Origin of the sequence: Bacillus sp. EKM208B (assembly GCF_011800725.1) — a bacterium.
In the GTDB taxonomy this organism is placed as follows: Bacteria; Bacillota; Bacilli; order Bacillales; family Bacillaceae; genus Bacillus; species Bacillus velezensis.
Window position 1 is genome coordinate 225,072 of the sequence record NZ_JAANHO010000005.1, and the last position, 54,205, is coordinate 279,276.

Consider the following 54,205-nt stretch of genomic DNA (forward strand, 5'->3'; position numbering starts at 1 on the left):
AAAACACCCGCAGAACATGCGGGTGTTTCGTATGGAACAAGATTGTTCGTCAATTTCAGACGTCATCCTGCACTTTTGTCGGAATATAAAATGTAAACGTCGTCCCTTTGTCGATGCTGCTGTGAACCGCAATTGAGCCGCCGTGGGCTTCCACGATATTTTTTACGATGGCGAGCCCGAGCCCGGTCCCCGCCCTGCCTCTTGTTCTTGCTTTGTCCGCTTTATAAAAACGTTCAAAAATAAAAGGCAGGTCCTCTTCCGGTATTCCCGAGCCGGAATCTTTGATATCGATTTTCAGTCCGTCTTTTACGGTCTGAGCCGCGATATGAACGCTTCCGCCTGACTCCGTGTGGCGCAGCGCATTATCTATAAGGTTGGTAAACACCTGTTCCATTTTATCTTCGTCAAAGACACACTCCGGCTGAGACACCGAGATGTCTTCTGTGAGCGAAACGCCTTTTTCCTTCGCTACCCCGGAAAATTTGCGGGAGATCTTCTCCAGAAATTCATGCAGGTTTACCGTTTCATAGTGCAGGCCCGTATGTCCGGATTCCATTCTGGCCAAATCCAGCAAATCATTGACGAGCCGGCCCATGCGAAGAGATTCATCATAAATGATCTGCGCGATTTCTTTTTTCTCCTCTTCGGTGCTTGCAATGTCGTCCACTATTGCTTCGCTGTATCCCTGCAGCATAGAAATCGGGGTTCTGAGCTCATGACTGACATTGGCAATGAAGTCTTCACGCAATTTATCGAGCCTGCGCTCTTCGGTCATATCACGGAGCACGGCCACGGCGCCGCGGACGTGTGATTCCGCATAAAGAGGCGACATCAATAAAACCCATGACCTTCCTTGAAGCGTCATTTCAATCATTTGCTCTTTTTCCGTGTTCACTGCATTTTGAAATAGCTCTTTTGCTTCAGGGGGAAGGTTGTCTCCTTCTTTAATGTTCATGTTCTGCTCATAATACCATGCCTGCAGAAAACGTTCGGCCGGCGGGTTGGTCACCAAAATGGTGCCGTCGATATTAATGGTAATGACACCGTCTGCCATACTGCTTAAAATATTGGACAGCTGTTCTTTTTCCTGATTCAGCGCGTTAATATGGAAATTGAGCTGCCGTCCCATCTGATTAAAGGCAATAGCCAGTTCCCCGATTTCATCTTGGGTCAGAATCGGAATTTTTGTATCAAACTTTCCTTTCGCCAAGTCTTGGGCGCCTTCCCGCATTTTCCGAAGGGGATATGTCACCCTGCTGGATAAAAAGAACGCGAAAAACGTTGTCAGGACGATGGCAATGCCCGCCGCAAGAAAAATATAGCGGGTTGTATGTTTCGTCGTATCTTTGACGGCAAGCAGCGATTGGGATAAAAAGACCATGCCTTTTTTGCCGTCTTTTTCATACGGCACTCCGACGATCAGCCGTTCGTTATCCGAACCGGCATTGTTGGGCACCGCACGTTTGCTTACTTTTTTGCGGTCTGTCAGCGCCTTGTGCAGATCCCGGTCATGTTTGATCTGCTCTAATGTAATAGAGGATAAATGATTATCGTCATTGGGCGAATACCAGACATGCTTATCATCCTGAATGATCGCGATGCTCGTTAAATTGTCCGCCAGTTCCCACGTGATGGATCTGGCAAGCGGCTGGTCTTCATGATTTTCTATTATGACCGCAATTTTATCGGCAAGCTGCGTTAAATCTTTTTCCGCTTCTTCAACGTGGTAATTTTCTATAAATTCCAGAAGCAGCACCGTTAAAATAAATAAAACAATTAACACGAGTGAAAGAATGGTAAACCAAAGCTTACCTACTACGCTTTTCCAAAACTTCATTCAGCGCCTACCTCAAATTTGTATCCGACTCCCCATACGGTGACGATTTTTTTCGCCGCTCCCGGGGATACTTTATTTAATTTTTCACGGAGCCGTTTGACATGGGTGTCCACCGTTCTGAGGTCTCCGAAAAATTCATACTGCCACACTTCTTTTAAAAGCTTTTCCCTGTCGTACACTTTGTCCGGTGTTTTCGCCAGGAAGTACAGCAGTTCATATTCCTTCGGCGTCAGGCTCACCTCTGTGCCGTCGGCAGTCACCCTGTGAGCATCGTGATCAATAGATAGATGCGAAAAGACGAGCACATTTTTTGTCGGGGTATTGGCTGTCAGATAAGATGTTTGGGAAGCCCTTCTTAAAAGCGCCTTTACCCGAAGCACCACTTCTCTCGGGCTGAAAGGCTTGACGATATAATCGTCCGTACCCGCTTCAAACCCCTGGACGCGGTTGGCTTCTTCCCCTTTTGCCGTCAGCATGATAATCGGCGTCGCTTTTTTTTCTCTGAGCTGCCGGCATACTTCGATTCCGTCCGTTCCCGGCATCATTAAATCCAAGAGCACCAGATCATAATCTGATGCCAGCCCCATTTTAATGGCCTCGTCGCCGTTTTCCGCTTCTTCAATCACATAGTTTTCCCGTTCAAGGTACATTCTTAAAAGGCGTCGAATTCTGGCTTCATCATCTACTACTAATATTTTAGTTTCATTTGTTTGATCCATCGTTTTCCCCCTGCTTTCCTTCTGTTACTTTCATTTTAACAAACTGTGCGGCAGCTTGAGAACTGTATCGGCTTTTTGCATCTATGCGTACGAATGAAGTCCGGCAAGCACGAGATTCACAAAAATCAAGTTAAACATAATAATGGCGAAGCCGATGACGGCAAGCCACGCGGACTTTTCGCCATGCCAGCCTCTTGACAGCCGCAAGTGCAAATACGCTGCGTAAAATAAAAAGGTGATCAGCGCCCATACTTCCTTCGGGTCCCAGCCCCAAAAACGCGTCCAGGCAAGCTGCGCCCAAATCATCGCAAACACAAGCGCGCCGAGTGTGAATACCGGAAAACCGATGGAAACGGCGCGGTAGCCGACTTCATCGACCAAGTCCAGGTTCACATTTTTGACGAGCGGGCTGATAAGAGCGCTGATTCTCTTTCTGAATATCAGCCTGAGCGCACCGTATAAAACGAGACCTGCGCCAAACGACCAGATCACCGTATTGACCTTTCTGCCTGAAAAAATGGCCGGAAGCTCAATAAGCGGCTTCATTGCGCCTTCCGTAAGCAGTTCTCCGTCATGCGGGCCGACAAGCGCAGGCATATCATATATCATGACGCTTTTGGCCTCTTTTTTATCCACCCAATTAAATTCAGCTTTGTAGTCCGCCAGCCGGAATGCCGACGTGACGGCGATAAATGCCACGGTCGTCACGAGTATAAACATGATGACTTCAAGCCAGAACGTTTTTTTGCCCGGTCTGGATTGGTCGACATGCTTTAACAGGAAAATGACGCCGGCTACAAAACTGATCGCAAGAATCGCCTGCCCGAGCGCCGCCGTTGTGACGTGAATGTACAGCCAATTGCTCTGCAGTGACGGAATAAGCGGCGTGATGTCTGTCGGAAACATGCTTGCATATGCGATAAGCAAAAGCGCGATAGACAATGTGAACATGCCTAATGAAGGCAGTCTGTAAATAAAGTAAATAATAATAAAAGCGAGAACAAGCATCATGCCGAATGACGTCGTAAATTCAAACATATTGCTGACAGGCGCATGTCCGCTTGCCGACCATCTCGCAATGAAGTAGCCGAGATGACAAAGAAATCCGAAAATGGTTAACGTGATTCCGATAGCCGACCAGCGGCCCTTACCGTCCTTAGCACCTTTTGTTCCCCGGATGGCGCCGCCGAAAACCGGGACGGCAATTAAATAAATCAAAAAGGCAGCATAAAGAAAATTTGCGCTCAGCTCCGCCATGACACCACTCCTTTTTCACTAGGCCTGATTTTTGGCCAATTCTTTTTGATCGGCCGGCTCTTGAATCCCGGTCCCGCTAAGAACAAATTCGATATCCTTTTTCAGACCGAACCAGTTTTTGTTCGTATGTCCCGCCACAAGCACTTCACGATCACCTGTTTTGATCCAGATCCTTCTGTGCTGCCAGTACATTCCTTGAATGACGCCGATCATAAAGATCGCGCCGCCGACGGCAAGCACCCATAAGGTTAAGTCTTTTCTGACGGTGAGTCCTGTAATGTTTTTCGTTTCCACATGGTCGAATTTTAATTTGTACTTGTTACTTTCGGAACCTTCAACAGTCTGCTGAATCGCAACAAAACTTTTCTCCCCTTTCGGCTTGTCAGGAGCCGTGATTTTAAAGACAAAAGCCGGATTGTTAGGAACCTTCGTTTTCGTGCTCGGTTCTCCGTCCTTGTTAAAATAAAAATCAGGAAGATAACTGGCGATCTGCACTTTGTAACCGTTACCAAGATCATAGTCCGTGTCGGGATCAAGAAGATTGATCTTCAGTTTGCCGAATGACTGTTTTGTTTTTTGGTCGATCAGCTGAAATACCATCTGATCGAGCTGGTTTTCTTTATAGTCCACCTGATACACAGAATAGGAGTCAAAGCGCAGCGGTTCATTGACGCGGATATTGTTTTCTTTGACTCTTTTAAGCTTCGGCTTTTCACCGAATACAATGTCGCCTTCCCTTTTGTACAAAACCGCGTCCGTTGTGAAGGATTTGGCGACTTTGCCGTTTCCGGCTCTGTCAATGGCGTCGGCGAATACTTTTTTCTCAGTGTCTTTGTTATATGTCTGCATCGTAAACCGGTTGTTTTTTAAGTAATATTTGCCGTCAGTGCCGGGGATCTGGGCGGTTTCGCCTTCACGGACCCAGAGCGTTTCATCGACATACATACCGGGTACAAATCTCAGCATGGCTCCGATCAGAAAAATGATCAGGCCGATATGATTGACGTAGGGCCCCCACCTTGAAAAACGGCCTTTTTCCGCCAGAATGCTACCCTCTTGTTCTCGCACTCTATAATGCTTTTTTTTCAATCGTGTTCTGAGGCTATCAGCCGCATCCCCGCTCAGCTCGGTTTCTGTCCGGCTGTATAGACGCTGCCTCTTCAAAAAGACCGGATTCCGCCGTACTCCTTGATTTTTCAGCGCCCTGTACAAAGGAATCACCCGATCCAGGCTGCAGATGACCAGTGATATGCCAATGGATGCGATCAGGAGCATATACCACCATGAGCCGTACAGCTGATGAAATCCCAGCAGATAATACAGTTGACCGATTATGCCGTACTGCTGTTCATAATATGTATCCGGCTGGGCGCCCGGCGGCAGATAAGCTTCCTGCGGAAAAACCGTGCCGAAAGCAGACGCCGCCAGAGTAATGACGATCAGCCATATTCCGACTTTTACGGAAGAAAAGAAGTTCCATACCTTATCTACGATTGTTTTGTTATATGTTTGCGAACGTCTTGCGCTGCCGTCGTACCGCATATCGGCAAGCGGCGATTTTTGATCATCAAGCGGCTTCCCGCACGACTCGCACAAAACCGTCCCGGCTGGATTCACGTGCCCGCATTCACATTTGACCTTTTTCATGAAGACGCCTCCGGCTTAATTAAATTCATATAGTCATGAACCATGCGTTCTGTCATCGTGCCGGTCACCACTTTCACGACGTTTCCGTCGGGATTGATCAAAAATGTCGTCGGAATAGGTGATACGCCGTACGCGTCCAGCACTTGCCGGTCAGTATCGAGCGCAACCGGGAAATTGACGCCGTATGTTTTCATAAAATTATGTACTGCAATTTTTGATTCGCCGACATTTACCGCAACCACCTCGACACCGAGGTCTTTAAAATGCTTGTATTGATTCTCCATGTAGGGAAATTCCTGCTTGCACGGCTCGCACCACGTTCCCCAGAAATTCAGAAAAACACCTTTTCCTTTTAACTGACTCAGTTCTATGAGTCTGCCCTCTGTATCTTTCAGCGCGAAATTCGGGGCTTTGGACCCCTCAGATATACGCTCTCCGTTTGTGTATACGGCATTATAGATGGTATATCCGAGCGCGCAGAGTAAGATGAGAAGGATGCCGGTCCGAATGAATAAACGCCGCCGTTTTTTGTTCATTGTACACTGCTCCCCTCCCCTGCCTGCAAATCCATTCAATTATATCATCAACACGTTTTGTAATTTTTGAAGGTTATGTGAAAATTAGAAAGCGTTTTTACCGTGTTCAGCTAAAGCCCGCAGCCTTTTCACCTCATGCGGCGACAATTCTCTTGCGTCTCCTGTGCGCAGGCCTCTTAAATCTAAAAATGCGTATTCTTCACGTTTTAGTTTCAGCACGTCATGACCGATCGCCTCGAACATGCGGCGGACCTGTCTGTTCCGGCCTTCATGAATCGTCAGCTGAATGATGCTCGTCTGCTTTCTTTTGTCCAGGGAAAGCATTTTCGCTCTGGCCGGCGCCGTCTTGCCTTCTTCAAGCTGAATGCCGCGCTCAAGCTTTCTCAGAAGTTCCTTGGAAGGAATCCCCTTCACTTTGGCGACGTATGTCTTATCAATTTCGTATTTCGGATGCATGAGTTTGTTGGCAAACTCGCCGTCATTTGTTAGCAATAAAAGTCCGCTCGTATCATAATCAAGCCTGCCGATCGGATAAATGCGCTGCGGCACTTCTTTGAAAAAGTCGGTCACCACTTTCCGCCCTTTGTCGTCATCAGCTGCTGAGATCACTCCTCTCGGTTTATAAAGCAGAAAGTACACGGGTTCTTCCCGCTCCACCTTTAATCCGTTTACTTCAATCTGATCAGAACCGGTCACTTTTACGCCGAGCTCTGTTATTACTTTTCCATTCACCTTTACTTTTCCTTCTTTTATCAGCTCTTCCGCCTTTCTGCGTGATGCCACGCCGGCATGAGCAATAACTTTTTGCAGTCTTTCCATGTCGTTCACCTCAAGTATAATCTTACTTTTTTCCCCTTGAACAAACAAGCTTTTTCAGGGAGAGTTATTCTGATATATAAAAAGCGCCTGATTTCAGGCGCTTCCAAATAATAACGTAACTATGATGATTGATGCAACCACCCCGATCAAATCAGCAAGAAGACCAACCTTTAAAGCATCCCCCATTTTTTTGATGCCGACCGCCCCGAAATACACCGTCAGGACATACAGCGTCGTGTCAGTCGATCCCTGCATGACCGAGGCCAGTCTGCCGATAAATGAATCAGGCCCGTACACGGCGATCAGATCTGTCGTCATGCCGAGCGCCGCCGTTCCCGAAATCGGGCGGATCAGAGCAAGCGGCACGACTTCTGCGGGAATGCCGATCGCTGTAAAGAAAGGCTTGCACAGCCCCATGACAAAATCCAGCGCGCCCGAGGCCCGGAATACGGTAATCGCCACCAGCATCCCGACCAAATACGGAATGATGGAAAACGCAATCTCAATTCCTTCTTTTCCGCCTTCAACGAATGATTCATACGTCGGCACTTTTTTGATCGTGCCGTATATCAATATACCGGCGATAATAATCGGAATCATGGCTAAAGACAGCCAATTCACCATTTCCATTCGCTTACCTCCCTTTTCTTTTGCGGCGGTACCAGAAGTAGCGGTCAATGAAAATCGCGCCGATTCCCGAAATTAAAGTCGCTAAGATGGTCGGCCCGACGATATCGGTCGGTGATTTCGCCGAGTAAGCCATGCGCACGGCAATGACGGTTGTCGGTATCAATGTAATACTCGAAGTATTTACCGCCAAAAAGGTAATCATGGAACGGCTGGCCTCAGACTTACCTCCATTCAGCTTTTTCATCTGCTCCATGGCTTTAATGCCGAGCGGTGTCGCCGCATTTCCCAGTCCGAAAAAGTTTGCCATGAGATTTGATAAGATGTATCCCATCGCCGGATGATCAGGGGGAATATCGGGAAACAGCTTAGAAATAAACGGGCGGCACATTCTGCTGAATATATCCAAAAGGCCGGACTGCTCGGCTATTTTCATCAGGCCGAGCCAGAACACGAGAACGCTCATTAATCCGAACGAGATCGTAACCGCTTCTTTCGCTCCTTTAAAAACGGCTTCATTCACATCCTGCAAGGTACCGTTAAACATCGCAAAGACAAGTCCGATTACCGTCAGACATACCCAGATTAAATTGACCATGACGAACCGCCCGCCGCGCTCATAAACAGGCTCGTAAACGTCTCAATGAAATGCTTTTTCGGTTTTTTATGGCGCTCATTTTCATAATAGACTGGGATCTTGGCGATCACTTTCCCATCATGCATAACAGTCATCCGGCCGACGACATCAGGAATGAGAGAGGCGTCCTTTTTCCAGGCTTTTTTCGGTTTTATTAAGGTTGTGCTGATTTTTACATCGTCGATTTCATCCTCTTTTAACAAATATTTGACATCCCGGGCAATAAAAGCGCGCTTTCCGTAAAACGTCTTTTTCAGCTTCGGAATGCCGCCTTTTTTAGCGACGACATAGGTTTTATAGTGATCAAAGACATAATTAAACATATTCATATGGTCATCCCAGTCATCCGGATCATTTATGGTGACCGCGATGAGATCCGTACCGTCTTTTGAGGCCGTCGAGACGAGCGTCCGTTTCGCGATTTTTGTGTAACCCGTTTTTCCGCCTGTGCTGTAACGGTAGAGCCCAGTCAGAAGCTTGTTTTTATTTTTCCATACCCGGTCCATCGTTTCCGCCTTATACACTTTTGTGCCTGAAACGGTCCGGTATTCCTTGATTTTCATCGCATATTTAGTCAAAAGCGCCATGTCATACGCCGTTGAATATAAATTTTCATGGTCGTCCAGCCCGTGCGGATTTTGAAATTTTGTATTTTCCATCCCGATTTGCTCGGCTTTTTTGTTCATCATAAATACAAAACCGTCAAGGCTTCCGCCGACATATTCCGCTATTGCCGCAGCGGCGTCATTTCCTGATCTCAGCATAAGCCCGTATACGAGATCTTTCAGCTTTACTTTTTGTTCCGGCTGAAGATAAATGGCTGAACCTTCCGTTTTTACGGCATTCGGGGAAACCGTCACGGTCTCTTCCATTTTCCCTGATTCAATCGCCAGCACCGCCGTCATGATTTTCGTAATGCTTGCAATCCGTCGCTTATGATGTTCATCCTTGGCGAATAACACCCGGCCAGATGCTCCGTCGATTATAATCGCGCTTTTTGCGCTGACATGTATTTGGGCATGTGCCGTATTGCCGTCTGTAATGGAAAAAAGAATAACAAAAGTCAAAAGAAATACGGCAGCTTTTTTGAGAAAGCGCATGAATGCTCACGTCCTTGTTGTGGGTTTGTACAAGTTTATGCGCATGTCCATGACTTATGAATACCAATTGCATCACTTTCACATAAAAAAACTCTCCCAAAAGGAAGAGTTTTTATCTGACTGGTGCCATATTTGAGCCTGATGCTTCATATTGCGCCAATTCTTCCCGCATGCGCAGAAATTCACTGCTGAGCGAAAGCAGAAGGCTCCGCAGCGAATCCGGCACTTGCTGGTAGAATTCAATCGCGCTTTGGCCTGTATAAGCGGCGCGGCTGTTTTCGTACCATGTATCCTTTTTCGGCATGAAAAATTCTTCCACGCACTGATGATACACTTTATACAGCGTTTTTTCCGCTCTCACCTCATGAAACGGCTCCTGCATTAAGAGCCGGCGGCAGGCTTCCTGGGCGCCTTCGCAAAAGACGGTCATCCTCCTCAGCACACTGAGCACGTCGCGGCAGTATGCCTCATCCGCCTCTCCTTGAGCCCGCATCTCCGGCAATGTTGTATGATTTAAATAGCTGCTGACCATCGTGACAACCTCGGCTAAAAATTCACCAGTTTCTTCAGTATGGGCCCTCACAATCGAATTTCCCATTTCCGTCCGTTTCCTTCCTCTCTTTTACTTCGTCATTTGCGTCATTCATCAATGGCCTTTCCCTACTATCGTATGATGAAAAACGATTATTATTTAATATCCTCAAAAGTTTGGTTGAAGTTTTCAAAGAATAAATCGGCTTCCTCCTGGAGAACGTCTTCCTCCGCATTTTCAGGAAGCGGCGGGAGCTCCTCCAATGTTTTTAAGCCGAATTGTTCAAGAAATACCGGTGTCGTGCCGTATAAAATCGCCCGGCCGGGACCGTCGGCGCGGCCCACCTCACACAGCAGCGCTTTTGACACGAGGCTGTGCAGAATCCGCTCAGACTTCACGCCCCGGATGTCTTCAATTTCCGCCCGTGTGATCGGCTGCTTGTACGAAACGATCGCCAGCACTTCCAAAGAAGCCTGTGACAGCCCTTTTGACGGCACTTCGATTAGTTTTTTCAAATAAGGCACGAATTCTTTTTTCGTTCCAAGCATATACGTATCCGCATATTCGGTAAGCTCGATGCCCCTGTCATCTTCCTTGTACTGAGCGGCCACTTCTTCCATGATTCCGGCCAGTTCCGCTTCTTCTATTTCAAGCACCGTCACCAATTGCTTTTTGGTCAGCCCTTCATCACCCGCCGCATACAGCAGGGCTTCCACAATCGCTTTCCAATTCACGATATCAAGCGCCATGAATGGATTCACTCCCCGTAATGTATATATCTGAAAAGTTTTCTTCCTGTTCAATGATAATCTGCTGATTTTTCATCAGTTCCAGGACTGCTAAAAACGTCACGACGAGATGGTCCTTTTGCCGAGAAGGAAAAAGCTCCGTGAAGTTTATTCTTCTCCCCGCCGTTTTTAAGCTTTTTACGATTTCGTTCATTCTGTCTTCAATCGGTATTTCCTGTCTTGTAATGGTCGTTTCTTTCGGCCGCGTGATTTTTTTACGCTGAAGCACCTTTTGAAACGCGCCGATCATGTCATAAACGGTCACCGACAGCTTCTGCTCGGTCTGTTTGATTTCTTTTGCATACTCACTTAAATCACTCGGCGGCTTTGTAAATGACTTTTGTCTTTCTTCTTCCCGCTCTTTTAAATCCTTCGCAGCGGTTTTATACTTTCTATACTCAATCAGTTTTTCAATCAGCTCGTCCCGAGGGTCTTCTTCTTCAAGCATTTCGTCTTCAAACAGCTCTTCTTCTTGTTTCGGAAGCAGCATTCTGCTTTTAATGCTGAGAAGCGTCGCCGCCATGACCAGATATTCACTGGCGACATCAAGTTCAAGCTCTTGCATTGTATGTACATATAATAAATATTGTTCAGTAATGGTTGCCACGGGTATGTCGTATATGTCGATTTCAAGACGGTTAATCAGATGAAGCAGCAGGTCCAATGGGCCTTCAAACGTATCAATTTTCACTTGATATTCTACCATTATCTCACCATTTTCAATATCACTCTCATTGCCGGAAAAACTGGCTACCCTTTAGTATAATCCACCGAAATGCTCTCGTCCAATACTTTTATACACGTCCTCCGTTATTTAGAAAATACTGAAAAAGAAGATATCCGCCTATACCTTTAAAGGCGGATGCACATATGATAGCCGTGTAAACTTGAAACAAAGGGAGGCTGATTTCACATGAGCGGAGCTTGTTTCGGCGGAGGTTTTGCATTAATTGTCGTTCTGTTTATTTTGCTCGTTGTCGTAGGAGCATCTTACATCTGCTAGTTCATCAGGCTTCAGGCACCAAGCCGCTCTTTTTTCCTTTTCATAGCGCTGTGGTACACTGGTTTTAGCATAAAAGGAGGAAGCGGCTTGTATCCTAAAGCTTATATCGGCTTTTTGGCCGAATTTCACGCATCAAGAGATTATTTTGAGTGTCATGAACTGTTAGAGGAATATTGGAAAGAAAGCCCGGCTGAAAAGCGGAGCATTCATTGGGTCGGCCTGATTCAGCTTGCCGTCGCTCTGTATCACCAGCGCAGGGGAAATGAAGCCGGGGCGAAACGGCTGATTGCCAACAGCTTACGTATTCTCCAGTCTGAAAAGCAGGCGGTCTGTTCTCTCGGTCTCAGCCATCCGAAGCTGATTGAGCTGATAGAAACGCTGGCAGACGATATAGAAGCGGGCCTGCCTTACAGAAGTGTTATGCTGCCGATTACAGATGAAGCCCTGAAAGAAGCATGTCTTGCCGAATGCCGCCGAAAGGGCTATACATGGGGGCAAGAAGGCGTATCAGATACCTTTCTTATTCATAAACACCGCCTGCGGGACAGGACGGATGTCATTAAGGAACGCGAACGGGAATTTGAGAGAAGAAAAAAAAGCAGAGGCTGACGGTCAGCCCTGCTTTTTCTATATCAAAACAGCTCCCGAAACCGTGAAGATTCCGGGAGCATTTGTCAGTTATTATATGAGATATCCTGATCTTTTTGATGTTGACAGCGTTCAAAAAAGCTTTGCGTTAATTCATTCGGAACGAGTGCCTCCGTTTTGAACAGACGTTTTAAGGCGTCCATCATTTGCTTTCCGATTCCTTGATGGCGGTGAGAAGGATTCACGCTGATATGCCGGATTTCAACTTCTGAGTCCTTTTTTTCGACTCCGATCGCTCCGACGATATCTTCATCCTCTTTCCAAAGAAAGAGCTGGCGGCCAGTATCCGTTTCATAGTCCTTTATTGTCTGCTGAAGCTGCTTGAGATCTTTTTCATTCGGCATAAATGACAGAAGACCCATCGCAATCTTTTCAAACGATTTTTTATAACGAATTAACATAAAAACCCCTCTATATCCAAAATGTCCATTCATGTCCTATCAAACGGATACATAAAGGCGATCCGTTTCCTCACATTATATCATTTTCGCCGCTGTTTTAAACGCTTTTCAACAAATTATTCAAATGAACGGTTTAAATTTGCCATTTCAATGGCAGATACTGCGCAATCCGCTCCCTTATTTCCGGCTTTTGTTCCGGCTCGTTCGATGGCCTGCTCAATGGTTTCAGTCGTCACAATGCCGAAGATAACCGGGACGCCCGTCGCCGTTCCCGCCTGGGCAATGCCTTTTGCCGCTTCATTGCAGACATAGTCATAATGCGTTGTCGCTCCTCTGATAACCGTGCCGAGCGTAATGACGGCATCGTATTTTTTCGTTTCCGCCATTTTCTTTGCCGCAAACGGGATTTCAAACGCTCCCGGCACCCAAGCGACGTCAATGTCGTTTGATTCTACACCGTGGCGAAGCAACGTGTCTTCCGCTCCGCTTAACAGCTTGCTCGTAATAAATTCATTAAATCTGCCGACGACGATTCCGATTTTAAGTCCTGTTCCTACTAGGTTTCCTTGTATGATATTCATATGTTATCCATCCTTTTTTGTGAGATTTGTTTTTAGAAATGAAGCAGATGTCCAAGTTTTTTCATTTTGGTCTGTAAATATTGCTTGTTATGCTCACTCGCTTCCATTTGAAGCGGCACCCGTTCTGAAATGCTGAGACCGTATCCTTCGAGGCCGGCGATTTTCCGGGGGTTATTGGTTAAAAGTTTCATATGCTGAACCCCTAAGTCGCGGAGAATCTGGGCGCCGATGCCGTAGTTGCGCAGATCAGGCAGAAAGCCGAGCGCTTCGTTCGCTTCAACCGTGTCATACCCTTGTTCCTGCAATCGGTACGCCTTCAGCTTATTGATTAAACCGATTCCTCTGCCTTCCTGGCGCAAATACAATAGAACGCCGCGGCCTTCTTCAGCAATTTGCGCAAGCGCGGCATGAAGCTGAGGTCCGCAATCACAGCGATGGGATGCAAACACATCGCCCGTCAGGCATTCTGAGTGCACTCTGACAAGAACGGGTTCGCTGTTAAACGGGACATCCCCCATGACAAAGGCGAGATGTTCTTTTCCGTCAACCTCGTTTGTATATCCGTAAACCCTAAACGTGCCGAAGTCAGTCGGCAGCGTAATATCAACTTCTCTGTTCACAAGTGTCGTAATGTTGTAACGGTACTCTATTAAGTCTTTTATCGTAATCATTTTCAGCTGGTGGCGTTCGGCGATTTCGGCTAACTCCGGCACTCTGGCCATTGTGCCGTCTTCATTCATAATTTCACAAATGACGCCCGCTCCCTGAGATCCGCAGGCTTTTGCAAGGTCAACGGCTGCTTCCGTATGGCCGGCCCGCTTCAGGACGCCTCCTTTTTTTGCGATTAAGGGGAAAATGTGGCCCGGACGCTGAAAATCGTCAGACACAGATTCTTCGTTCAACAGCGCCTGAATGGTAAAGGATCGTTCCTGAGCGCTGATGCCCGTTTTTGTCAGCCTGTGGTCAATACTGACCGTAAACGCGGTCTCATGTGAGTCCGTATTATGATCGACCATCGGGTGAAGATCCAGCCGGCCGGCGATGTCTTCAGACAGCGGCGTGCAGATCAGGCCTCTCCCATGGGTCGCCATAAAATTAACCACTTCCGGCGTGGCATGCTCAGCCAGCGCTATGAAATCTCCTTCGTTTTCTCTGTCTTCATCATCGACAACAATGATGACTTCACCTTTTTTCAGCGCCTCTAACGCCTCTTCTATCGGATGAAACATATCGATCTTCCTTTCTAAAAGCCGTTCTCGCTTAAAAAGGCTTCCGTGATAGTTTGATTGCTTTTCGTTTGTTCTGTTTTGTGCAAAAAGCGGTATAAGTATTTGCCGATCATGTCACACTCAATATTTACGGTCGATCCGACTGTTTTCGTCTGAAAAATCGTTTCTGAGATGGTATGCGGAATGATGGATACCGTCACGCTTTCGTCTGATAGACCGAAAATCGTCAGGCTCACGCCGTCTACCGTAATTGAACCTTTCAATACGAGCGTTTTTGTCAATTCCGGCGAAAGTTTTAAATCGTAATAGACCGCGTTGCTTTTTTTCTCGATCCGCGTAATTTCCGCCGTTCCGTCCACATGCCCTGATACAAAGTGGCCGCCGAACCGTCCGTTGGCGGACATCGCTCTTTCCAGGTTTACTTTACTGCCTTTTGACAAGCCGTTCAGCGAAGTGGCTTTCACTGTTTCCGGCATGACATCAACCGTAAATTGATTGTCAGAAAATCCGGTTACGGTCAGGCAGATGCCGTTTACCGCAATGCTGTCGCCAAGCTTCACATCACTTGTCACTTTTGAAGCGGCGATGGTTAATGCCATGGAAAGGCCTGTCTTTTTGATTGCTTGGATCGTGCCTGTTTCTTCAACGATTCCTGTAAACATCGTCACCATCCTTTCCATCTTTAGGTATGGCCGTCAGTTTTATATCCGGCCCGATTTGGGTGATTTGTGTGAATTGTAAATGGGGGACATCTTTCATTGATTGAAAACCTTCACCGGAGATCAAGCTGGGAGCAAGCGTTCCTCCGATTAATTTAGGGGCGAAATAGAAATGAAGCTCTTGGAAACAGCCTTCCTTGACAAAACTTCCGTGTACGGATGCTCCGCCTTCCACATAAACGGACATTATGCCGTTTTCAGCGAGAATACTGAGCACCTCAGGGACGTGAATGCGGTCTGTTTCCAGCGGAATAACTTTTATTCCGAGTGCGGTCAGCCGGTCTTTCTTTTGCACGTCTGCATCTTTGGCCGTAAATATCCATGTCGGCGCAGCGCCGTCAGTGAGCACATTTGCCGTTTCAGGAATGGTCAGCTTTGTATCGAGAATCACTCTGACCGGCTGCTTCACCGCATCAGGAAGCCTGCAGGTCAGGCTCGGATTATCGGCTTTGACTGTGCCTGCTCCGACAAGAATGCTTTGATGCGATTTCCTGTATTGCTGGGCATCAAGCCTTGCCGCCTCTGATGTAATCCATTTGCTGTCACCGGTTTCAGTCGCTGTTTTCCCGTCAAGGCTCGCGGCCGCTTTCAAGGTGACATACGGAAGTCCGGTCCGCATGAAGTGAAGAAACATTTTATTCAGCTCTTCTGCCTGCTGCCTGAGAAGTCCGGTTTTCACTTCGATGCCCGCTGCTTCCAGCATTCCGATGCCTTTTCCGGCTACAAGCGGATTCGGATCTTTCACAGCTATGAACACCCTTTTCATCCCCGACTTTATTATCAGTTCGGCGCATGGCGGTGTTTTTCCGTAATGGCTGCAAGGCTCCAGCGTCACATACAAATCGGCGCCTTTTGCGTGTCTGCCGGCCATATGAATCGCGTGAACCTCGGCATGCGCTTCTCCGTATTGCAAATGGGCGCCCATTCCGACGATCTGTCCGTTTTTGACGACGACAGCGCCGACAAGAGGATTGGACTGTGTCTGTCCTTCACCGCGTCTGGCAAGTTCTATTGCCGTATTCATATAATATTCTTCCATCGTTATCCCTCCCTTCTTCCACGCAATTTGGCGTCAAAAAAGCCCCGAATGTTTACACAGTTCGGGGCTTTGCCAGTTTTCATCCATAGGAAATAAGACTATACAGTAAGTTTATTTTTTGCATAGCTTCTCTCATCCTTCTCCCATCCAGACTTTCACTGTCGGCTTCAGCTTTTCACTGAATCCACCGTATACAGATGCATACGGGTCACGGGCTGTAAAGCGCAAAACGCCTTATTACCGCCGGTCGGGATTTTCACCCAGCCCCGAAGGATACAATCAATATTTTTTTGTCCTTATCCGCTATTATAACATCCTTTGCGGCAGGCGCAATGAATTTGCACCTAATTATTCAGAAAAATAAAAAGCGCCCTTTTTCCATAAAAGGCGCCTTTATTTATTCGTTCACTTTGACGACCTTCAATAAGCCGTCAATCCGGTTTGATTTGCTGAAATACGCTTTAATTTTATCTCCCTTTTTCACATCGGAGAGATCCTGCTTCAGCTTGTCGCCGTTAAAAATAATTTTTGTGCCGTTTGCTGCCGTACCGTGGTACTCAGTTCCTTCGATTTTCGTAATTTTATATGTTTTGACTGTATATTCTTCTTTTTCCTGGGACAGGGTTTGTCCGATTGCAGTCGGCACGTCTTTCAGTTCAATATCGTTTATGACCATATAACCGCCCGCCAATAACAGCAGCAGTACAAGTAAAATGGCTGCTTTTGTTTTAATTCTTCCCATTTTTCTACCTCCAGCCCGTATCAATCTATTCATTACTATGTCATATTCCTTTTTTTCATGAATAGAAACCCGTTCTTCCCTGCGTGAGTTATTCATATAACGTTTCATAAAGGGAAGATGTTTCATGTATCTGTAAAACTTTCTATCTATTAAATAGATATACGAATTTATGTTCTGTTTTTGAGGGTGGAAAGATAAATTTATATAAAAAAGCAGTTTTCTTATAAGAAAACTGCCTGTACGGTTTATTTCGTCTTGCGAATTTCGTTAAACGGGAAGAAGACGAATTTTGATGTGCCCGCTATTTGTTTTTTCGTAAAAAGACCGAGGCCGTTGCGGCTGTCCATAGATTCTCTGCGGTTATCACCCATGACGAAATATTTGTCGTCCGGCACCTTCACCGGGCCGAAGTCTTCCGTCAGCCGGTCATAGCCGTCTTGCTTCGCTTTTTTCTTGTTTGCCGCTAAATACGGTTCGGACACTTTTTTGCCGTTGATATACAGCTGATCGTTTTTCATTTGCACCGTGTCGCCGGGAAGTCCGATAATCCGTTTGACATAGTGTTCATTTTCTCCGTTCAGAACGACGATCTGGCCGCGTTTGAAGTCGCTTATGTATTTGACCGTCATATTGACAAAGATTCTCTCGCGGTCATGCAGCGTCGGATCCATTGATCTTCCATCAACGAGATAAGGGGCAAATAAAAAGTTTCGGATGAGCAGTGCCAGAACGACAGCGATGATAATGGCTTTCGCCCAATCAAGTACGGCGCTTTTTTTAGAAGTTTTTTCTTTTTCTGATTTCAAGTGATTTCCTCCCATTAGCCATGGTCGTTTTTATTTTACCATGAATCCCTGCACAGAGGGCAAATAAGCCCCGCACCCCATCCATTTTTTTCATTTTATAAGCCGGATTTGCTGATTTTACGGTATTTCACAAAGCTTCCGATCCGCCAAATGCACAAATACACAAAAGCAAGTTCCATCGTTAAAACGGCGAATTCCGCCGCGTCAATGTTTTTGAAATATTGGCTGAGCACGATGCGGATCGCAATAATCGCGATAATGACATATTTAAAGTTTTTATTCCGCTTGGAGTAGACAAAGCCGTCTTCCCGGATTTCATAGGCGGTTTGCGACAGCATGATGACACCGAATACCGCGCCTAACAGTCCGGCGATGGCGAGCTCCCAAAGAGCGGGAAAATGAAACGGCTTTCCCGGGATATTCATGAGCTGGCTGATGCTGAATGTAAAAATGACGGCGATAATCAAAAGCGGGAGAATGATGCCGAAGCCGCCGCCTTTAATCGGCCTGTTTCCCTTTTTCACCCTGAACCAAATCATAAGTGCGAGAATGATAATGACAAATAAAACGGTTGCCAATTGAACCAACGTTTCTACCTCTTTTCATTGTTGTAATCGGTCTTTTTCACTATACCAGAATGATCGCTGATGTTCATATATGTATTTTTTCATGATTTACACATGAGAATTTTCATATACACAAAAAAACCCGCCTGAAAAAGGCGGGTTTTATGTCATTATCCTTCTACACGGATTTCTTTCATTTTGTCTCCGTTAGACATGTTTTTCGCATGCTCTAAACCGCTTGTCACTTTTCCGAATACAGTATGAACGCCGTTTAAATGCGGCTGCGGCTCATGTACGATGAAGAATTGGCTTGAACCCGTGTCTTTACCGGCATGCGCCATTGATAAAGAACCGGCTTCGTGCTTATGCGGATTGCCTTCTGTTTCACATTTGATCGTTTTTCCGCTTCCGCCCATGCCTGTCCCAGTCGGATCTCCGCCTTGGCTGACAAAGCCCGGAATCACGCGGTGGAAAATAACGCCGTCATAAAAGCCCGTATTCGCCAGGTTTTCAAAGTTAGCGACTGTATTAGGCGCTTCATTCGGATAAAGTTCAAATTCGATTCTGCTGCCGTTTTCCATTTCGATGTAACCAGTTTTCATTCTCATTCCTACTTCCGTATTGTTTTTTGTCAAAGCCTTCTTCAATATGAATTTCAATTGTAAGCCGGCTTTCTTTTTGATATTCTTTTGAAGGAAGAGGCCTCTGCTCTTCTTTTCGCGGCTATTATACCACACCTTCAGCCGGAAAACGAATCTCCCCGCTTCCGCAGAAAGAAAATGAAACCAGAACAGCTTCACAGCCGTCTATGTATCGGAACTGCTTCACGCAGGCCCTCACAAACCGCTTCAAAACGGCATTTGTGAAAAGAAGGAGGTTAACCGCTTTGAAAAAAATGTGGATTGGATTGCTGGCGGCGGCCGTTGTATTGTGCACAATACCGAAAATCAGCCTGGCCGATGCCGCAGTCGGAGATGTCATCGTCACACTGGGGGCGGATCTGTCAAACGAAAACCGGCAGAAAGTGCTTGACGAATTAAATGTCCCTGATAACGCGACAAAAGTGACGGTCACGAATAAAGAAGAACATGAATATCTGGGAAAATATATATCGAATGCCCAAATCGGCACAAGAGCCATCTCTTCATCATCCATCACGGTGGCAAAGAAAGGGTCCGGGCTTGACGTTAAGACCCATAATATCGATTCCATCACGGATGAAATGTACTTAAACGCCCTGATGACAGCAGGAGTGAAAGATGCAAAAGTATACGTGACGGCGCCGTTTGAGGTATCAGGCACCGCAGCATTAACTGGAATCATCAAGGCATATGAAGTCTCATCAGACAAAGCGATTTCAGAAGATGTAAAACAGGTCGCCAACCAAGAGCTTGTCACCACTTCAAATCTCGGGGATAAAATCGGGGATAAAAACGCCTCCGCGCTCATCGCAAATATTAAAGATGATTTCGCGAAAAACGGTGTGCCCGATACAAAAGAAGGAATCGAGAAAAAGGTCGATGATGCGGCTTCAAACCTTAACATTACACTGACTGACGCTCAAAAAGACCAGCTCGTTTCATTGTTTAATAAAATGAAAAACGCCAAGATTGATTGGGGCCAAGTCGGCAGCCAGCTCGATAAGGCAAAAGACAAAATCACGAAGTTCATTCAATCCGATGAAGGCAAAAGCTTTGTTCAAAAAGTCATTGATTTCTTCGCTTCGATTTGGAATGCGATCGTGTCTGTATTTACAGGAGACAGCGGATCAAGTTCTAACAGCTGAATGCAAAAAGAGACCGGACGCCATCGTTCCGGTCTCTTTTTTATTTATTGTTTGACCCCCGTCTTAAACGGCAGATCCAGTTTTACAATGTCTTCATAAGTTTCCCTTCTAATGACAAGATGCGCTTCGCCGTCTTCCACAAAAACGACGGCGGGACGCGGAATGCGGTTGTAGTTGTTAGCCATGCTGTATCCGTATGCTCCCGTGCAGAAAACGGCGAGAAGATCGCCTTCTTTCACTTCCGGAAGGTCTATATCCCAAATGAGCATATCCCCGCTTTCACAGCACTTGCCCGCGATGGATACCGTTTTATCGTGGTGTTCTCCGATTCTGTTTGCCGATACGGCTTCATATTTCGCCTGATACAGCGCAGGACGGATATTATCGCTCATGCCCCCGTCAACCGCTGCATATTTACGGGTGCCGGGCACTTCTTTTTGCGAACCGATGGTATATAGCGTCGTTCCGGCGTCTCCGACGAGCGAGCGTCCCGGTTCAATCCAGATCTCCGGAATGTCAAAAGCGTGCAGCGCTGCGTTTTCTTTTACCGCTTCGATAATTTTTTCCACATAAACGGCGGGATGAAGAGGTTCATCCTCCTCCGTGTAGCGGATGCCGAAGCCTCCCCCTAAATTCAGCACTTCAGAGACAAAGCCGAATGATTCTCTCCATTCATTCAGTTTTGCGAAGATTTTTTCTGCGGCCAGCACAAAGCCCGCCGTATCAAAAATTTGCGATCCGATGTGGCAGTGAACGCCGAGAAGGCGGATATGGTCCGACTGTAATACTTGTTCAATCGCCTTTTCTATTTGCCCGTTATGCAGATCAAAACCGAATTTGGAATCTTCCTGTCCCGTCGTAATATAATCATGCGTATGCGCCTCTACCCCCGGAGTGATCCGCAGAAGCACATCCATTGTGCGCCCTGATTTGCGGCACAGTTCCGCGAGTAAGGAGATTTCATAAAAATTATCCACGACGATGCAGCCGATTTGATGATCGAGCGCCATTTTCAACTCTTCTTCGCTTTTGTTATTGCCGTGAAAATGAATCCTGTCAGCCGGAAAACCAGCCGCAACCGCCGTAAACAGCTCTCCGCCGGATACAACGTCCAATGAGAGCCCCTCCTGCTCAGCGAGCTGTATCATCGCAACGGAAGAAAACGCCTTGCTCGCGTACGCGACCTGCGCCTTTAAATCCGCGTCAATGAATGCCTGTTTAAAGCTTTTAGCGCGCTCACGTATTAAAGCCACATCGTAAACATAAAGAGGCGTGCCGTAATGCTCCGCTAAATACAGCGCGTCCACACCTCCGATTTCCAAATGACCTAGTTTGTTTTGTCTGCTTGTGCCATGTAAGAACAATGCTCATTCCCTCTTTCTGATCCGCATATGGGTGAAAAGGACAGCTTCTTTTGAGCTGTCCTTATACAAGTCCCGTATAAGTTAAGACATACAATATCATAATCTTCTGTCGGTTTCAATGCGATTATGAACCGCTTGGCTGTCTTTGACGGTCTTTCGGGTGAACAATGCTCGGTCTGACTTTCGCTCCCGGCACTGTCGTCCGGACGAGCACCTGCCACAGCGCCTTGCCGTTAAACGGTAAAAACGGCCATAAATACGGCGTATGAAACGAGCGGATATTCGCCATTATGATCAGCAGCAATGTAAAACCTATCACAAAGCCTTTCACTTGGAAAATGGCCACGAGCACCATTAAGATGAGGCGTATCATTTTATTGGCGAGGCTGAGCTCATAGCTCGGCGTGGTAAATGATCCGATGGCGGCGATCGATACGTACAGAATCACTTCTGCTGAAAACAGCCCCACCGCTATGGCGATTTGACCGATCAGCACCGCCGCAATCAGACCCATGGCGGTGGATAAAGCGGTCGGCGTATGGATCGCGGCCATCCTGAGAAACTCAATCCCCAAATCGGCCAAAAAGATTTGCAGAATGATCGGGATATGCGTATTTTTATTTAAACCGATAAAATCCAATCTTTCAGGCAGAAGAGACGGTTCAAGAACAAAGAGGAACCAGATCGGAAGCAGAACAGTTGAAGCGATAATACCGAAGAACCTGATCCATCTTAAAAATGTTCCCACTGAAGGCGCCTGCCTGTATTCTTCCGCATGCTGAACATGGTGAAAAATCGTGGTCGGCGTTATGATCACGCTCGGTGACGTATCAACGACGATGATGACGTGCCCTTCTAAAATGTGATTGGCGGCCACATCCGGCCGCTCCGTGTATCTGACCATCGGAAACGGATTGTAGCCTTGTTTGACGATGAATTCCTCCACCGTTTTATCAGCCATCGTCAGTCCGTCAATGTCAATCGCATTCACTTCGTTTTCGACGATGCTGACAAGGTCCGGGTCAGCGATGTCCTCTATATACACAATCGCAAGATCGGTCTTAGAGCGCTCGCCGACTTTCGTAATTTTGACGCGGAGCCTTTCGTCCCTGATTCGTCTTCTGATCAATGCTGTATTAATGACGATATTTTCGATAAAACCGTCTCTTGCCCCGCGGACGACCTTTTCCGTATCCGGTTCTTCAGGCGTGCGTCCGGGATAACTTCTGACGTCAACGATAAAGGCGAAGCCCGCGTCTTCAACGATAACCGCCACAAGTCCGGAAAGAACTTGATCCGTTGCTTCGTCGAGCGTTTTGACTTTTTGAACCTGCTGATTGACAAGTCTGTTTTCAACAACGTCAATCGCTTCATCCGCATTCTCGTCATAATTATTGACGTCGACGAGCTGTTCCATTAAATGAATGATAAACAAAGTATCGGTTAATCCGTTGACAAAGTAAATCTGGACTTCCCGGTCTAATACTCGAACTTTGCGGACGCCGACATCATAGCTCGTTCCCATACCGACGCGGTCTTTAAAAAATTGTTCATTTTTTCTAGGATCCCGGTACACCTTGATCATGTTTTCCGGTTTTTCCGGCATGGCTTTCGCTCCTTTCTAAAATGAATTCGACCGCCTTCATCGTGATCGGCGAGCCTTTTGATATGTCATCTTTTCTTCCCATCTTACCTATGTCGCCGATGCCCACAATGAGGGGAACGTCCAATTTATCCAGACAATACACCGTATCTCCGTTCATTCTGTGCTCGTCCATTTCTCTCATTCCGGTTTTATCGACGCCAAACTCCGTCACTTCTCCATCACGGTCAATGGAGACATCGACTTTCGTCCATTCTGCCTGATGGGTCTTAGAAGCGACCGCAATCACCCCCAGCACTTCAATGTCCTGATGTGAGGCGACATATTTCAGCGCCGTTTCGCCCGGCCCTTCCCCTTGCAGGCCTGAATCGTCAAACATGACAAACACCGGGTCATTCGGCGCGGCTTTAATCAGCTGAACAAGTTCGGGGCCGCTTCTCGTTGACGGATTGCCCTTTGATTGGGAAATACACCGTCCGCCTGCTTTTTCCGCGGCATATTCAATTGTTTTGGCGGCGTATACGTCCCCGTCTGTCACAAGAATGACCTTCCGTTTCGTCATCAGGCATTATCCTTTCGGTTTAAAAATAACGGCTACAAGAAATGCGAATAAAATCGCTGAAGATATACCGGCGGAAGTAAGTTCAAAAATCCCCATGGCGATCCCGATAAATCCATGCTCGTGAGCTTGATGCATGGCGCCGTGCAATAAGCTGTGACCGAAGCTGACGATGGGAACCGTCGCGCCCGCGCCCGCGAATTCGATAAATTTGTCATATATTCCGAACCCATCTAACAAGGCGCCGATGACGACAAAAGTTGTCATTACATGGGCGGGTGTCAGTTTAAAAATGTCAAGCAGCAGCTGACCGATAATGCATATGATTCCCCCGCAAACAAAAGCCAACAGATATTCCATTTATGATGCACCTCCCGCCCGCTCAAATACCACACCGTGCGCGATGGTCGGAATGGTTTCCTTCTGCTGGATCATTGTCGGACTTAAAAGCGCTCCTGTCGCGACAACGAGTACCCTGTTTAGAGTCCCTGCTTTTAATTGATTAAAAATATGTGTGTACGTAACAAGCGCGGAGCAGGCGCAGCCGCTTCCTCCCGCAAACACCTGCTGGTCCGGCGTATAGATGAGAAGACCGCAGTCATCGTGTTTCGTTCCCACGGGATAGCCTTCTTCTTTGAGCAAATCTTTCACGATCGGCGAGCCGACGCCTGAAAGGTCACCCGTCAAAATCAGATCATAATCATCCGCCGTGCGGTTTAAGTCCTGCAGGTGCTGTTTGATTGTGTCGGCAGCGGCGGGCGCCATGGCCGATCCCATATCGAACGGGTCCGTAATTCCGAGGTCGCTTACTTTTCCCACTGTTGCGCTTGTAATCTTGATGTCAGAAGGGTTTTGGCTGATGATGACCGCCCCGCCCCCCGTGACTGTTGAAGTGGCGGTATCCGGTTTTTGCCCGCCATACTCCGTCGGATTGCGGAATTGCCGTTCTGCCGTCGCGTTATGGCTGCTCGTGGCTGCGATCGCCCGGTTCGCAAAACCGCCGTCAATGAGCGCGGATGCGACCGCAATCGTTTCCATTGATGTCGAACAGGCGCCGAACAGACAGAGGAACGGAATTTTCAGATGTCTGGCGACGTAGTTGGCGGTCACATTTTGATTTAAAAGATCCCCCGCGAGCAACAAATCAATATCGCTCTTTTTCAAATTCTGTTTTTGCAAAGCGGAGTTGATGGCATCTTCCATTAACTGACGTTCCGCCATTTCCCAGTTTTTCTGATTGCAATGCATTTCATCGTATGTCTTATCAAACAGCGAACCGAGCGGGCCGTCTTTTTCTTTCGGTCCGGCTGCCGTCCCCGCCGCATTTACAAATAACGGGTTTTCAAATACCCAGGTTTGCTTTCCGGTCAATTTCATTTTTTCTCCTCCTACGAAAACAGTTTTTCACAAGCAAACCGTATCAGGCCTACGATATAGGCTGCCACGACGCCGAATACAATGACGTTTCCCGCCAATTTAAACATGTTTGTCGCTACTCCGAGCACGAGTCCTTCACTTCTGTGTTCCAGAGCCGCGCTTGTCATACTGTTTGCAAAACCCGTCACCGGCACGGCTGAACCCGCTCCGGCAAACTGCCCGAGTCTGTCATAAATGCCGAATCCGGTCAAAAGGGCGGAAATTAAAATAAGAGTGGCGGACGTCGGGTTGCCCGCTGTTTTTTCATTAAAATTAAAAAAGTGGATGTAAAAGTCTTGAAGAGCCTGCCCGATCAGACAGATCAAACCGCCGATCAGAAAGGCTTTGACGCAATTCCAAACATATGGCGGTTTCGGCTGATAGTCTTTCACTTTTGTTTTGTAATTTTCTTTTAAGTTTGTCACGTCGGTTCCTCCTTATGAATGATGGATAAAATACAGCCAATGAAATAAAGAGCCGGCTATTTTGCCGAACACAATGGCCATCAGCAATATGATGATTTTGCTGCCGAAGCCGATCCGTTTGGCAAGAATGGGAAGCACATTCAGCACTTCTGTAAGCGCGGCGGCCAGCATGCCGACAAACATGCCGGCCAAAAGCCCGACCGGAACGGCCAGCCATTCAGATAAAAAAAAATGATTCATATTTAAGGTTTCCCAGCCGCCGAACACAGCTCCTGAAATAACAGCTCCTTCGTAGGCCTGTACAAAGCGCATTGTTTTTGTCAGCTGCATAAGGCGGGGGACGATTCCCATAACGGTTAAAAAAGCCACAAAGCCTGCCCCCACGGTCAGCCCTCCGCCAAGCCCGACAAACATAACGAAAAGAATGCTAACGATCATGCAGATCTTTCATCGTCTCTTCATTTTCGTGCATTGCGACATAATGATCGAGATCAAGCTGATAATTAAACATCTCGACTTCCAGCGGGCTTGGCTCTTCATTCAGGCGTTTTTTGAAGATGTGATTAAAAAAGACGATCATACCGAGACCGAGGCCGATGCTGTATGGAATCTGAAGCAGATACGGGTATTCATTCCGTTCGCCCGTTATGATTTCATATAAGGCGATATGAACTTCTCTCATACTGACATCTTCATGAAAATTCATAATGGCAAGACATGAACCGATAAAAAGCAGGAGCCAGACACCGACGAACAAAACGGCTGACAGCCGCTTTTTCTGGTAATGGATTTCCACTATCGTTTCAGCGCCGCCGACGGTCTGTACATCAAGCGCAGGAAAAGCGGTATGAATGGTTTTCAGCACTTTTATAATGTCCAGCACGACGATATTTTTGTCTTTTTTCGTGACCTTATACAGCGGCAGTGCCGACAGTTTTTTTTTCAGCTTTTGCTGTCCCGCGATCTGCGCGGCGTCGCCGATTGTGATGATATCTCCGGTATGAGCCTTCACGCGGTGGCGAAGTCTGAGAAATATTCGTCTTTCCATCTTGCATCACCATCTTTCGGGTGGTTATATATGTAGTATGTGGTTCACTTTTGTTCTCATTCATCAGCGGCAAAAGACCATAAATTACCACCGATGCACAAATAAAAAAAGCCGGCCCGTAAAAGGTCAGCTTTCCGTATGATCCATCTGCACTTTAATCTGCTTTAATATTTTTTTCTCCAGCCTCGATACCTGGACTTGGGAAATCCCGAGCCGTTCGGCTACCTCCGACTGTGTCTGATCTTTATAATATCTCAGATAGACAATGAGTTTTTCCCGTTCTTCCAAATCACTGATCGCTTCCTTGAGGGCGATTTTGTCAAACCACTTCTCTTCTGAATGATCGGCGATCTGATCAAGCAGGGTGATCGGGTCTCCGTCATTTTCATACACGGTCTCATGAATGGATGAAGGCGCCCGCACCGCTTCCTGCGCAAGCACCACATCCTCCGCATCAATTTCTAAATGGTCCGCGATTTCCTGGACGGTCGGCACTCTTCCGTATGTTTTTGACAGTTCATCTTTCGCCCGGCGTATTTTATTGCCGAGCTCTTTTAAAGATCTTGATACTTTGACGGTTCCGTCATCGCGGATGAAGCGCTGGATTTCTCCGATAATCATCGGCACGGCATAAGTTGAAAAACGGACATCATAGGACAAATCGAATTTATCAACGGATTTTAACAATCCGATACAGCCGATCTGAAACAGATCGTCCGGCTCATAGCCTCTGTTTAAAAACCTTTGAACGACGGACCACACAAGACGCATGTTTTTTTCTATGAGGAGGTCTCTTGCCTGCTGGTCGCCCTCTTGGCTCTTTTTGATCAATTCTTTGACTTCATGGTCCTTGAGCTGCGCGTTTTTGCTGTTTTTCTTAACCTCCACATCCATAACAAATCTCCTTAATTACAAAGCGCTTTGCTTTTTGATAGGTGTTTTGTTAAGCGTATCGTCGTTCCCATCTCCGGCGAGGAATCAATCGTGACATCATCCATGAAGTTTTCCATAATGGTAAAGCCCATTCCGGAGCGCTCAAGCTCGGGTTTTGTCGTAAAGAGCGGCTGGCGCGCTTCCTCAAGATCCGTGATCCCGAGGCCTTCGTCACGTATGGTCAGATAGACGACATGATCCTCCAGCGTAACGGAGATGTACACCTTTCCGTCGCAGTTTTCTTCATAGCCGTGGATGATCGCGTTTGTTACCGCTTCTGATACGACGGTCTTGATTTCCGTCAGCTCATCCATCGTCGGGTCGAGCTGTGCGATAAAAGAAGCAACTGTTACGCGCGCAAACGATTCGTTCTGACTGAGGGCTGAAAATTCAAGATGCATCTCGTTTTTCATGATGCCACCCCCAACGTTAAAAGCGCTTTTTGTTCTGATTGTTCGAACCTGATGATTTTAAACAGGCCGGACATGTCAAACAGACGTCTCACCGCGGGCGAAATCGCGCACACGACCATTTCTCCGCCGAGCTGTTTAATTTGTTTATAACGCCCTAAAATCACGCCGAGGCCGGAGCTGTCCATGAAGGTAAGATCTTCAAGGTTCAGCACGATGTGACGGATGCCGTCAGCCTCCAGCGATTCAGTAACCTTTTGTTTTAATGATTCTGCCGTATGATGGTCGAGTTCACCTGTTAATCGAATACAAAGCACGGATTCTTTGACATGAAAGTCAATTCCAAGGCTCATGCTCATTCCTCCTTGATATGATCGGATAATGAGTGTTTCGATTTTCGGGAAAGCAATTCCTTCACTATGACAAAACTAGTGCCCGTTCGCCACGATTATTTAAATTTTGTCCAATCTCCCATCGTGCGCTTCAGAAAAGTGAGAAAACCCGCTTTTTCCATGTCGTCTTTTGCCGTGACCGGGCTTTCAACGAGCACCTTTCCGTCTTTTTTCAGAACGAGGCTGCCGAGCACCTCTCCTTTTTTAACCGGAGCCGTTACATTGCCGTTGATTTTCACTTCTTTTTTTACTTTGTCCATGTTCTCTCCCTTTTTGGCCAGAAGAGAAATCGGCTCAGATGTGGTCAGCTTGATCAGTTTCTTTTTTCCTTTTATCACTTTTACCGTTCCGACGATTTGATCCCGTTTGTACAGCGGGTGTGTTTTGAACTGGCTGAAGGCGTAATCAAGCATTTTGGTCACTTGGGCATTTCTTTCTTTCGGGGTGCTGGCTCCGAAAACGACAGCAATGACCCTCATATTTCCTTTTTTAGCGGTGGCGGTTAAACAATACTTTGCTTCGCCTGTAAAGCCCGTCTTCACGCCGTCTACACCCGGATAAAATTTGATCAGCCGGTTTGTATTGACGAGCCAGAACTTTTTGTCTGTATTTTCTCTTAAATAATCCTCATACGTTCCTGTAAATTGAGTGATTTTATCATACTTTAATAATTCCTTCGCCATTTTTGCCATGTCATAAGCAGAGCTGTAATGGTCTTTTTCGGGCAGTCCCGTCGGGTTTTTGAAGGAGGTATCTTTCAATCCCAATTCTTTTGCTTTTTTGTTCATCCGGCTGACGAAATCCTCTTCTGAACCGGCGATATACTCCGCCATTGCGACAGATGCGTCATTTCCGGAAGCTATCGCAATTCCTTTGAGCATTTCTTTTACCGTCATTTCTTCTCCGGGTTCAAGGAAAATCTGTGATCCGCCCATGGACGCGGCATGTTCACTCGTCCTGACTTTATCGCTCATCTTTATTTTCCCTTTGTCAAGCGCTTCCATGATTAAAAGCATGGTCATGATTTTTGTCATGCTTGCCGGCGCCAGACGCTCCCGGCTGTTCTTGTTATAAAGAATACTTCCCGTATCGCGTTCAATCAGCACGGCGCTTTTGGCTTCATGAGCGAGCTCCGATGTATGTTTTCCGTCCGGCTTTGCAAAAGCGGACGGTGCTGATGCCGTTAATAAAATGCCAATCAACAAAGTGGATATAAGACGTTTCATCTCCAAAGCCCTCCATTTCATAATCCTTTTTATTTTTTCCAAATCCGGTGGTTTTATACGCCTCATCTGGAAAATGTTTCGTGTTGAGGGCACAAAAAAACAGCTGCTTCCGAAGAAACAGCTGACTGATGCTGACTTATTTTTGAGAACGTGCGACTACAGCTTTTACAAGCTTCAAAAAGCCGCCTTTTACTTTTTCCGTCATTTCCATTACTTCTTCATGGGATAACGGCTGGTCAAGAATACCTGCCGCCGCGTTGGAAATGCATGAGATGCCGAGCACGCGCATCCCCGCGTGGTTGGCGACGATGACTTCCGGCACGGTCGACATGCCGACAGCGTCAGAACCCATCGTTCTTAAAAACCGAACCTCAGCAGGCGTTTCGTAAGACGGCCCCGTAACAGCTGTATACACCCCTTTTTGAACAGGAATGCCCAGCTCATCGGCCGTTTTTTCAGCCAAGCCTGACAGCTCTTTGTCATAGGCTTCTGACATGTCCGGGAATCTCGGTCCGAATTCAGCTTCGTTCGGCCCGATTAACGGGTTGGTGCCCGTAAAGTTGATGTGGTCTGTAATAATCATCAGATCGCCGGCGCGGAATTCAGTGTTGATACCGCCGGCTGCGTTCGTCACGACAAGGGATTCAACGCCGAGCGCCTTCATCACGCGGACGGGAAATGTGACCTGATCCATTGAGTAGCCTTCATAGTAATGAAAGCGGCCCTGCATCGCGATGACCTGCACACCTTCAAGCGTTCCCATCACAAGCTGGCCGGCATGGCCTTCTACCGTTGAGACCGGAAAATCAGGAATCGTTTCATATGTAAGCTTGACAGCTCCTTCAATTTCATCGGCCAATACGCCGAGCCCTGACCCTAAAATCAGACCGATCTTTGGTGTTTCTTTCACATGTTCTTTAATAAATGCAGCAGCACGTTCGATCTTTTGTTTCAAAAAAAGTCCCCCTACTGTAATCTTGATAAAAAGCTTTTTCCGTATTCCGGCTTTTCCGTTTTGAAATTATCCGCAATGGTTGCGCCGATATCGGCAAATGTATCCGCAAGCGGCAGCTGTTCAGTGTGTTTGTGCTTTTTGCTGTAAACAAGAAGCGGCACATACTCCCGCGTGTGATCCGTGCCGTGATGGACAGGATCATTGCCGTGATCCGCAGTGATGATAAGCAGATCGTCTTCTTTCATTTTCTCAAATACTTCCGGAAGCCTCGCGTCGAATTCCTCGAGCGCTTTTCCGTACCCTTCCGGATCGCGGCGGTGTCCGTACAGCGCGTCAAAATCAACGAGGTTGGCAAAGCTCAGGCCCGTGAAATCTTCACCGAGCGTTTCAATCACTTTGTCCATGCCGTCCATATTAGATACCGTGCGGCGGGAAGATGTAATGCCTTCTCCGTCATAAATATCAGAAATTTTGCCGATGGAAATGACGTCTAATCCGCTGTCTTTCATTCCGTTCATTACCGTGCGTCCGAACGGTTTGAGCGCATAATCATGACGGTTCGGCGTGCGTTTGAAGCTGCCCGGTTCTCCGACGAACGGTCTTGCGATAATCCGGCCGACCATGTACTTCGGATCAAGCGTCAGTTCTCTTGCCGTTTCACAGATGCTGTACAGCTCGTCAAGCGGAACGACATCTTCGTGAGCCGCAATCTGCAGCACGGAATCTGCTGATGTATAAACGATCAGCGCACCCGTTTCCATATGTTCTTTTCCGAGCTCGTCCAGAATCGCCGTGCCTGAAGCCGGCTTATTTCCGATGATTTTCCGTCCTGAACGCCGCTCAAGTTCCTGAAGAAGTTCATCCGGAAATCCTTCCGGGAACACTTTAAACGGTTTTTCAATGTAGAGGCCCATAATCTCCCAGTGCCCCGTCATCGTATCTTTCCCGTTTGACGCCTCCTGCATTTTTCCGTAGTACGCAAGAGGGTGCTCCGTTTTTTCCACGCCCTTAATGTCTCCGATCAGTCCGAGACCGAGCTGCGCCATATGGGGCATATGTAAGCCGTTCATGTGCTCTGCGATGTGTCCGAGCGTATTTGCGCCTATATCATTAAAATCGGCGGCGTCCGGCGCTTCACCGATTCCGACAGAATCCATTACGATCAAAAATACCCGGTTATATTTGTATTCAGACATCATAAAAGCCTCCTTTTCTTCCATTTGTCCATTGTAGCTTACAGAGGTCAGACAACTCAAGTATAAACCGTTTACATTCTCGTTGACAATGCCGATTCAAATAATTAGAACCTTCTCTGTATTCCGCCAATCCGGCAAAAAAAAGCCGCGGCCCCTCTGGCAGCGGCTCCTAAGCGCGCGGATGATACTGTTTGTACACGTCCTTCAGCCTTGTTTTCGTCACATGCGTATAAATTTGCGTCGTGGAAATATCGGCATGTCCGAGCATCTCCTGCACGGCGCGCAGATCCGCCCCGTTTTCGAGCAGGTGCGTTGCAAAGGAGTGCCGGAGCGTGTGCGGTGTCAGCTCTTTTTTAATCCCCGCTTCAAGGGCGATTTTTTTCAGGTTTTTCCAGAATCCCTGACGGCTGATCTGCCTGCCGTGATGATTCAGAAAAAGCGCTTCGGTTACGTTTTTCTTTAATAATTTCCCTCTGGCTTTTTCAATGTACGCTTCTATCGCATGAGAAGCGGCTTCACCAATCGGCACAATCCGCTCTTTCCGCCCTTTTCCGAAGCAGCGGACAAATCCCATCGTCAAATGGACGTCGGATAATTTCAGCTCGATCATCTCGCTGACCCTGATGCCGGTCGCGTACAGCAGTTCAAGCATGGCTTTATCCCTGAGACCGAACGGGCTGTCAAGCTTAGGCGTGTCCAATAACCGCTCAACTTCGTGAAGCGCCAATACTTTCGGAAGCGTCCGCTCTGTTTTTTGTGTTTCAATATGTACCGAAGGATCTTTATCCGCGGCTTTTTCCCTTAACAGAAATTGATGAAAAGACCGGATTGACGCCAAATGCCTGGCAGACGTCTTGCCGGATTTCCCGGAGTCCTTTATATGCTTTAAATATTGAATAATATGAAGACGGGTCACATCATTCCATGAAGTGATCTGAAGGCTTTCAGTTAAGAAGAGAGAATAACTTTTCAGATCACGCTCATAGGACATCATCGTATTTTGGGACAGCCCTCTTTCAACCCTCACGTAATGGATGAAATCCTTAATTTGATCCTTCACTCTCGATCTACTCCCCGTTTTGGTAAAAAAAGATCAATCGGCCGAACCAGCCGTCTTTCTCCTCATGTTCCGTTTTGGCCACTTTGACGGCGGAGCCTTCCGGTTTATCGTACCGATGATAGTTTTCATACTCTGAATTCACCCATATCATAGCATAATAGAACAGCGCGGTAAAACCTGTGAACAGTATAAACACTTTGATCGTATCCGCGGCTGTTTTTAAGAATCTGCCCATCTTTCTATCGACCCTTTCTTTGGCGGCTGTTAGTACACCTTATGCCAATTTCAAAGGCTTTTATACATAAAAACAGCAAAAAACCCTTTCCTGGCAGAAAAGGTTCGTAGGCTTTTACTCTGTTTCATCCCCGCGGCAGCGGTGGCAGATTCCGTGAAAAGTCAATCTATGATCTTTAATTTTAAATTTCCAATCACGTTCAATCACTTCTTCAACGTCTTCAAGCAGATCTTCTTCAATTTCATCGACGGCTCCGCACTCCATGCACACCAAATGGTGATGAAAGTGAGCCGCGCCTTCTTTGCGAAGGTCGTAGCGGGATACGCCGTCCCCGAAGTTAATTTTATCAACGACTTTTAATTCTGTTAATAATTCTAATGTACGGTATACTGTAGCGAGACCAATTTCAGGAGATTTCTCTTTTACGAGGAGGTATACATCTTCTGCGCTTAAATGGTCTTCTTCGTTTTCAAGCAGCACTCTTACCGTTGCTTCCCGCTGTGGCGTAAGCTTGTAGCTTGACGAGTGCAGCTGCTTTTTAATTCGATCAATACGGTTTTCCATGTCTTTCCCTCCTACGCCGCATTCCATGACTCATTATAACAAAATACGCGCAGAGTTCCAACTATAATTATTATAAACTGATAAATAAAAGTATTATTTTGTGATAATTATTCTAAAATATGCGTGATGACAGCTTTTCCATAAACAGCGGAGACACGTACGCCTCGAGCAGCGAAGCGATGACCGAGAAGAAAACGATGAGAATCAGCACGAAGGCGTAGCGTCCGAACCATTGGATCGGCGCGTCATGAAGGCTGCGTTTGACAAACAGCTGCCGGATCAATTTCAGGGAAAAAGCGATGGAGCATGTCCCCATGATAAGGTATGCCGGAATGAGAACGATGTTTTGCGGCAGAACCGAAATAAATGACAGGAAAAACCCGTTCATCCCCATTTGATTCACTAAAAAACCGACCGTGAAGCCGACGACGATTCCTTTTAAGAACACCATAATGAAAATAACCGGAAGACCGATCACGGAAATACCGAGAATCCACATCAGCCCCAAATATTTTACATCATGAAAGACGGCCTGCCAAAACATTTCTGAAGCGCCGGCATGTTTTCCGTCAGACAGCTGTCCGAAAAACTTGCTTAAATAGTAATACAGATCTTCTTTCTGCGTGATGGTCATGCTGTTGACGATGATCGCCCCGAAAATGACCCCCATCAAAAACAAGACAAACACAAATATATAAAGTGACAGATGATCCTTTACATGGCGAAAAAACAGTTCTTTGTACGATTGTTTTCTCATACCGCTTTCCTCCCGCTAATCTATTGACTTGATTTAGTAGATTGTATGAAAGAAAAGAGAAAACATGACAGAGAAATCATAGAAAGGCGCGAGATTCCGGCATAAAAAAAGAACCCCCGTCATCACTCCGGTGATCATAGGGGTTCCTTTTTTTATGCTTTATTCTTTCAAGCCTGTCTTTTTTGGTTTTCGTCACTCTTTCATGGGTGCTGAAAGACGGCGCCGTCCCCCTTGACAGGACTGCGTCACGCATCCCGTTTCTTTTGAGATGCTCCCGCATTTTTTTCGTTTTGCTCTTCGCCATGTGCCAATCGCTCCTTTTTCCCTTTTCTTTATCATAACAAAAAAATCCAGATGTGTTCATGAATACGGCTCATGTTTCGACCGGTAAGCGCGCAGAGACGTTTTGGCAGATGAATAGCTCCCCATTGCGGCGTATCCGTAAAAAAACCCCATAAAAATCCCCGCATACACGTGTTCATGATGACCGAAAACGATAGACACAACATTTCCGGCAGCAAGGGCAATCGTGGGAACGAATATGCCCGGAACCCGGCAGAACACTTTGATCAGCTGTGTAACGCATAAGACGACCGGCACGCCGATCACAGCATCCCAAATATTTGTATGGATCAGCGGAAAATAATCCACATTGCCACCTCTTTTTTCCGTCTTTTGCTATCTGTTAGCCTGCCTAAGAATTCCGCTTCCTATTCATGAAAAAAACAGCACCGGCACATGTCCGGTACTGTAAGAGTTGTTTATTTTCCTGCCGCGGCCCGTTCTACGGCTGCTGATACGGCCTGATGCACGTCCGCATCCAAAGGCTGAGGCACGAGATCGCCGTGTTTTGTGCAAGAGGCGATGGCTTCTGCGGCCGCCACAAGCATTTCATGGTCGATTTTCTTGCTTTTGGCGTTCAGCGCGCCGCGGAAAATCCCCGGGAAGCCGAGAACATTATTGACTGAACGGCCGTCAGCTGCATAAGCGGCTCCGGCTTGTAATGCCTCTTCCGGTTCAATCTCCGGCTTCGGATTAGATAAAGCCAGAATGACGTGTCCTTTTCTGACATCCTCTTTTTTAATGAGACCCGGAACTCCTGTGGTGCTGATCACAATGTCACACGTGTCCATTAATTCTTTGATGCTTCCAAGCGGCTGACCTCCGTACTGAGCGAGGCGGTTCATTGCGTCTTCTGACTTGTCCGTTCCGCAGACCGCTTTGACTCCGTATGCCATAAACATGCGGCAGATGGCGACGCCTGCCGCGCCGAGACCGATCTGACCGACCTTCGCTTCTTTTAAATCAAGACCGGCGCTTTTACAAGCGGAAATGGCGGCGGCGAGCGTGACGACCGCCGTGCCGTGCTGGTCATCGTGCATAACCGGAATGTCCAGTTCTTCTTTCAGGCGGTCTTCAATGTCAAAGCAGTGGGGCGAACCGATATCTTCAAGCAGAATTCCGCTGAACCCCGGAGAAATATGTTTTACCGTGCGAATGATTTCTTCCGGATCAGAGGTATCGAGCAAAATCGGAATTCCGCTGATACCCGCCAGCTGGTCAAAAAGCGCGGCTTTCCCTTCCATTACGGGCATTCCGGCGACAGAGCCGATATTGCCGAGGCCGAGAATCGCCGTGCCGTCGGTGACAATGGCGACAGAATTGCTGATTGTCGTATAGATGGATGCTTTTTCAGGCTCGTTTTCGATCAGTCTGCACACATCGGCGACGCCCGGCGTATAAACACGGCCAAGCTCAGCCAATGTCCGGATCGGCATTTTGCTTTTCATCTGAATTTTGCCGCCTTCATGAGCAGAGAGCACTTCATCTGAGACTGTATGAAGCCGGATGCCTTCACCGAGAGCTTCAATGGCTTGAATGATTTCCTGCAGCTGCTCTTCATTTTCAGCCTGCACCGTAATGTTGCGCATTGTGTAGTTCGGGCCGACTTTAACGGTTTCAACTTCCCCGATATCTCCGCCCATCACTCCGATGGCGGTTGCCACTTTTCCGAGATTTCCGGGAACAGTCGGCGTTTCAATCATTAACGTCCGAATCATATGCTTTGTAATCATGAAATGAACCTCCTAACCCAACTTTTGAGATTGCAAGGATTTTTCTTTCGTGTACCAAATGAATTTCCCCGTGTATCCGTACAATATTGCCAGTCCGATAGATACAAAACTGAGCCACATGAACGGCAGATAAGAAAATGTGGATACGCCGAGAATGCCGGCCATATAGATGCCGTTATCAGACCACGGCACCATCCCTGAAGTAAGCGTGCCGCCCACCTCTGCGTTCCGGGATAAAACTCTTCTGTCAAGTTTCAGTTTATCATAACTGTTCTCCATGATTTTCGGCGTCAGAATCAATGACACGTACATCGCACAGCCGAAAATGTTTCCTAAAAGGGCGACGATCAATGTCGAAAGCGTCACATTTCCCGGTGTGGTCAGCTTTTTCTCAAAAGTTGAGACAATCACTTTTAATACGCCGAGCTTCTCAAGAATTCCTCCAAAACCAAGACCGAACAGGATAACGACTAACGTATCTAGCATACCGGTAATGCCTCCGCGGTTTAACAGGCCGTTTAAAAATTCGACGTCCGTTTTTATGGAAAAACCATTATAAGCAGTCGCGATGGCACTGGCAAAATTCATTCCCTGAAAGACGGAAGCCCAGATTGCGCCAAGCAAAGCACCGATGACGATAACGGGCATAGACGGCTTTTTCAAAATCAGAAGGACAACGACGACAACAGCCGGAATGAGCATCCATATATGAATGTCAAACGTTTTCTGCAGTGAAGATTTTAAAAATTCCACTTTGTCGAGATCAATATTTTTTCCGCCGTATATAAATCCCGTTACGGTAAATAGAATGGCCGTAATAATATAGGACGGAATTGACAGATACATCATCGCTCTGACGTGTGACAGCACATCCACCTTAGAAAGCGTGGAGGCAAGCACCGTACTGTCAGACAGCGGTGAAAGCTTGTCTCCGAAGTAAGCGCCGGACAAAACGGCTCCCGCTACGATCGGAAGCGGTATACCCATTCCCTCTCCGATGGCAATCATGGCGATCCCCGCGGTTCCCACGGTTCCCCACGACGTTCCGGTCGCAACGGACATAACGGAACAAATAACCAGTGTAGCAAGCAGGAAAACATGAGGATTAATAAACTCTAAACCATAATAAATTAACGTCGGCACAACGCCGCCGGCAATCCATGTCCCGATGAGCGCACCGACCGAAACAAGAATCAACACCGCTTCAAGACCGTTTGATATCCCGGTGACAATCGAATCCTGCAAGTCTTTATATGAATATCCCAGCCTGACTCCGAGAATAATAGCGAAAAACCAGGATATTAATAGAGCTAGCTGGATCGGCAGGTCTAAAAACACTGTGAACGATAAGACAAGTGCTAAAAACCCGAATAATAAGATAATTATTTCCAATAAATTTGGCAATCTGACCTCTTTCACAAGAAAATCCCCCTAGAAGAAAAAAGCTAAAACGCTTTCATCAAATGATATAACAAATTATACTATACTGCCTCATCCCTTTGTATGGCAACCGCCTATTCACTAAAAAACGTGAAAAGGCGGCTGTTGTTGCTTTAAAATTTATTTTTCTAATAGATCTTTTCCGGCAATTCCCGGTTTTGTCATTTCATACGGATTCAAAATGATATCCAATTCTTCTTCTGTCAGTACATCATTTTGAAGGCAAAGATCTCTTACAGATTGCCCCGTCATGATGGCTTCACGGGCAATTCGCGCAGCCGCTTCATACCCGAGGTGCGGATTGACCGCTGTAATGACGCCGACGCTTTTTTCCACGTATTGCTTCAGACGTTTTTCGTTGGCTTCAATTCCCGCCAGACAATGATCGGTGAATGAGCGGAAACCGTTATTCATGATGCTGATGGATTGAAGCAGGTTAAATACAAGTACCGGCTCCATTACGTTAAGCTCCAGCTGGCCCGCTTCTGAAGCGAGGCAGATCGTATTGTCATTCCCGATGACCTGGAAGGCGATTTGGTTGATCAGCTCTGCCATTACAGGGTTGACTTTCCCAGGCATAATGGATGATCCCGGCTGACGGGCCGGCAGTGAAATTTCCGCGAGTCCCGCGCGCGGACCTGAAGCCATTAAGCGCAGATCGTTGGCGATTTTAGACATGTTCATCATGCATACTTTCAACGCGGCTGAAACTTCCGTATACGCATCAGTGTTTTGTGTGGCGTCAACCAAATGGCCGGCGCCGACAAGCGGCAGTCCGCTGATGTCAGCGAGGTGCTTCACAACCTGTTCTATGTAGCGCGGATCGGCGTTAAGCCCCGTACCTACGGCCGTTGCCCCCATGTTTACTTCATACAGATGCTGGCGGGATTGTTTAATTCGCTTTATGTCACGCTCAAGCACGCGGCTGTATGCTTCAAATTCCTGTCCGAGACGGATCGGCACAGCGTCCTGAAGGTGTGTGCGCCCCATTTTAATGACAGAATCAAATTGTTTCGCTTTATCTTTAAAGACACTGAGCATATGCGCCATCGTATCAAGGAGCTTATCCAAAAGTTTCAAGGTTGAAATATGGATTGCCGTCGGGAACACGTCGTTCGTCGATTGTGACATGTTGACGTGTGTGTTCGGGCTGAGGTGAATGTATTCACCTTTTTTATGCCCCATGATTTCAAGAGCCCTGTTGCCGATTACTTCGTTGGCATTCATGTTCATGGACGTTCCGGCTCCCCCTTGGATCGGATCGACGATAAATTGGTCATGCCATTTTCCCTCAAGAATTTCATCTGCGGCCTGTACAATCGCATTCCCGATTCCTTCATACAGCCGTTTTACATCCATGTTGGCAAGCGCCGCCGCTTTTTTGACGATGGCGAGCGCATTAATCATTTCTTCGTGGATGCGGTATCCGGTAATCGGAAAGTTTTCTTTCGCGCGCAGCGTTTGTATTCCGTAATACACATCAGCTTCAATTTGTTTTTCTCCGAGGAAATCTTTTTCCTGACGATATTCTTTTTGCGCGTTTGTCATGCTAAAACCCTACTTTCTCTTTGTGGTAGTCATGTTTTTACAGTACAACGTCGTCTGCGATCGGTGTCTCCATAATGTTTTTGACTTCAGCCAAGTTGTGAGACTGGCCGAGCGCCCACATTAATTTCGGCACGATGGCTTCCGTGTTCATATTTCTGGAGCGGATAATGAGATCTTGATTGACTCTTCGGCCGACTTCATAGACGCTCATGTCCTCTCCTTCTTCAAGACATTGTGTCGTAATGACGACGACAATGCCGCTTTCTATCATTTCATTGACTTTGGCGAGAATGTCTCTTCCTTCAAACGGCACGCCGCCGCTGCCGTAGCTTTCAATGACGATTCCTTTGTACATGCCCTTTAATGCGTCAAACATTTCCGGTTTCAGCCCCGGGTGGAGCTTGAGCAGGCACACGTCCGTGCAAAGTGAAGTATTGACCGTAAAAGCATCGTCTTTTGGGATGTGCACTTGTTTGTTGTATTCAATTCCGTTTTCGGTAATAAACGCGATATACGGATAGTTAATGCTCTCAAATGCATCATAGCTTTTCGTTCTTAATTTAATGGCGCGTGTGCCTTGAATGACTCTGCCGTCAAATACGACGTATACGCCGCCCACCCCTTCACATGCGAAGCGGATCGCGTCCGTGATATTTTTTTTGGCATCGGTTTTTTGAAATGTAATCGGGATTTGCGAACCCGTAATGACGATCGGTTTATCAGCATGCTGAAGCATATAAGACAGTGCCGCTGATGTATAAGCCATTGTGTCTGTTCCGTGCGTAATGACGAACCCGTCATATGCGTCATACTTTTCTTTGACAGCATTTGCGATTTCGGCCCAGTATTCAGGCTGCATATTTGTGCTGTCGATGTTCATTAACGAATGGGTTTCCATCGTGTAATCGTTATCAAGTTTTGATACGTAGGTTAACAATTCGTCTGCTTTCACCCCGGGTGCAAGCCCGTTTTCTCCTTCGACTGAGGCGATTGTTCCTCCGGTTGTTAACAGCAATAATTTTTTCATACCCTGCACCTCTTCATCCATTTCTCAAGATGTGTTAAGCATTCGCTTTTCGCATACTTTTAATCAAATTATAGACAGACGAATGAAATTAATCAAGTGATTATTATTCAATTCGCGTACACTTTTGCATATCGATATGATATAATTTGCTCAAGTGAAAAGGAGCGGTTTTGAATATGAATTTAGATCGTTTAACTGAACTGAGAAAAAAGAAAAATTGGTCTCTTCAATATACGGCTGATCGTCTCGGCATCGCCAAAAGCACGTACGCCGGGTATGAATCAGGATACCGGCGGCCGTCATTCGAGGCACTGGGCACGCTTGCCGATCTGTTTGACACGACGTGCGACGATTTACTGGGGCGCACTGAAAAAAAGGCGGAGCCGTTTGCCCAGACCATCGAATTAACAAACGCCGCACAAGGCCGCGGCACACTGACCGTTGACGGACAGCCGCTGAATCAGGATGAAATCATCGAATTGATTGCGTTTGTCCGCACGAAAAAGAAGGTGCAGGAGGAGCTCCGCTAAAAAACCGGCTTTTACGGCTTGATTCTGCCGTACGTCCCTCCGCCCCCGGCCTCAAGGACAAGCTGCCCGGTGCGCGCTTTATGAATGACAGCCGCTATTTTAGGCTGGACGACACTCGCCAATTCCTCTTCTTGCGCCTGATGTAGAATCGCCATCTCCGTCCCGAAGGCCCGCTTCAGTTTTTCTAACGTTTTCGGCCCGACGCCGGGAATGAACTGCAGCGGAATTTGATGAATATACGGCGGCCGCGGCACGCGGCTTTTTTTCGGGCCGCTCAGTTCCTCCAGCCGTTCACTGACCCCTTTTGTCATTGTTTTCCCCCCGCACTCCGGACATGCGGAAGCTCCTTTTTCAACCTGGCTGCCGCAGCGGTCGCAAGCCGTCCGGTAATACTTCCCGAGCTTCGGGTTCAGCCCGTAATTCGCCGTGATTTTTCTTCCGTCCTTCCCTTTTAAAGCCAGCGAAAATTCCGTGAAATTCGCCTCTTTAAGAAGCATTTCATTATATTCTCTGCCGATTTTTCCTAAGGAATGCGCATCAGAATTTGTTAAAAATGTATACGGATCAAGTTCTGTTACCCGCGAAGCCATGTCGGTGTCGCAGCTTAACCCGAGTTCCGCCGCATCAATGAGCGCCGGGTCGAAAACTTCTGTCAAAGAAGATCTGACCCCTTTTCCGTACAGGCTTTTATGCGGGGTGAACATATGGGCGGGAATAAACAGCCCGCCCAATTCCTTTGTTTTCCTCTGAAGATTCAAACCGGTTTCATAAATGCGCTGGGAACTGAGATGGATATTTTTAAGCCTTTTTGCGAGCCACTCAGAAAACATCTTCATTTCGGCAAGAGACGGCATAAAGACGAGAACGTGAATCGGCCCGCGGCATGTGTGATCATAGATTTCAAGCTCACTGCCCAACAGAAGCGTCGTATTCCGATACCGGATGCCGCCTTCTTTCAGCTCACGGTATCCGCCTTCATCAATTCCGCGCTCGATTTCTTCTATGACTTCCGGGGAATGGCAGTCGATGATGCCCAATAGTTCAATTCCCTTCCCCTCACTGGCTTCTTCTAAAATCCGGTGCAGCGTCAACGTTTTGGCCCCGGTGATTTTGACCGGTTTTCCCGTATAGGTGCGGCCGATATGAATATGCAGATCCGCATAGATGGTTTTCATCATTTTTCCTTCAGCGCTTCTTTCAGCTGGAGATACTGAATCGCGTACGCCGTTTTTGCGTCATACACCCTGCGGGATTCAATCAGCTTCACGGCCTCTTCAAGCGTGACCTGCATAACTTCGACAAATTCATCCTCATCCAGCTCTCGTTTTTCTTCCAGCGGCGAAAGCCCTTCCGCAAGAAAGAGATGCACGATTTCATCAGCAAACCCGGGTGATGTATAAAAAGCGGTGATTTTCGTCAAGGTTTCCGCCGTATATCCCGTTTCTTCCTCGAGCTCTCTTAACGCCGTATGTTCCGGCTCTTCTCCCTTTTCAAGCTTCCCGGCCGGAATTTCAACGATTGTCCGTTCCAGCGGCTTTCTGAACTGGTTCACCAAAATGATTTTTCCTTCCTCGGTCACCGCAAGTACGGCCACCGCTCCCGGATGTTTGACGATTTCCCGCTTGCTTGTTTTTCCGTTCGGGAGCTCTACATCCTCTAAGTAAAGATCTATGACTTTCCCGTCATACAGCTTTTTTTTCGCAAGTGTTTTTTCTTCTAAATGTTTCATCATGTCATCTCCCGTTCTGTCTCTCTATTATGCCTCATATATTTTATCATACATGCATGAGAGGGAGGTGCTTTTCGATTGAAGGTGTACCGGAAGGATAAGAGTATCGTATTGGTCGGAAAGGCGTGGGAAGTGCGGGCTAAACTGAAAGAATACGGACGGACATTCCGCTATGTCGGAGATTGGATCACCGGGCCTTAACAGTTGAAAACTTCGCGCCTTTATATTACGGTCAATAAAAGACTATAAAAAGGAGCGAAACGATGAGAAAACGCACACTGGGACATTCTGATTTAGAAATAAGCGAAATCGGGCTCGGCTGTATGTCGCTGGGTACGGATAAAGCTAAAGCGCTGTCTATTTTGGATGAAGCGATCGAGCTTGGAATCAATTATTTAGATACCGCTGATCTTTATGATTTCGGCAGAAATGAGGAAATTGTCGGGGAGGCCGTCAAAAACCGCAGGCACGACATCATTTTAGCCACGAAAGCCGGAAACCGCTGGAATGATGATAAAGACGGCTGGCATTGGGACGCTTCCAAAGGATACATAAAAGAAGCGGTCAAAAACAGCCTGCGCCGGCTGAAAACGGACTATATCGACCTTTATCAGCTGCATGGCGGCACGATGGAAGACCATATTGACGAAACGATCGAAGCATTTGAGGACTTAAAACAGGAAGGTGTCATCCGGTATTACGGCATTTCCTCGATTCGTCCGAATGTTATTAAAGAATATGTGAAAAAATCAAATATCACCAGCATTATGATGCAATACAGCCTGCTGGACCGGCGTCCCGAGGAGTGGCTTCCCCTTTTAGAGGAGAACGGAATCAGCGTAGTCGCAAGAGGGCCTGTCGCTAAAGGGCTTCTTACGGAAAAACCGCTTGATCAAGCGGCCGCAAGCGTAAAAGAGAACGGCTATTTAACATATTCTTTTGCAGAACTGGCAGAAACCAAAAAAGCGATCAGCGCTGCCGCACCTGACTTGAGCATGACGGAGCTTTCTCTTCAATACTTGCTGTCACAGCCGGCCGTCGCTTCTGTCATCACCGGAGCCAGCTCACTTGAGCAGCTGAGAGAAAACTGTTCGGCTGCAGAGGCCCGTCGTTTAAGCAGCCAGGAAATCAAAGCCCTGCAATATCATACAAAACGGGACGTATACGAAGCCCATCGTTCTTAAACAATAAAACCGGCACCTTTTCAGATGCCGGTTTATTTATATTTGTGCCAATCGAGACTGCTTTCATTCAGCAGCTCTTCAAAGCTTTTATGTTTTTCTTTTTCTTTTCGTTTTCTGATTTGTTCCGCCTTTTGCTGCGCCTGCTTTTTCTCGTCTTCTTCCTTCAGCTCACTTTTCATTTGCAAAAGCCTGGCCTTCAGATCTTCCTCCAGATCGTCTTTTAAGCTGTGTTTTTCTTTAGGCAGCTGCTTTTTCATCATTACGCCCCCCGTATCTGAATATGGTGAAGCAAGTGTACCACGGAGCGCCGGAGGCCGGCAACGTTCACGGTCCCAAAAAGCCGGAGGAAGGATTTTTCATATTAAAGGAGGGTGCCTGTGTGAAAAAATGGCTGGCGGTGTTCGGTTCGGCTTGCGCAGTCTTTTTGGCTGCCGGATTCGCTTTTACGAATCTGATTATGTTTATGAAGAAAAAGACGGATGAAGATATCATGAAAAAAGAAACGGCGGACGGGTATGATAGATTTGATTCCTTTCAGGCCATGGAAAAAGAAGAGGCCGTCATCCTGTCACGCCACGGGTATGAGATCAAAGGCTTTTACGTCGCCCCGCATCATACGGCAAACACCATGATTATTTGTCACGGCGTTACCGTAAATTCGTTCAATTCATTGAAATACATGGATTTATTTTTAGATTTAGGCTGGAATGTGCTCGTATATGACCACCGCGGGCACGGAAAAAGCGGCGGCAGAACGACGAGCTACGGCTATTTTGAAAAAGATGATTTGGAAGAAGCCGTGAATTGGGTGAGACACAAAACCGGAGACGGCGGTCAAATCGGCATCCACGGGGAATCGATGGGAGCGGTGACGGCCTTATTATACGCGGGCGGGCATCAGGATGAAAACGGCGCTGATTTTTATATTGCGGACTGTCCGTTCGCAAGCTTTCGCGATCAGCTCGCCTACAGGCTGAAGCGGGAGTTCCGGCTGCCTCCGTGGCCGCTTCTGCCTTTGGCTGATTTCTTTTTGCGGATGAGAGAAGGATACCGTATCCGTGATGTATCTCCTCTATCGGTTATCAGCCGCATCCGGCAGCCCGTGCTGTTTATTCACAGTAAGGAAGATGATTATATACCTCCCGCTTCTTCCGAATTGCTGCACCGCAGAAAACGCGGCCCTAAGATGCTCTATCTGGCCGAATCGGGCGGGCATGCCATGTCGTACACCAAAAATCCGGAGAGCTACCGCAAAGCCGTTCAAACCTTTTTAGATACCATGACGCAAACGTAAAAAAGCGAAAGAACGTATGCTGGTTCTTTCGCTTTCCCGTCATAAAACGTCGGTAATCCCGTCCATATTTTCTCCGATCCAGTCAATGGCGAGGTCGATTGTCGTAAACTCCTGCGCTTTGAAGGTCATCTCATCCTGAAGCAGCCAGACATCCTTCTGAACGGATTCAGCGCCTCCGATGGACCAGTGCAGCAGACTGTACGGGTGGTTGTTGTTCAGAAAGGATACCCACGTTTTATGCTGTGCCGTCTGTTTAATGGCTTTCAGCTTTTGATTCACTTTCCGTTTCTCCCTGCTTTACTAATATGCTCATTCTCGGGCTCAGCATCTCTGCCGGGCTTTTTAAGACGAGCGTTTTTGCCTTTTCATTGTAATCGATTGTCATTTCCTCGTCAAAAAACACTTTTTGTGAGGTCTGGATGTAAAGCGGAAGTCCGTTTGTTTCAATGGCTTCGCATTGTCCCGTTAATTCGTCCGCCAGCCAGATCGCCGGCACGCCGCTCACCGCGCACCCGCAGCCTTCTGCGTCATAGCGGAGCTGCGCTTTTTTCCCCGGGTTGGCGTCCATCGCCTGCTGAAGTGTGTGTTTCGCCGCATCCGTCACATGTATTTGCATAGATGATCCTCCGTTTTTCATTTTCGCCATTGTAGCATACCGAGCCGCTGTATGCATTGTTTCTGCTTTCTTTACAGCAGCCCGCTCTCCCAGTCCTTTGCCTCTTGTTCAGCCGCCTTGATCCAGTCATTTTTCCCTTCACTATACTTTGCCATATCGTATGGGTATGTCTCAGCGAGGTGCCGTTTCAGTTCCATGTATTGAGCCGCTTTTTCAGGCTTTGCAGTGAGGTAATCCCGGAACAGCAGATGACGCTTCACGTCCGGATGGCCTGTTTCGTATATGTGAACGTGGTGCGTGCGCTTGCTGCCGCCTTTTTGAAAGAAACGCCGGCCCTCTATCCCGTTTTCCCCTTTCGCCTCATAGCCGAGTGCTTCCAGCTGCGGACTGAATCGGTCGGCATCCAAAATATCTTTGACCTCCGCCAGTATATCGATGACGGGTTTGGCGGCCATCTGCGGGATGGAGGTGCTGCCGATGTGGCTGACAGAATGAAGTGCTGGGCCGAAGATTCGGATCAAGTCCGCCTTCTCTCTTTCAAACATTTCTTTCCATTCCGGCTTGTACGGAACAACTTCCGCTTTCCTCTTCGGATAAAGATGAAAAAACGAGAGGGTCAGCCCTTCCGGCGTCTCAATCTGTCCGGCTTCCGTGAACCCGGTTTTTAAATAGAGAGAGACTGCCGGAACGTTTTGGCTGGCGGTAGCCGCCTCTATTTTTTGGGCGTCCCGGTTCTCGTCTATCACAAATTGAAGAAGCGCCCGTCCGATTCCTTTCCGAAAGGCGGACGGGTGCACCGTCAGCCTGCATATGACAAGGTCATATCCCTTTTTTTCATACGAAATGACGCCTGCAAGCTGATCTTTTTCCTTGAAACCGGCAAACGTCTCCCGTGACCGCTGTATATCATCGGGTGTTTCATGCAGGGCGGGAATGCCGAAAAAGCCGATCAGCTCGGCTTCTTTTTGATAAGAGCAGCGCTGAACCGCCGCAATTTCCCGCGCGGTCTGTTCTTGTGTATGCTGTAAAAATGTAATCAATCTTCCGCCCCTTTTGACGCAAACATCCGCTGTGACTCCGTCTTCGTAATGCGGACCGCGTACGCTTCATACCAGGCGCTTTTTCCTTTTTGTTTTGCCGCCTGGTGGTCCGTATGATCTTTCCACCTTTTAATCGCCTCCAGGCTGTCCCAGTAGGAAACCGTGATGCCGCAGCCGTTTTCCTCCCGAACGCTTTCCGCGCCTAAAAAGCCCGGCTGTCCGCCTGCCAAATTCATCATGCGCTCTGCCGTATGTTCATATTCCTCATCATATTTTCCCTTTATTGATGAAAAAATGACCGCATAATAGGGCGGTTTGGGCGTGTCAGCTAAAAAACCCATATTCATCCCCCTCTACATATATTTCACAAACAGAATCCGGTCTTCTCCCGGGCCGTCATAATTCGCAAAAACAGGGATTCCGTTTACGGTTTTGGTTCCTTTTTCAACTTCAAAGCCTAATTTTGTATGATAAGCGATTGATACTTTATTGACAGGCGCCGTCACGCAATTGACTTTTGTGCAGCCCCTTTTCTTCACCGTCTCCATAAATCGGTCGTAGAGCTGTTTTCCAATTTGCATTTTTCTGAAATCCGGATGCACACCGGAAAAATGAATGTAGGCTGTCTCAGGGTCTGTTTGTGACTGAAAACCGATTAAAAAACCGGTCATTCCCTCCGGCCCGTACGTGATAAAGCTTGTGTCCTGAAAATGTTCAAAAAACAAGCGCGGCAGTTTGTCTTTCATCTGCCTGCCGCCCCACCATTCATTCAAAACAGACGTAACCATTTCATAGTCTTCAGAGGTAATTGTTCGAATATCCATTATCGATTGACTCTCCTTTTCGTCCGGCAAAATGAATGTCAGCTCTTCTCATTGGAATATAAAAAATTATATGTGGGTTGTTTGCAATTGTAAATGATTTCTTTTCAAGCAAACGAATCAGCAAGTCTTCCAGCCGGGGAATGATTTACCAGTATAAACGTGATCATTGTTCGGGTACAATGAAAAACAGAACAAACGTTCCCGGAGGTTTTTTTATGGCTGATATTCTTCTTGTTGATATGCAATCGTTTTATGCGTCTGTGGAAAAAGCGGAAGCGCCTCATCTCAAAAGCCGGCCCGTGATTGTCTCGGGAGATCCCGAAAGACGCAGCGGCGTCGTGCTTGCGGCTTGTCCGCTCGCCAAACGATACGGCGTAAAAAATGCCGAACGGCTGTGGGAAGCGCAGGCCAAATGTCCCGACGCCGTTATTGTCCGTCCGCGGATGCAGCGGTATATTGATGTATCCGTCATGATTACCGAACTGTTTGAACGGTATACCGATCTTGTAGAACCCTACTCCATCGATGAACAGTTTCTCGACGTGACCGGAAGCAGGCGGCTGTTCGGTGATCCTTTTACAATTGCCAAAAGCATTCAGCAAGCGGTTATGCGTGAATTCGGGATTTATGCCCGTGTCGGCATCGGGCCGAATAAGGCGCTCGCGAAAATGGCTTGCGACCATTTTGCCAAAAAAAACGCATCCGGCATCCACAGATTGGATATGTCAAATATCAGGCAGGATCTGTGGCCGCTGCCGGTCGGAAAATTATTCGGCATCGGAAAACGGATGGAGCATCATTTAAGACGGATGGGCATCAGCACAATCGGCGGGCTTGCCGGGCACCCCGCCGAATTGCTGAAAAAACGCTGGGGCATTAACGGCGAATTGCTTCAGCGGACAGCCCGCGGCATCGATCCCTCTCCGGTCACCGTCAACACGCACAGCCGGCAAAAAGCGATCGGCCATAACATGACCCTCCCGAGAGACTACAGCCGCTTTGAGGATATCAAAGTCGTGCTGTTGGAGTTAAGCGAAGAAGTGGCCCGCCGCGCCCGTTTCAAACAATACATCGGCCATACGGTTTCAGTCAGCATCAGAGGCGCTGATTTTGAATTTCCTTCAGGTTTTCACAGACAGAGAAAGCTGGTGTCTCCGACTAATTTCGGAATGGATATTTTTAAAGCGGCGGTCAAGCTCTTCAAAGAGCATTGGAACGGTGAGCCCGTCCGCAGCGCCGGCGTCTCCCTTTCCCAGCTGGAGCCTTGTGATTATGTTCAGCTGAGCCTGTTCGATGCCCAGGAAAAAAAGATCAGTCTCGGCAAAGTATTGGATGATATTCATGAGCGGTACGGCCCTGCGTCGCTCCTCCATGCCGCTTCACTGACAGAGGCCGGCCAAGCCTTTCACCGGGCTGAAAAAATCGGCGGGCATTACAAATAATTTGAGGTGATATACATGAATCCGAACAAATTAACACCCGGGTATAATGTCATGTGGGAATCAAGCCGGATGATGCTGCCCGAACATCGGGAGCAGCTGCTTGCAAAAAAACGAAAAGAACGGGAATTCCGGCCTCCGGAACTGAGCGAAGAGCAACTGAACGACATGAACCGCATCATTGCGGCGTCAATTGAAGAAGACAGGGCCATTTCGGTCACCTACGCTTCCGCACACGGCCCCCGCCGCTTTTGGGGCTGGGTAAAACAAGTGATGCATGACGAAAAACGTTTAAAAATCATAAACGATGAAGATGCGTTAACGCTGCCGTTTCATCGTATTCTCTCAGCTGAATTGGAATAAAATCCCCACCCCGGCCTGACAGAAAATATGATAGAAGAGTGGGAGGATCACATGATATTTAGTAGAATAAAGATGAATGACAAGAATAGGAGAATATATGATGGATCAATTTATAGAAAAAATGCTGGGACAAGCCCTCCGCCAGTATGGACGGAATGTGTCGACAGATCCGCTGAGCCCCTATGAAAAACAGAGTTTAAAAAAAGCTTTAGAAGAAAGAAGGAATGAAGAACCCGATGAGGATCTCCATGCCCATGTAGAAGATATTATCTACGATTACGTCACCAATCAGGGGCAGTTTTCCTGACACGGACGTTTATGCACCGGGCGATAAGGGAAACGTCCGAGAGTAAACCCTTAAAGATTGCGTGGTGCAGGATATGCCTGTCGGGCCTTATTTCAGGATCGGCTATGCCGTTCTTCTGTTATTTCTCATCATTTATCTCGGAACATTAATAGACTTTTTGTTCCAGCCTGTTGTGATTACGGTTAAAACCTTGTTTCCGCCTATTGTATTATCGGGCGTCCTTTACTATTTGTGCCGCCCGCTCGTCAGAGTGCTGCATGCGAAATTAAAGCTGCCCGAAGGAATCGCGATTTTAGCGATTTATGCGGGAACAGCCGGCCTTTTTGTCCTCTTCCTTTATACGGCGGGCCCTGCCGTTCAAAAACAGTTTACAGCCTTCACAGATCATATTCCGGAGCTTTCCGCAAAAGCTGAAAATTGGATCGGGCATCTTCAGGACAGCAAATGGTTTTCCCGGCTTCAGCATGGGGATTCCTTTAAAAAATTAGCAGACAAAGCCGCAAATTATTCCGGTTCAATCGCTGATTCTCTCAGCAGCCTGGCCGGTACGGCTGCCAATGCCGCCATCACCGCAGCCATTATTCCGTTTGCGCTGTATTACATGTTAAAAGAAGGACACAAAGCCCCCCGGCGACTGCTGCGGCTTCTTCCGGAAAAACATCAAAAAGAAGGAAAACAAATCCTTCGGGACATGGATGAAGCTCTCAGTTCATACATACAAGGACAGCTGCTCGTCAGTTTTTGTGTCGGCGTTCTCGTCACAATCGGCTATTTTATAATCGGGCTCGATTATCCGCTCGTTCTGGGCGCGTTCGCCATGGTGACAAACCTGATTCCGTTTATCGGGCCTTGGATCGGCACATTTCCCGGAGTCATTGTCGGATTGTTCGATTCACCGACCGAGGCGGTGCTGGTGATTACGGTCGTCGTCATTGTCCAGCAGCTTGAAAGCCAGCTGATTTCCCCGCAAATTATGGGACGGAAGCTGGACATTCACCCGCTGACCATTATTTTTCTTCTGCTTGCCGCCGGCAAATTCTCAGGAATTGCCGGGATGCTGCTGGCCATTCCGGGATATGCGGCCGCAAAAGTGGTCATAAGCCACATGCAGAAACTATTCATTCTCAGAAAAACACAAAGCTAGGACTGATTCATCCCCCATGTCTTCACATCGGTCAAAATGAAAAAACGGCGGGCTTCTTCAGCCCGCCGCACACGGAGGTAAAAAAGATGAACATCGGTGATGTCATTTTTCAATTGATTTCATTTATTGCAGCCGCGTTTTTCCTGTTTGCCGTGATATACGTATTCAGAAGCTTGAACAAGCGCCGCATACAATTGGACAGAATCGAAAAGAAACTCGACGCGCTGCGCGAAGAAAAAAACGAAAAGTTATAGTTCATTCAGAAGCAGGAGCAACGAGCTCCACTTTTATCCGATCCGGGTCCTCCGTGTATACGGCGTAATGCGTGCTTCCGCCTGCATATGGATGGCGGTCCCTGTAAAGCACGGGGCATCCTCTGGCAAGCAGCTTTTCTGTCATCTCGTCAACCTGCTCTCTTGATGCAGCATGAAAAGCCAGATGGTTCAGCCCGACCCGGCATCTGTGGTACTCCGGTGTTAAAAAACGCTCCTCTGTCTGTACAAGCACAACATAAAATCCTGCGTTTTTCCAGCTGATGCCGGAGTCCCAATTTTGAAATTCCCTATAACCGAGCTCACCTAAAAACCATCCCCAAAACCGGGCGGAGGCTTTCAAGTCAGATACATACAATTCAATATGATGCATCATAATATTCGCTTCCTCCTCACATCACACCCGCCTTACCAGCACCTCTTCAACTTTATGGCCGTCACCTTTTCTCAAAATCAAATCCGATCTGAATTTTGTCGGCAGGATATTTTCATACAGATTCGGACGGTTGACGCTCTCCCAAATGGAGGCGGCCATGGTATCCGCTTCTGCATCAGACAAATCCTTAAATTTATGAAAATAAGAAGCCGGATCCTGAAAAGCGGTTTCTCTTAAGAGGCGGAAACGCTCCAAATACCACGTGAAAATCCGGCTTTCTTCGGCATCCACATAGATCGAAAAATCAAAGAAATCCGATACAAAAATCCGCGGATCTTCCCTGTCGTCCTCTAATGTCGGCGACTGCAGGACATTGATTCCTTCGATAATAACGATATCCGCACCTTCGACAACCTCGACGGCGCCCTCTTCCCTGTCATACGTAAGATGGGAGTATACGGGCGCCTCCACTCTCTCTTTCCCTGACTTTATATCGTTCAGAAATTCAAGCAGCGCTTTCACGTCGTAGCTTTCCGGGAATCCCTTTCTGGACAGAAGGTTTTTTCTTTTTAATTCCGCCGTCGGATACAAGAAACCGTCGGTTGTCACCAGGCTCACCTTCGGCCTGTCCGGCAGACGGGAAAGAAGCTTTTGCAAAATTCTCGCCGTCGTGCTTTTGCCGACGGCGACGCTGCCCGCGATTCCGATGATAAACGGGATTTTCGCTGAATGCGGATGCTTCAGAAACACATTGACATGCTGATTCCGTCTTGCGGCAGACGTGACATGAAGATGGAGCAGGCGCACAAGCGGAATGTAAATCGTTTCTACTTCTTCCACCGACAGGTAGTCATTCAGCCCTTCTACGGCCTTGGCTTCTTCCTCTGAAACGGCAATGGAAAGGTGGCCGCCGAATCCGGCCCACGACTCGCGGCTGTGCTGCGTATACAATGTATGTAAGTTCAATTCTTTACTTTTCACAATTCACACCAATCTCTCTGTATGGCTTTCCGATAAAAAAACAAACGCTTACAAAGATTGTAACGGAAAACCGCTTCACTGTCTGCCCATTTTTTTCACAAATGAGGAACCGATCCGGCTGTACTCTTCCATTTCCTCCTCCGGAACCATGCTTCCGCCGGTGCTCCACACAAGGTGCACGGCATTTTCCATCTCAAGCCCCCGTTCTTTTATATAACGGTTTCCGGCTTCGGTCTGGACAAACTTGACGGCTCCGGCCAGTCCGGCGAGTGCAGAGGGTTCAAGGCTCTTATTCTCGGCCGCCCTTAATTGATAAAGCAGCGAAAAAAGCGTGCAGTCATCGGCGGTATAGCAGCCGCTGAGTATAGGTTCCATCAGAGGGCCGGCCAGTCCGGACGGCCTTCCCACCGCGAGTCCGTCGGCGGCCGTTTGATTATCAAGACCGATATCCTGCACGCTGATTCCGTCATGCAAGCCGGAAAACAGTCCTAACAGCATACACGGTGAATGCGTCGGCTCACCGAAAAAAATATGGACATGCTCGCCATAGATCAGCTTTAGCGCAAGCGCGACGCCGCCCGGGCCTCCTCCGACCCCGCACGGCAAATAAACGAAAAGCGGTTCATCTGCATCAGGCTTTATGTTCATTTGATCGAGCTGCTTTTTCACACGGCTTCCCGCAACGGCATACCCCAAAAACAGATCCCGGGAATGCTCATCATCAATAAAATAACAATAAGGGTCCTGCTTCGCCTGCATGCGCCCCTCTTTGACAGCCAGACTGTAGTCTGCTTCATATTCGATGACGCGAACCCCCTTTTCCCGGAGCAGCTCCTTTTTCCACTGCTTTGCGTCACTGGACATATGAATGGTCACACAAAAGCCGAGCTTCGCGCCGATTATGCCGATACTCAGACCTAAATTGCCCGTAGAGCCGACGGCTATAGAGTATTTTGAGAAAAAAGCGGTAAACCGTTCTTCAGTCAATATGCTGTAATCGTCGTCTGCTGAGAGCATTCCCGCTTTCACCGCGAGATCTTCGGCATGCTTCAGCACTTCGTAAATCCCGCCGCGCGCTTTAATGGAACCGGAAATCGGAAGTTCGTCGTCGCATTTCAAAAGCAGACGCCCGGGGAAAGCCTGAGCGGCGCTGTGTTCCAGATGCTTCTTCATTTCATTAATCAAGATAAGCGGAGATTCAATGAGGCCTCCCTCCGCTTCCGTCTCCGGAAAAGCCGATGCGATATAAGGCGCAAACCGGCGCAGCCTTTCTTCCGCTTCGGCAATCTCCTGTTTCCATTCAGCACCATGCTTTACTGGATCATCGGTTTTATGCGGGTTGATCCAAAATACTTCACGCGCCTCCGCCATTTGCCTGACGAAAGGCTCTGCCATCAATGTCTTGTGTATATCCCGGTCGGACATTCCTTTTTCCCCCTTGTTACTTTTTCTTTAATGCGCGGCCGGCCAGTTTTTCTGTAAACGATGGGAAAAGCTGATACAGCTTCGTCCCGAGGCTCATCCATCGCGGAAGATTCATTTCCCGTTTATCCGTCAGAATCACGGATGTAATGCGCTCTGCCACATGGTCGGCATCAAGCATCCATCTGCCGACGCTTTTCACATAACCGCCCTCTTTATCTGCAATTGTAAAGAAGTCTGTTTTGATCGGACCGGGATTAACCGTTGTCACAGCTACACCCGTACCGGCCAGCTCAAGCCGCAGCGCATTGGAATACCCTAAAACGGCGTGTTTCGTAGCGGAATAAAGGCTTGATTTCGGCGTCGCCAATTTGCCGGCCTGTGAGGCGATATTGATAATATGGCCGCTTTTCGCATGAAGCATCACAGGAA

General features: G+C 47.5%; 69 protein-coding genes and 1 riboswitch (1 of these 70 running past the window's edge). Of the genes, 12 read left to right on the plus strand and 57 right to left on the minus strand.

Annotation, left to right across the window (positions count from 1 at the left end):
• Window positions 1–55: 55 nt before the first annotated feature.
• The 12 genes from G9F75_RS11560 to G9F75_RS11615 form a co-directional block, all read right to left on the minus strand.
• Entirely contained in the window at window positions 56–1,837 is a 1,782-nt protein-coding gene (locus G9F75_RS11560) for an ATP-binding protein (protein WP_007409435.1), read from the minus strand.
• Window positions 1,834–2,556, minus strand: coding sequence for a DNA-binding response regulator ResD (gene resD, locus G9F75_RS11565; RefSeq protein ID WP_003153397.1), 723 nt, complete (start codon window positions 2,554–2,556; stop codon window positions 1,834–1,836). The genes G9F75_RS11560 and resD overlap by 4 nt, the downstream gene beginning before the upstream one ends.
• A gap of 81 nt (window positions 2,557–2,637) precedes the next feature.
• Window positions 2,638–3,813, minus strand: coding sequence for a c-type cytochrome biogenesis protein CcsB (ccsB, locus tag G9F75_RS11570; protein WP_003153395.1), 1,176 nt, complete (start codon window positions 3,811–3,813; stop codon window positions 2,638–2,640).
• Between the two features lie 18 nt (window positions 3,814–3,831).
• A complete protein-coding gene (gene resB, locus G9F75_RS11575; protein WP_167409112.1) occupies window positions 3,832–5,460 on the minus strand; it encodes a cytochrome c biogenesis protein ResB in 1,629 nt (542 codons plus the stop codon).
• Window positions 5,457–5,996 (minus strand): thiol-disulfide oxidoreductase ResA, encoded by a 540-nt coding sequence (resA, locus tag G9F75_RS11580; RefSeq protein ID WP_014418277.1) that lies wholly within the window; start codon window positions 5,994–5,996, stop codon window positions 5,457–5,459. The genes resB and resA overlap by 4 nt, the downstream gene beginning before the upstream one ends.
• Window positions 5,997–6,080: 84 nt before the next feature.
• Window positions 6,081–6,815 (minus strand): 23S rRNA pseudouridine(2605) synthase RluB, encoded by a 735-nt coding sequence (gene rluB, locus G9F75_RS11585; protein WP_007612296.1) that lies wholly within the window; start codon window positions 6,813–6,815, stop codon window positions 6,081–6,083.
• A 93-nt stretch (window positions 6,816–6,908) separates the two neighbouring features.
• Window positions 6,909–7,445, minus strand: coding sequence for a spore maturation protein SpmB (gene spmB / locus G9F75_RS11590; RefSeq protein WP_015240119.1), 537 nt, complete (start codon window positions 7,443–7,445; stop codon window positions 6,909–6,911).
• Between the two features lie 4 nt (window positions 7,446–7,449).
• Complete coding sequence (locus G9F75_RS11595) at window positions 7,450–8,040, minus strand: nucleoside recognition domain-containing protein (protein ID WP_003153385.1); 591 nt, start codon at window positions 8,038–8,040, stop codon at window positions 7,450–7,452.
• Entirely contained in the window at window positions 8,028–9,179 is a 1,152-nt protein-coding gene (locus G9F75_RS11600) for a D-alanyl-D-alanine carboxypeptidase family protein (protein WP_167409113.1), read from the minus strand. Before G9F75_RS11600 ends, G9F75_RS11595 begins: the two co-directional genes overlap by 13 nt.
• 112 nt (window positions 9,180–9,291) lie before the next feature.
• On the minus strand, window positions 9,292–9,777 hold the full coding sequence (locus G9F75_RS11605; protein ID WP_017418059.1) for a DUF3907 family protein: 486 nt from the start codon (window positions 9,775–9,777) through the stop codon (window positions 9,292–9,294).
• Between the two features lie 89 nt (window positions 9,778–9,866).
• A complete protein-coding gene (gene scpB / locus G9F75_RS11610) occupies window positions 9,867–10,460 on the minus strand; it encodes an SMC-Scp complex subunit ScpB (protein WP_007409428.1) in 594 nt (197 codons plus the stop codon).
• Complete coding sequence (locus tag G9F75_RS11615; RefSeq protein ID WP_007409427.1) at window positions 10,450–11,205, minus strand: segregation/condensation protein A; 756 nt, start codon at window positions 11,203–11,205, stop codon at window positions 10,450–10,452. The genes scpB and G9F75_RS11615 overlap by 11 nt, the downstream gene beginning before the upstream one ends.
• Before the next feature lie 207 nt (window positions 11,206–11,412).
• Between G9F75_RS11615 and G9F75_RS11620 the strand changes: the two genes are divergently transcribed.
• Both G9F75_RS11620 and G9F75_RS11625 read left to right on the plus strand, forming a co-directional pair.
• Window positions 11,413–11,502, plus strand: coding sequence for a YjcZ family sporulation protein (locus G9F75_RS11620; RefSeq protein WP_003153376.1), 90 nt, complete (start codon window positions 11,413–11,415; stop codon window positions 11,500–11,502).
• 87 nt (window positions 11,503–11,589) lie between these two features.
• Window positions 11,590–12,111: a DUF309 domain-containing protein gene (locus G9F75_RS11625; RefSeq protein ID WP_167409114.1), complete on the plus strand. Its 522-nt coding sequence runs from the start codon at window positions 11,590–11,592 to the stop codon at window positions 12,109–12,111.
• Between the two features lie 65 nt (window positions 12,112–12,176).
• Here the strand turns inward: G9F75_RS11625 and ribT are convergent, their stop codons facing one another.
• The 9 genes from ribT to G9F75_RS11670 all read right to left on the minus strand — a co-directional run bounded on the left by ribT (window position 12,177) and on the right by G9F75_RS11670 (window position 18,835).
• Window positions 12,177–12,551 carry a GNAT family N-acetyltransferase RibT gene (gene ribT / locus G9F75_RS11630; protein WP_003153373.1) on the minus strand — a complete coding sequence of 125 codons (375 nt, stop codon included), beginning with the start codon at window positions 12,549–12,551 and terminating at the stop codon, window positions 12,177–12,179.
• A gap of 116 nt (window positions 12,552–12,667) precedes the next feature.
• Window positions 12,668–13,132: a 6,7-dimethyl-8-ribityllumazine synthase gene (gene ribH, locus G9F75_RS11635; RefSeq protein WP_003153372.1), complete on the minus strand. Its 465-nt coding sequence runs from the start codon at window positions 13,130–13,132 to the stop codon at window positions 12,668–12,670.
• A 32-nt stretch (window positions 13,133–13,164) separates the two neighbouring features.
• Window positions 13,165–14,361, minus strand: coding sequence for a bifunctional 3,4-dihydroxy-2-butanone-4-phosphate synthase/GTP cyclohydrolase II (locus G9F75_RS11640; protein ID WP_014418281.1), 1,197 nt, complete (start codon window positions 14,359–14,361; stop codon window positions 13,165–13,167).
• 14 nt (window positions 14,362–14,375) lie between these two features.
• On the minus strand, window positions 14,376–15,023 hold the full coding sequence (gene ribE, locus G9F75_RS11645) for a riboflavin synthase (RefSeq protein ID WP_007409425.1): 648 nt from the start codon (window positions 15,021–15,023) through the stop codon (window positions 14,376–14,378).
• Window positions 15,004–16,119 carry a bifunctional diaminohydroxyphosphoribosylaminopyrimidine deaminase/5-amino-6-(5-phosphoribosylamino)uracil reductase RibD gene (ribD, locus tag G9F75_RS11650; protein ID WP_022553020.1) on the minus strand — a complete coding sequence of 372 codons (1,116 nt, stop codon included), beginning with the start codon at window positions 16,117–16,119 and terminating at the stop codon, window positions 15,004–15,006. The genes ribE and ribD overlap by 20 nt, the downstream gene beginning before the upstream one ends.
• 131 nt (window positions 16,120–16,250) lie before the next feature.
• A riboswitch (FMN riboswitch) is annotated at window positions 16,251–16,397 on the minus strand.
• Window positions 16,398–16,516: 119 nt separating this feature from the next.
• A complete protein-coding gene (locus G9F75_RS11655; RefSeq protein ID WP_003153366.1) occupies window positions 16,517–16,861 on the minus strand; it encodes a hypothetical protein in 345 nt (114 codons plus the stop codon).
• 245 nt (window positions 16,862–17,106) lie between these two features.
• Window positions 17,107–17,682: a signal peptidase I gene (gene lepB / locus G9F75_RS11660; protein WP_014721447.1), complete on the minus strand. Its 576-nt coding sequence runs from the start codon at window positions 17,680–17,682 to the stop codon at window positions 17,107–17,109.
• Between the two features lie 80 nt (window positions 17,683–17,762).
• A complete protein-coding gene (locus tag G9F75_RS11665) occupies window positions 17,763–18,254 on the minus strand; it encodes a CcdC protein domain-containing protein (RefSeq protein ID WP_014418284.1) in 492 nt (163 codons plus the stop codon).
• A gap of 149 nt (window positions 18,255–18,403) precedes the next feature.
• Entirely contained in the window at window positions 18,404–18,835 is a 432-nt protein-coding gene (locus G9F75_RS11670; protein ID WP_003153363.1) for a peptidylprolyl isomerase, read from the minus strand.
• 284 nt (window positions 18,836–19,119) lie between these two features.
• On the opposite strand from G9F75_RS11670, the gene G9F75_RS11675 reads away from it, so the two are divergent.
• Window positions 19,120–20,019, plus strand: coding sequence for a DUF1002 domain-containing protein (locus G9F75_RS11675; RefSeq protein WP_014418285.1), 900 nt, complete (start codon window positions 19,120–19,122; stop codon window positions 20,017–20,019).
• Between the two features lie 44 nt (window positions 20,020–20,063).
• On the opposite strand, the gene lysA is transcribed toward G9F75_RS11675, so the two are convergent.
• From lysA to G9F75_RS11795, 24 genes are all read right to left on the minus strand, one after another.
• Window positions 20,064–21,383 (minus strand): diaminopimelate decarboxylase, encoded by a 1,320-nt coding sequence (lysA, locus tag G9F75_RS11680; RefSeq protein ID WP_012117893.1) that lies wholly within the window; start codon window positions 21,381–21,383, stop codon window positions 20,064–20,066.
• Window positions 21,384–21,507: 124 nt separating this feature from the next.
• A complete protein-coding gene (locus G9F75_RS11685) occupies window positions 21,508–22,989 on the minus strand; it encodes a spore germination protein (protein WP_007409417.1) in 1,482 nt (493 codons plus the stop codon).
• Window positions 22,943–23,551, minus strand: a complete 609-nt coding sequence (spoVAEA, locus tag G9F75_RS11690) for a stage V sporulation protein SpoVABEA (RefSeq protein WP_025284950.1) — start codon at window positions 23,549–23,551, stop codon at window positions 22,943–22,945. Before spoVAEA ends, G9F75_RS11685 begins: the two co-directional genes overlap by 47 nt.
• Window positions 23,552–23,554: 3 nt before the next feature.
• Complete coding sequence (gene spoVAE, locus G9F75_RS11695; RefSeq protein WP_007409415.1) at window positions 23,555–23,905, minus strand: stage V sporulation protein AE; 351 nt, start codon at window positions 23,903–23,905, stop codon at window positions 23,555–23,557.
• Complete coding sequence (spoVAD, locus tag G9F75_RS11700; protein ID WP_015240132.1) at window positions 23,906–24,922, minus strand: stage V sporulation protein AD; 1,017 nt, start codon at window positions 24,920–24,922, stop codon at window positions 23,906–23,908.
• Window positions 24,923–24,933: 11 nt separating this feature from the next.
• Window positions 24,934–25,386: a stage V sporulation protein AC gene (gene spoVAC, locus G9F75_RS11705; protein WP_007612334.1), complete on the minus strand. Its 453-nt coding sequence runs from the start codon at window positions 25,384–25,386 to the stop codon at window positions 24,934–24,936.
• 12 nt (window positions 25,387–25,398) lie between these two features.
• The gene (locus G9F75_RS11710) at window positions 25,399–25,824 is read right to left on the minus strand and encodes a stage V sporulation protein AB (RefSeq protein WP_014418289.1); all 426 of its coding nucleotides are present in this window, start codon (window positions 25,822–25,824) and stop codon (window positions 25,399–25,401) included.
• Window positions 25,814–26,434 (minus strand): stage V sporulation protein AA, encoded by a 621-nt coding sequence (locus G9F75_RS11715; protein ID WP_021494257.1) that lies wholly within the window; start codon window positions 26,432–26,434, stop codon window positions 25,814–25,816. The genes G9F75_RS11710 and G9F75_RS11715 overlap by 11 nt, the downstream gene beginning before the upstream one ends.
• A gap of 126 nt (window positions 26,435–26,560) precedes the next feature.
• Entirely contained in the window at window positions 26,561–27,328 is a 768-nt protein-coding gene (gene sigF / locus G9F75_RS11720) for an RNA polymerase sporulation sigma factor SigF (RefSeq protein ID WP_003153348.1), read from the minus strand.
• An 11-nt stretch (window positions 27,329–27,339) separates the two neighbouring features.
• Window positions 27,340–27,780: an anti-sigma F factor gene (gene spoIIAB / locus G9F75_RS11725; RefSeq protein ID WP_003153347.1), complete on the minus strand. Its 441-nt coding sequence runs from the start codon at window positions 27,778–27,780 to the stop codon at window positions 27,340–27,342.
• The gene (gene spoIIAA / locus G9F75_RS11730; RefSeq protein WP_007409411.1) at window positions 27,777–28,130 is read right to left on the minus strand and encodes an anti-sigma F factor antagonist; all 354 of its coding nucleotides are present in this window, start codon (window positions 28,128–28,130) and stop codon (window positions 27,777–27,779) included. Before spoIIAA ends, spoIIAB begins: the two co-directional genes overlap by 4 nt.
• A gap of 95 nt (window positions 28,131–28,225) precedes the next feature.
• On the minus strand, window positions 28,226–29,395 hold the full coding sequence (locus tag G9F75_RS11735; RefSeq protein ID WP_029973633.1) for a D-alanyl-D-alanine carboxypeptidase family protein: 1,170 nt from the start codon (window positions 29,393–29,395) through the stop codon (window positions 28,226–28,228).
• A 136-nt stretch (window positions 29,396–29,531) separates the two neighbouring features.
• Window positions 29,532–30,350, minus strand: a complete 819-nt coding sequence (locus G9F75_RS11740) for a purine-nucleoside phosphorylase (protein WP_007409407.1) — start codon at window positions 30,348–30,350, stop codon at window positions 29,532–29,534.
• A gap of 11 nt (window positions 30,351–30,361) precedes the next feature.
• Entirely contained in the window at window positions 30,362–31,546 is a 1,185-nt protein-coding gene (gene deoB / locus G9F75_RS11745; RefSeq protein ID WP_167409119.1) for a phosphopentomutase, read from the minus strand.
• A gap of 169 nt (window positions 31,547–31,715) precedes the next feature.
• Window positions 31,716–32,606 carry a site-specific tyrosine recombinase XerD gene (gene xerD, locus G9F75_RS11750; RefSeq protein ID WP_007612347.1) on the minus strand — a complete coding sequence of 297 codons (891 nt, stop codon included), beginning with the start codon at window positions 32,604–32,606 and terminating at the stop codon, window positions 31,716–31,718.
• A gap of 7 nt (window positions 32,607–32,613) precedes the next feature.
• Window positions 32,614–32,841 (minus strand): YqzK family protein, encoded by a 228-nt coding sequence (locus G9F75_RS11755; RefSeq protein WP_003153331.1) that lies wholly within the window; start codon window positions 32,839–32,841, stop codon window positions 32,614–32,616.
• A gap of 114 nt (window positions 32,842–32,955) precedes the next feature.
• A complete protein-coding gene (gene fur / locus G9F75_RS11760; RefSeq protein ID WP_003153330.1) occupies window positions 32,956–33,405 on the minus strand; it encodes a ferric iron uptake transcriptional regulator in 450 nt (149 codons plus the stop codon).
• A 112-nt stretch (window positions 33,406–33,517) separates the two neighbouring features.
• Entirely contained in the window at window positions 33,518–34,162 is a 645-nt protein-coding gene (gene spoIIM, locus G9F75_RS11765; RefSeq protein ID WP_007409404.1) for a stage II sporulation protein M, read from the minus strand.
• Between the two features lie 76 nt (window positions 34,163–34,238).
• Window positions 34,239–34,466: a hypothetical protein gene (locus G9F75_RS11770; RefSeq protein ID WP_012117898.1), complete on the minus strand. Its 228-nt coding sequence runs from the start codon at window positions 34,464–34,466 to the stop codon at window positions 34,239–34,241.
• Window positions 34,467–34,522: 56 nt separating this feature from the next.
• Window positions 34,523–34,813 carry a hypothetical protein gene (locus G9F75_RS11775; protein ID WP_003153325.1) on the minus strand — a complete coding sequence of 97 codons (291 nt, stop codon included), beginning with the start codon at window positions 34,811–34,813 and terminating at the stop codon, window positions 34,523–34,525.
• Window positions 34,814–34,923: 110 nt separating this feature from the next.
• Window positions 34,924–36,237 carry an NAD-dependent malic enzyme gene (locus G9F75_RS11780; RefSeq protein WP_007409402.1) on the minus strand — a complete coding sequence of 438 codons (1,314 nt, stop codon included), beginning with the start codon at window positions 36,235–36,237 and terminating at the stop codon, window positions 34,924–34,926.
• Window positions 36,238–36,249: 12 nt separating this feature from the next.
• Complete coding sequence (nhaC, locus tag G9F75_RS11785; protein ID WP_017418075.1) at window positions 36,250–37,656, minus strand: Na+/H+ antiporter NhaC; 1,407 nt, start codon at window positions 37,654–37,656, stop codon at window positions 36,250–36,252.
• A 141-nt stretch (window positions 37,657–37,797) separates the two neighbouring features.
• Window positions 37,798–39,225, minus strand: coding sequence for an aspartate ammonia-lyase (gene aspA, locus G9F75_RS11790; RefSeq protein ID WP_003153322.1), 1,428 nt, complete (start codon window positions 39,223–39,225; stop codon window positions 37,798–37,800).
• 37 nt (window positions 39,226–39,262) lie between these two features.
• Window positions 39,263–40,252, minus strand: a complete 990-nt coding sequence (locus tag G9F75_RS11795; RefSeq protein WP_022553011.1) for a type I asparaginase — start codon at window positions 40,250–40,252, stop codon at window positions 39,263–39,265.
• A gap of 176 nt (window positions 40,253–40,428) precedes the next feature.
• Here G9F75_RS11795 and G9F75_RS11800 point away from each other — a divergent pair, with 176 nt between their 5' ends.
• Complete coding sequence (locus G9F75_RS11800) at window positions 40,429–40,782, plus strand: helix-turn-helix domain-containing protein (RefSeq protein WP_007409399.1); 354 nt, start codon at window positions 40,429–40,431, stop codon at window positions 40,780–40,782.
• A gap of 11 nt (window positions 40,783–40,793) precedes the next feature.
• Here G9F75_RS11800 and G9F75_RS11805 read toward each other — a convergent pair whose 3' ends face one another.
• Entirely contained in the window at window positions 40,794–41,957 is a 1,164-nt protein-coding gene (locus tag G9F75_RS11805; protein ID WP_167409120.1) for a TIGR00375 family protein, read from the minus strand.
• The gene (locus G9F75_RS11810) at window positions 41,957–42,511 is read right to left on the minus strand and encodes an NUDIX hydrolase (RefSeq protein WP_003153317.1); all 555 of its coding nucleotides are present in this window, start codon (window positions 42,509–42,511) and stop codon (window positions 41,957–41,959) included. Before G9F75_RS11810 ends, G9F75_RS11805 begins: the two co-directional genes overlap by 1 nt.
• A 78-nt stretch (window positions 42,512–42,589) precedes the next feature.
• Here G9F75_RS11810 and mciZ point away from each other — a divergent pair, with 78 nt between their 5' ends.
• Window positions 42,590–42,712 (plus strand): Z-ring formation inhibitor MciZ, encoded by a 123-nt coding sequence (mciZ, locus tag G9F75_RS11815; protein ID WP_003153315.1) that lies wholly within the window; start codon window positions 42,590–42,592, stop codon window positions 42,710–42,712.
• Window positions 42,713–42,774: 62 nt separating this feature from the next.
• Window positions 42,775–43,695 carry an aldo/keto reductase gene (locus G9F75_RS11820; RefSeq protein ID WP_021494264.1) on the plus strand — a complete coding sequence of 307 codons (921 nt, stop codon included), beginning with the start codon at window positions 42,775–42,777 and terminating at the stop codon, window positions 43,693–43,695.
• A gap of 32 nt (window positions 43,696–43,727) precedes the next feature.
• On the opposite strand, the gene G9F75_RS11825 is transcribed toward G9F75_RS11820, so the two are convergent.
• The gene (locus G9F75_RS11825) at window positions 43,728–43,952 is read right to left on the minus strand and encodes a YqkE family protein (protein ID WP_007409396.1); all 225 of its coding nucleotides are present in this window, start codon (window positions 43,950–43,952) and stop codon (window positions 43,728–43,730) included.
• Window positions 43,953–44,074: 122 nt separating this feature from the next.
• On the opposite strand from G9F75_RS11825, the gene G9F75_RS11830 reads away from it, so the two are divergent.
• Window positions 44,075–44,989 (plus strand): alpha/beta hydrolase, encoded by a 915-nt coding sequence (locus G9F75_RS11830; protein ID WP_017418077.1) that lies wholly within the window; start codon window positions 44,075–44,077, stop codon window positions 44,987–44,989.
• Window positions 44,990–45,028: 39 nt separating this feature from the next.
• Here the strand turns inward: G9F75_RS11830 and G9F75_RS11835 are convergent, their stop codons facing one another.
• The 5 genes from G9F75_RS11835 to G9F75_RS11855 form a co-directional block, all read right to left on the minus strand.
• Window positions 45,029–45,268 (minus strand): DUF2552 family protein, encoded by a 240-nt coding sequence (locus G9F75_RS11835; protein ID WP_003153307.1) that lies wholly within the window; start codon window positions 45,266–45,268, stop codon window positions 45,029–45,031.
• A complete protein-coding gene (locus tag G9F75_RS11840; protein ID WP_025649817.1) occupies window positions 45,243–45,605 on the minus strand; it encodes an iron-sulfur cluster biosynthesis family protein in 363 nt (120 codons plus the stop codon). Before G9F75_RS11840 ends, G9F75_RS11835 begins: the two co-directional genes overlap by 26 nt.
• Window positions 45,606–45,676: 71 nt before the next feature.
• A complete protein-coding gene (locus tag G9F75_RS11845) occupies window positions 45,677–46,645 on the minus strand; it encodes a GNAT family N-acetyltransferase (protein WP_025649818.1) in 969 nt (322 codons plus the stop codon).
• The gene (locus tag G9F75_RS11850) at window positions 46,642–46,986 is read right to left on the minus strand and encodes an antibiotic biosynthesis monooxygenase family protein (protein WP_007409393.1); all 345 of its coding nucleotides are present in this window, start codon (window positions 46,984–46,986) and stop codon (window positions 46,642–46,644) included. Before G9F75_RS11850 ends, G9F75_RS11845 begins: the two co-directional genes overlap by 4 nt.
• Window positions 46,987–46,998: 12 nt before the next feature.
• A complete protein-coding gene (locus tag G9F75_RS11855) occupies window positions 46,999–47,469 on the minus strand; it encodes a GNAT family N-acetyltransferase (RefSeq protein ID WP_014418298.1) in 471 nt (156 codons plus the stop codon).
• Window positions 47,470–47,684: 215 nt separating this feature from the next.
• On the opposite strand from G9F75_RS11855, the gene G9F75_RS11860 reads away from it, so the two are divergent.
• The 5 genes from G9F75_RS11860 (at window position 47,685) to G9F75_RS11880 (ending at window position 50,976) form a co-directional block, all read left to right on the plus strand.
• Entirely contained in the window at window positions 47,685–48,911 is a 1,227-nt protein-coding gene (locus G9F75_RS11860; RefSeq protein ID WP_104842661.1) for a DNA polymerase IV, read from the plus strand.
• 15 nt (window positions 48,912–48,926) lie between these two features.
• Window positions 48,927–49,271 carry a YolD-like family protein gene (locus tag G9F75_RS11865; protein ID WP_017418082.1) on the plus strand — a complete coding sequence of 115 codons (345 nt, stop codon included), beginning with the start codon at window positions 48,927–48,929 and terminating at the stop codon, window positions 49,269–49,271.
• 100 nt (window positions 49,272–49,371) lie between these two features.
• Window positions 49,372–49,578: a YqzH family protein gene (locus tag G9F75_RS11870; RefSeq protein WP_003153294.1), complete on the plus strand. Its 207-nt coding sequence runs from the start codon at window positions 49,372–49,374 to the stop codon at window positions 49,576–49,578.
• Window positions 49,579–49,651: 73 nt separating this feature from the next.
• A complete protein-coding gene (locus tag G9F75_RS11875) occupies window positions 49,652–50,722 on the plus strand; it encodes an AI-2E family transporter (protein ID WP_014418301.1) in 1,071 nt (356 codons plus the stop codon).
• Between the two features lie 86 nt (window positions 50,723–50,808).
• The gene (locus tag G9F75_RS11880) at window positions 50,809–50,976 is read left to right on the plus strand and encodes a DUF4083 family protein (protein ID WP_007409388.1); all 168 of its coding nucleotides are present in this window, start codon (window positions 50,809–50,811) and stop codon (window positions 50,974–50,976) included.
• 1 nt (window position 50,977) lies between these two features.
• Here G9F75_RS11880 and G9F75_RS11885 read toward each other — a convergent pair whose 3' ends face one another.
• From G9F75_RS11885 to G9F75_RS11900, 4 genes are all read right to left on the minus strand, one after another.
• Complete coding sequence (locus G9F75_RS11885; RefSeq protein WP_029973629.1) at window positions 50,978–51,367, minus strand: VOC family protein; 390 nt, start codon at window positions 51,365–51,367, stop codon at window positions 50,978–50,980.
• Window positions 51,368–51,391: 24 nt separating this feature from the next.
• A complete protein-coding gene (coaA, locus tag G9F75_RS11890) occupies window positions 51,392–52,351 on the minus strand; it encodes a type I pantothenate kinase (RefSeq protein WP_003153290.1) in 960 nt (319 codons plus the stop codon).
• Between the two features lie 75 nt (window positions 52,352–52,426).
• Complete coding sequence (dsdA, locus tag G9F75_RS11895) at window positions 52,427–53,776, minus strand: D-serine ammonia-lyase (protein WP_022553007.1); 1,350 nt, start codon at window positions 53,774–53,776, stop codon at window positions 52,427–52,429.
• Between the two features lie 16 nt (window positions 53,777–53,792).
• Window positions 53,793–54,205, minus strand: partial view of an SDR family NAD(P)-dependent oxidoreductase gene (locus G9F75_RS11900; protein WP_017418085.1) — the 3' portion only. It continues 364 nt past the right edge of the window; only the last 413 of its 777 coding nucleotides appear in the window; its start codon lies beyond the right edge, outside the window; its stop codon occupies window positions 53,793–53,795.

What these genes read in the sequence shown, in the direction of transcription:
- resD (WP_003153397.1), bottom strand. Translation starts at nt 2,556, where the DNA reads ATGGATCAAACAAATGAAACTAAAATATTAGTAGTAGATGATGAAGCC.
- G9F75_RS11600 (WP_167409113.1), bottom strand. Translation starts at nt 9,179, where the DNA reads ATGCGCTTTCTCAAAAAAGCTGCCGTATTTCTTTTGACTTTTGTTATT.
- G9F75_RS11605 (WP_017418059.1), bottom strand. Translation starts at nt 9,777, where the DNA reads ATGGGAAATTCGATTGTGAGGGCCCATACTGAAGAAACTGGTGAATTT.
- spoIIAA (WP_007409411.1), bottom strand. Translation starts at nt 28,130, where the DNA reads ATGAGCCTTGGAATTGACTTTCATGTCAAAGAATCCGTGCTTTGTATT.
- ccsB (WP_003153395.1), bottom strand. Translation starts at nt 3,813, where the DNA reads ATGGCGGAGCTGAGCGCAAATTTTCTTTATGCTGCCTTTTTGATTTAT.
- fur (WP_003153330.1), bottom strand. Translation starts at nt 33,405, where the DNA reads ATGGAAAACCGTATTGATCGAATTAAAAAGCAGCTGCACTCGTCAAGC.
- G9F75_RS11840 (WP_025649817.1), bottom strand. Translation starts at nt 45,605, where the DNA reads ATGCAAATACATGTGACGGATGCGGCGAAACACACACTTCAGCAGGCG.
- G9F75_RS11640 (WP_014418281.1), bottom strand. Translation starts at nt 14,361, where the DNA reads ATGTTTCATCCGATAGAAGAGGCGTTAGAGGCGCTGAAAAAAGGTGAA.
- resA (WP_014418277.1), bottom strand. Translation starts at nt 5,996, where the DNA reads ATGAACAAAAAACGGCGGCGTTTATTCATTCGGACCGGCATCCTTCTC.
- G9F75_RS11620 (WP_003153376.1), top strand. Translation starts at nt 11,413, where the DNA reads ATGAGCGGAGCTTGTTTCGGCGGAGGTTTTGCATTAATTGTCGTTCTG.
- resB (WP_167409112.1), bottom strand. Translation starts at nt 5,460, where the DNA reads ATGAAAAAGGTCAAATGTGAATGCGGGCACGTGAATCCAGCCGGGACG.
- spoVAE (WP_007409415.1), bottom strand. Translation starts at nt 23,905, where the DNA reads ATGGAATATCTGTTGGCTTTTGTTTGCGGGGGAATCATATGCATTATC.
- lepB (WP_014721447.1), bottom strand. Translation starts at nt 17,682, where the DNA reads ATGGGAGGAAATCACTTGAAATCAGAAAAAGAAAAAACTTCTAAAAAA.
- G9F75_RS11800 (WP_007409399.1), top strand. Translation starts at nt 40,429, where the DNA reads ATGAATTTAGATCGTTTAACTGAACTGAGAAAAAAGAAAAATTGGTCT.
- scpB (WP_007409428.1), bottom strand. Translation starts at nt 10,460, where the DNA reads ATGGCGCTTGATATCGTGAATTGGAAAGCGATTGTGGAAGCCCTGCTG.
- G9F75_RS11685 (WP_007409417.1), bottom strand. Translation starts at nt 22,989, where the DNA reads ATGCCGGAAAAACCGGAAAACATGATCAAGGTGTACCGGGATCCTAGA.
- deoB (WP_167409119.1), bottom strand. Translation starts at nt 31,546, where the DNA reads ATGTCTGAATACAAATATAACCGGGTATTTTTGATCGTAATGGATTCT.
- G9F75_RS11880 (WP_007409388.1), top strand. Translation starts at nt 50,809, where the DNA reads ATGAACATCGGTGATGTCATTTTTCAATTGATTTCATTTATTGCAGCC.
- G9F75_RS11825 (WP_007409396.1), bottom strand. Translation starts at nt 43,952, where the DNA reads ATGAAAAAGCAGCTGCCTAAAGAAAAACACAGCTTAAAAGACGATCTG.
- G9F75_RS11780 (WP_007409402.1), bottom strand. Translation starts at nt 36,237, where the DNA reads ATGATTACAAAGCATATGATTCGGACGTTAATGATTGAAACGCCGACT.
- sigF (WP_003153348.1), bottom strand. Translation starts at nt 27,328, where the DNA reads ATGGATGTGGAGGTTAAGAAAAACAGCAAAAACGCGCAGCTCAAGGAC.
- ribT (WP_003153373.1), bottom strand. Translation starts at nt 12,551, where the DNA reads ATGTTAATTCGTTATAAAAAATCGTTTGAAAAGATTGCGATGGGTCTT.
- G9F75_RS11715 (WP_021494257.1), bottom strand. Translation starts at nt 26,434, where the DNA reads ATGGAAAGACGAATATTTCTCAGACTTCGCCACCGCGTGAAGGCTCAT.
- spoIIM (WP_007409404.1), bottom strand. Translation starts at nt 34,162, where the DNA reads ATGAGAAAACAATCGTACAAAGAACTGTTTTTTCGCCATGTAAAGGAT.
- G9F75_RS11855 (WP_014418298.1), bottom strand. Translation starts at nt 47,469, where the DNA reads ATGGATATTCGAACAATTACCTCTGAAGACTATGAAATGGTTACGTCT.
- G9F75_RS11820 (WP_021494264.1), top strand. Translation starts at nt 42,775, where the DNA reads ATGAGAAAACGCACACTGGGACATTCTGATTTAGAAATAAGCGAAATC.
- G9F75_RS11595 (WP_003153385.1), bottom strand. Translation starts at nt 8,040, where the DNA reads ATGGTCAATTTAATCTGGGTATGTCTGACGGTAATCGGACTTGTCTTT.
- G9F75_RS11850 (WP_007409393.1), bottom strand. Translation starts at nt 46,986, where the DNA reads ATGGGTTTTTTAGCTGACACGCCCAAACCGCCCTATTATGCGGTCATT.
- G9F75_RS11710 (WP_014418289.1), bottom strand. Translation starts at nt 25,824, where the DNA reads ATGATCGTTAGCATTCTTTTCGTTATGTTTGTCGGGCTTGGCGGAGGG.
- G9F75_RS11755 (WP_003153331.1), bottom strand. Translation starts at nt 32,841, where the DNA reads ATGGGCAGATTCTTAAAAACAGCCGCGGATACGATCAAAGTGTTTATA.
- G9F75_RS11810 (WP_003153317.1), bottom strand. Translation starts at nt 42,511, where the DNA reads ATGAAACATTTAGAAGAAAAAACACTTGCGAAAAAAAAGCTGTATGAC.
- G9F75_RS11615 (WP_007409427.1), bottom strand. Translation starts at nt 11,205, where the DNA reads ATGGTAGAATATCAAGTGAAAATTGATACGTTTGAAGGCCCATTGGAC.
- ribD (WP_022553020.1), bottom strand. Translation starts at nt 16,119, where the DNA reads ATGGAAGAATATTATATGAATACGGCAATAGAACTTGCCAGACGCGGT.
- spmB (WP_015240119.1), bottom strand. Translation starts at nt 7,445, where the DNA reads ATGGAAATGGTGAATTGGCTGTCTTTAGCCATGATTCCGATTATTATC.
- G9F75_RS11735 (WP_029973633.1), bottom strand. Translation starts at nt 29,395, where the DNA reads ATGAAACGTCTTATATCCACTTTGTTGATTGGCATTTTATTAACGGCA.
- G9F75_RS11770 (WP_012117898.1), bottom strand. Translation starts at nt 34,466, where the DNA reads ATGGCGAAGAGCAAAACGAAAAAAATGCGGGAGCATCTCAAAAGAAAC.
- G9F75_RS11870 (WP_003153294.1), top strand. Translation starts at nt 49,372, where the DNA reads ATGGATCAATTTATAGAAAAAATGCTGGGACAAGCCCTCCGCCAGTAT.
- G9F75_RS11670 (WP_003153363.1), bottom strand. Translation starts at nt 18,835, where the DNA reads ATGAAAACTGGTTACATCGAAATGGAAAACGGCAGCAGAATCGAATTT.
- spoIIAB (WP_003153347.1), bottom strand. Translation starts at nt 27,780, where the DNA reads ATGAAAAACGAGATGCATCTTGAATTTTCAGCCCTCAGTCAGAACGAA.
- G9F75_RS11805 (WP_167409120.1), bottom strand. Translation starts at nt 41,957, where the DNA reads ATGAAAACCATCTATGCGGATCTGCATATTCATATCGGCCGCACCTAT.
- dsdA (WP_022553007.1), bottom strand. Translation starts at nt 53,776, where the DNA reads ATGTCCGACCGGGATATACACAAGACATTGATGGCAGAGCCTTTCGTC.
- G9F75_RS11875 (WP_014418301.1), top strand. Translation starts at nt 49,652, where the DNA reads ATGCCTGTCGGGCCTTATTTCAGGATCGGCTATGCCGTTCTTCTGTTA.
- G9F75_RS11655 (WP_003153366.1), bottom strand. Translation starts at nt 16,861, where the DNA reads ATGGGAAGAATTAAAACAAAAGCAGCCATTTTACTTGTACTGCTGCTG.
- ribH (WP_003153372.1), bottom strand. Translation starts at nt 13,132, where the DNA reads ATGAATATCATACAAGGAAACCTAGTAGGAACAGGACTTAAAATCGGA.
- rluB (WP_007612296.1), bottom strand. Translation starts at nt 6,815, where the DNA reads ATGGAAAGACTGCAAAAAGTTATTGCTCATGCCGGCGTGGCATCACGC.
- ribE (WP_007409425.1), bottom strand. Translation starts at nt 15,023, where the DNA reads ATGTTTACAGGAATCGTTGAAGAAACAGGCACGATCCAAGCAATCAAA.
- G9F75_RS11795 (WP_022553011.1), bottom strand. Translation starts at nt 40,252, where the DNA reads ATGAAAAAATTATTGCTGTTAACAACCGGAGGAACAATCGCCTCAGTC.
- G9F75_RS11860 (WP_104842661.1), top strand. Translation starts at nt 47,685, where the DNA reads ATGGCTGATATTCTTCTTGTTGATATGCAATCGTTTTATGCGTCTGTG.
- aspA (WP_003153322.1), bottom strand. Translation starts at nt 39,225, where the DNA reads ATGACAAACGCGCAAAAAGAATATCGTCAGGAAAAAGATTTCCTCGGA.
- spoVAD (WP_015240132.1), bottom strand. Translation starts at nt 24,922, where the DNA reads ATGAAATTGACCGGAAAGCAAACCTGGGTATTTGAAAACCCGTTATTT.
- G9F75_RS11560 (WP_007409435.1), bottom strand. Translation starts at nt 1,837, where the DNA reads ATGAAGTTTTGGAAAAGCGTAGTAGGTAAGCTTTGGTTTACCATTCTT.
- G9F75_RS11865 (WP_017418082.1), top strand. Translation starts at nt 48,927, where the DNA reads ATGAATCCGAACAAATTAACACCCGGGTATAATGTCATGTGGGAATCA.
- G9F75_RS11885 (WP_029973629.1), bottom strand. Translation starts at nt 51,367, where the DNA reads ATGCATCATATTGAATTGTATGTATCTGACTTGAAAGCCTCCGCCCGG.